This window comes from Hydrogenophaga atypica (assembly GCF_042665215.1).
GTDB classification, from domain to species: domain Bacteria; phylum Pseudomonadota; class Gammaproteobacteria; order Burkholderiales; family Burkholderiaceae_C; genus Hydrogenophaga; species Hydrogenophaga defluvii_A.
Genome location: NZ_JBHTCA010000029.1, coordinates 1 through 44,213, shown reverse-complemented (window position 1 = coordinate 44,213; position 44,213 = coordinate 1). Strand labels below are relative to the sequence as shown.

Below are 44,213 nucleotides of genomic sequence, written 5' to 3'. Positions count from 1 at the left end.
CGCCACGAATCGCAGATTTGAAAGTGAACAGGAAAGTCAATGAAATCAACGATCTACCAACACCACCTCCGCGCCAGTGCTAGCTTTTCGTACCGTCACTTATTGCACTGAAAACGAGGAGACCCCTCTATGCGCAAGCCTAGACACATGGAGTCTGAGATGCAGAGCCGAGTCAGTCCAAAACGCGCTGGTCCGGATCACAGCATCCTTCCTCCCAGCAGAGCTCCCGCACCACTACTTTGGCAGAGTGCCGCGATCGGTTTCATTCCAAGTCAATAAAAACAAGACTTACCACATTTGCTTGAATAGAACACTGACCAACGCTGTTGGCAGGCACCGAGCTCCCAAAAAAGACGTGCATGTACTGTGCCAACTATTAAGTGGTAAGTCTTGTTTTATGATTCAATGTCGATCATTGAAACGCAAAAACTGAGACCTGGCCTTGGCAATTGGTCTGCCCCAACGTTTCCATTTTTGTTGACCATGACCCCCACCCAGCTGCTTGATGATTGGCTGACCGAACGCGAGAACGCTTACTACGATCCACTCTCACGCGGGGCCGCCCTGCCCTACGCGTTCATTTGGAAAAAGTGGATCGACTGGCTCACCACCGCCAGCCCGTCGCGCTCACGGACGAACCAAGCGCTCGACTACCTGAACATCAGCCAGGAAGATGCCCTGGCTTTTTTGACCTACGGGCCCTCCCCTGCTTCCAAACGCCAGGGGCTGTCCCGCAGCCGCAAGATCTCGCCCGTCACCCGTCTGCGCTACGCCGAGGTCCTGACCCGCATCTATTCGCATGCCGTGCAGCGCGGCCTCTTGGTCGAGCACCCCTTCAAGGGCAACCTGGTCGCACAGCGCCCCACGGAGCGTGAACGCGGCGGCCAGGTTTTGCCGCCTGGGGTATTCGAGGCCTTGCAACTACTCCCATCCTCTGCGCCCTCCCCTGTCGATGCCCGGGATGCGGCCATCGTTCACCTTCTGCTGGAATGTGGCCTGACCTCGGGCGAGCTGTGCTCGCTCCAGCTCAAGCACGTCCGAAAGAACACTCAAGCGCCAGGCCAGTTTCTTCTCAAAGTCGATGGCCCGCGGCGTGCGCAACGCCGGGAGGTTTCCACCGCTTGTGAGGCTGGGCCCGCCTTGCAGCACTGGCTGAACTGCCGCGATTCGCTCGGCAAACCAAGCACGTATCTGTTCCGCTCCACCAAACATGACCGCTTAAGTAAACAAACGCTGTTTGCATTGGTCTACCACCAGGTCGAAGCTGCGTGTGTGTCGGTTGGGGCGCCCTGCCTTGGTCATGTGGGTCCAGGCGTGATCCGCAACACGGTGATCGTCAGACGGTGGCGCGCAGGTGTTGAGCCCGCTGAGATCTGCAAGGCGCTGGGCCTTCAAGATGCCAAGAGCCTGCTGAGAGGATTGGGGCACCACCTCGAAGATCCAGTCTCACAAGGCGCGCACCTAGAATGAGGCCGGTCTCGATCAGGCGGTCCTGACCTTCACCACAACATCACAATTCAAACTCCAATGGCAACTGCAAAAAAATTGGCGCCCGCAAAGGCCGCACCCAAGTCCACCAAACCTGTGGCCAAGCCGGCCGCCAAAGCTGCAGCGACTACCTCAGCAAAGGCCGCGGCAAAAGCTGCGCCCGCCAAACCAGCGGCCGCACTCAAACCCATCAAGGAAGCCTTCAACAAGACCACGCTGGCCGCACACCTGGCGGCCACCTCGGGTGTGGATGTCAAGTCGGTGCGCGCTGTCATGGCCGCGCTTGAGAATACGGTGCTGGCGTCGGTCCACAAAAAAGGCGCGGGTGCCTTCACCCTTCCCGGCATGGTCCGTGTTGCCGTTCAGCAAGTGCCGGCCAAAAAAGCGCGCAAGGGCATCGATCCGTTCACCAAGGAAGAACGCGTGTTCAAGGCCAAGCCGGCCAGCGTCAAGTTGAAGGCGCGCTTTTTCAAGAAGCTCAAGGACGCTGCGCTGTAAACGCCAGTGCATTTCCACAATCGGTCCCGTCCGGGGCCGGGTTGTGGAATCGGACCCGTGGGTTGGCTGCACGCCCATGCATCGCCAGGATGTGTGTTCACAGCAGAAGTAATCGCCAACTTCGTGATCTGGCGGCCGATTGTCAGATGTGCGCCACCTGGCTCGGCATCACATGAATCATGTGTCTGCTGCGCTTGTTCAACATTTGACAATTCAAGTACATTCCTCAGTGGGCGTTTTGCGCCCCCGGCTTCACCTCCCTGAGCCGGTCCGCATCATGCGGATTGCAAGCCTGGCCCTGTGCCAGGCTTCTTTTTTGGAACCTAGCGCTACCGACCCGCGTCGACAAAGTCAGGGTCGAAACGGACTGCGCCGCCCGCCCTTCCCTCCTCTGGGCTTGGCGACCAAATATCGGTTTGGATCGAAATCGCTGCGTTGTCTCAGCAACTCGTCGCCATCAATGAAGGTGGCCAGGTGCTCGATGTCCACGGCAGACACGCCCACTTTCGCAAAGTGTGCCTGCCAGGTGTTCACCACCGCAATGACTCGAACCACCTCCTCGGCGGCCTCTGCGGGCGAGAGGCCGAAGGCCTCGCATTCGGACATGGCATTGTCCAAAGTGGCGTCGTGGCCCTGTGCACCACAGTTGAACTCCTGGTAGCCCTGCCCCGAGTTGCTTGGCAACACGTCGTAGGCCCGGGCAAGTTTCAGTCGACCGTTGCCATGGGGGTTGACCACCAGCAAGGCGTGGTTCTTTTCGTGGTCATCGGTGTTGTCCATCAGGATGTTGAACACCATGCGCCGGAACAACTCCCTTGCGTCGCGCTGGTTCACATTGCCCTGGGCCACGCCAACCCGGCGCAGAATCCGGGCCAGTTCGGGATAGCCCATCTGAGGCTCAAGCCCGGTGGGCGTGCCAGCCCTGATCGCGGTGCCCGCAGAGATGCTGTGAATCCGCAGCCCTCGCTCACGGTCGAACCGTCGAATCGCCACCGCGTTGAACCCCGCGAGCGGGATGATCTGTGTCTGGGCAACCGTGATGCCTGCCTGGCCAGCCAAGGTCATCGTGGCGTGTTCGACCAGGGGTGTATCCACCGGTTCGTTGTTGAAAAACTTGATGACCCAAGGCTCGCCGTTGATGTTGATGAGCGCCTTGGGCTTGGCCCCGCCCAAGGGACTGCCGCCACCAGCAATGATCCGGGCCTCGATCTCCGACAGTGGTTGGGACGCTTCGATCTTGCCGACCACCTCACTCAAATGCTGGGCGTCTTCCAGGCGAGGCAATGGACCACCTGCGCGCGGCAAGTAGGTTTCTGGCGAGGTGGAAACTCCGAGAGCACCGAAGCGCTCGTCGCCGGCGTAGTACAGGTACTCCATCAAGGACAAACGCTTGGGCTTGTCCACGAAACGGATGACCTTTTCTCCCCAACGGTCCGGCCTTGCATCGTCTACCGCGCCCACGGCGCGCTGCGTCTCTGCCATCAGGCGACCCGGGGGCATGAACTCGGTGTCGATCAGGGGCAAGTCTTCGCTGAGTGCAAAGCCCGACGCCAGCCACTCGGGGGCATAGCGCAGCGATACGCCTTTACCGGCGGAGACCAGATGCAGTGCCCCCACGTACCGCGGCTGGCTCGGATCTGCCAAGTACCAAAGGTAGAGCTCGTCAAGACGCATTTCAGGCCTTGCCTCGTTCCGCGCTCAAACGAGCAACGGCAGCCGCCTGGGCCCGGGCTTTGCCCAATGCCACGGCCTCGCGCACATCCATTTCAATGGCACCCCGATCGTGCTCCGGGGCTGCGAGCATGCCCAGTTCGCCATCGCGTTGAATGAGCCAGAGTGCGGTGGCCACGATGCCGATGCCTACGCCAGGGTCCCCTGCTTCCAGGCGCTGCAACGTGGGGATCGATACCCCCATGCGCTGCGCCCAGGTCTTGAGTGATTCCTTGCGGCGCAGGCGCGCCACGGCCAGGTCGGCGCCGAGCTTTTCAATGGCGGCCTGGGTGGCGGGCGGCAGTTGCTGCAGCGCACGTGCGGTTTTGGGCATAAATATAGATTGTATCGATAGCCGACCAAAAGTAAATATCTATATTTACGTATGCTGTCCTGAGGAACGATTTGCGCTCAAACCCAGCATCTTGAAGTCAGCCTGATCTTGCGGACCAGCTGCGAACATCGACGCCCACTCAGGAATGAACAACCCATGGGCTGAGGGGGCCTGTTGCCCTGCCCCGCAGCCGGCCCATCGATCGCTCCAATTCATCTGAAAAACAGCTATTGTTGTTTTAGCTGAAATTCAGATTCTCATGGTCACACCCTCCCCTCCCCAGACACTGCTGACTGCATTGCAGCTCGGTCAGCTGCTCAAGGCGGCTCGCAAGCATCGCAATCTCACGGAATCGGTGGTGGCGGACACTGCCACTTCGCACTGTGCAATGCGTCTGTCGTGCGCTCCCTCGGCATCCTTGCTCACTCCTGCTGCCTGGGTGGTGTCGCACCGTCGTTGAGACCGCCTGCGGTCAACCTCTCGGCCAGCAGATCAGATTGTTCGGCAAATTTCTTCAGATTGCTTTTTCGCAATTGCGCCAGGTTCTGCAACTTCCATCGCACGCCCGGCAGCTGTTCGACGTGGTCGATGCCCAGGAGCTCCCACTCGGGTGTGCCAGCGACCAGTGATAGTAAAAAACGCCGCTCCTCCTCGTCCAATCCCAGCGGGATCTCGCGCACCAACCGCTCACGAGCTGCGAGCAATGCGTCCAATGGCACTGGCTCGGTCGTCATTCCCAGGAAGTTGAACTTGTAGTCATGCCGGATGTCCCGCAGCGGCGGGAACAAGACTTCATGCAGCGGCCGATTGCTGCAAGCCAGGTAGACCACGAAAGCTCGACGAATTCCGGGCGTGATGCCCTCGTGCTCGAAAAGCTGCATCACGTCAAACAGGTCGCGCGGGTGCTGCCTGTCCAACGCCGCCACCAGCTTGCCACCGTACATGTCCTCCAGCGACACCACCGGGATCTCCAAGTCAGCCATGAGCACATCACGGGCGGTTGATGTGAGAGATGCCTGGCGCACCGGCCGCACTGTGCCCCGCATCACGAAGTTCACCTCGATCTTGACTTGCACTGAACCACGGCGCACCAACAGCTTGGTCTCCCCTTCTGCAGCCGCTGGCGCATGGGTCTGAAATCCAACCTTATTCAGGCGCTCGGCTGCCCGCCGGACGGCCTCGTTGATGTGCACCAGCGCCTCGTCACGTGGCAGCGTGTGGTCAGGAAAGACCAGATCGAGGTCCACCGACAGGCGCGGCATGTCGCGAACGAAGAGGTTGATCGCTGTTCCGCCCTTCAACGCGAACGTGTCGTCCACGAAAACCAGCGGGGCCACCTGCGTCAGCAAGCGCGCGGTATCAAGATAAGTCTTGTTCATGGTTTAAGCACCAACAGGCCATCGGCTGATCGTGACACCCAAGGCCGGTCGCTGCCCGTTGGCAACATAGCCGAATCGAGCTTAGCGGCCCAAGGTAGCGATGCCTCTCGGCCGAGTTGCAGACACAGCCGCACGGTCTTGACGCTCGTGCAACGCTGAAGCAGTTCGCGCAGCACATCGACGCGCAAGTTGTAGGCGTTCTCCACAAGTTCACGGGCTTCCTGGAGCGGCTGGCGCACCCCCACGTCGCTCAGCAGTTCCAGCAGCGCGCGCTCTGGCGCTGATACCTGTGGCGCGCCATTTCGTTTCTCAAACGGATCTACATGCAGCAACGCGCCAGGCTGTTCATCGAACAACCGCTTGCGGTGGTACTCAGCCGGAAAACGATCGGTGAACCAATCAGGCAGCTGCCCTGCCACCCAGCCGTACAGGTGCAACACCGGCTGCTGTGCCACGTACTGGCGCACGCCATACCAATCCAGTGCCGACTTGCCACCAACGTGCAGGCCCGCAAGCCGACGCTGCAGCAGCGTCAGGCTCGGATGCAAGGCCAGGGTATCGTTGGGACGGCAAAAAACCCCTCGCGTCAAGCGCATGAGCCAGCCTGCGCGCACGTAGTGCACTGCCAAGTCTGCAGAGATACCCAAGCCCGCCAAGTCTTCCGAGGTCAGCGGCGTTCCCGGTGGCAAACGGGTATAGAGTGCCTTTAGCTTGCTCTGTCCAGTCGCAGTCATACTACGATTAAAACACTTATTCCAAATTTGTGTCAGTTTCGATTAGATCGACGAATCGTAGTTCAGCTACGATATCTACCATCTTTCTAAGGAATCACTTGACGTGTCATCCGCGATTCCTTGTCACGTCGCTGCAAACACGTCCATCTCCCTAAACGCGCAGTACCTGAGCCACATCCACCACATAAAACGCCGGCATTTCAACAGCACAGCAAAAAAGGTCGGTTTCGGAGAAAGCGCTGAAACCCTGCTCGAAGAATTAATCGCACGAACGCCCGAAGTGGTCGCGCAGGTGCAAGCAGAGCTGCCAGTCGGTTTTTCCGAGCGCGTGGCAGACAAGGTCCTGGGTGGGTTGTTGAAGTCAGCCCGGTCGCTCGGTCAATCCGGAGGCTGAGTCCATCAGAGGAACTCGCCAACATGCGCATCACGACGACGCAGTCAGCTGCTGCATCACACCTGAGTCGCCAAATAGGCGTCGACCATTGCTTGCATAGCAGGTCCCGCTTGCCATTTCCCTTCTGCGAGTCGTTTCGTTATCGAAGGCGTGGCTGTACCTCGGGCCGTCAGCATCTTCAGTGCTTCCCTCGCAAGCTGTTGTTGCTGCTCAGGAGAAAGCTCCAGAACAGCTTCCTTTGCAGTGCGGATGCGTATCGCCTCGTCAGAGAGATGGGCCTCGGCCACAGATTCTGATCTCTCAGATGGAATCACATCCGGTACCGAACTTCGGGTGGACTCCCCAGAGACCATTTGCCTTGTTTCATTCAGCACCTTCCTGAAATAGGCCCTGGGGTTTTCGAGCTCAGCAAGGTCTGTACGCCCTGCCCTTGCCTCGGCACGATCCATAGCTACCTTGACCACGGTCTCCGACGTTCCAGCCGCGACAGCACCAACAACGTCATGTAGAGGCACTCCAAGGCGGACTGCCTGTGCCGCAGTCTCCACGCTCACCTGTGTCGCGAGCTTCTGCGTCCGCATGCTGGCCTTCATTTGTACAGCCATCTGCACTGCGGAGACGGCAAGACCTCGCTTTTGCTCTTTAAGGTCGATCTGCAGGTCGGTTTTTTCGTTGATTTCTGCAATGGCTTTCAAGACATGCTCAGCTTTGAACTTCCGCCATTCGCGAAGCTTTCGCTGCCCGGTCACCTTGTCAATGGGTGCACTAGAAGGTGACAGAGCCTCTACCCACCACTCCGGAGGATTCGAGCTAGTGACCCCTCGAGGGTTCGTTTTGTACCGGGCACAAATTTCGTAAAGTGCCACAGCTGCATAGCTCTTCAAGTCGCAAAGCCGTTCCAAGTCTATCGACGTGAAAAACTGCGGATCGTGTAGCGCTTCCGTGATCCGTTCTGGTAGCGCCCACTTCAGCCACAAGTGTTGCCCCCGCCTTTCGATCTTCGGCAGAACGATCAGCCGCATGATCTCCCATGCAACGCCCTGGCTTTGATCAGGGGCCTCCCAGTCAACTTTCACGGCCTCCAACTCCGTCAGATACTTTTTCGCGAGCGAAAACAGATTGGATGAGCCTCGCTCGACTGGTCGGACGATTTCATCCAGCCGGCATTCGAAGACAGGCAAACCGCCTTTCTCAGAGCTTTCGTCAGCAGCGCGTCGAAGCAATTGTTGCTGACTGGTATGCAAAACCACGTTGTACAGCTTACGGCTGGCTGCAGTGAGCTTGCCGAGCCGAGGCACGATCACCAGCGTCTGGTTTGGCTTTCTGAGTATTTTTGCTGGCTGCTCCATGTGTCCAGTATAAGCTCAAACTTGGACAGCAAGTCTCGGTCATTCCGCTTGCTATAAAAAGCTGGACAGTCTTCCCCTTTTCTGCGCCAAGCAGACTCTAAAAACCTGGACAGGTTGCCAATGGCGCGACCCAAATAGTCGTGGTTCTGCTTGCTATGGCTCGCCACGCTGTCACCAGTCTGGTAGTTATTTCACGATGTGGAAGCGGCCATCTGATGCTGACCATCGATAACAAGCTGGACGGGTGTGTATACAACGCTGGACGAGAAGGTATAAAAACCCGGACGGAGCCGTATAGAAGCCCGGACACAAGAAATCTTTAAGTTGTTGTTTCCATTGTGAAAAATCACGTTGTCCACAGGCTTAAAGGTATTCAAGACTTTTCTTCAAGATTAGTAGAGACAAGAGGGTAAGGGTTTTTGACCGAAAAACAGCATCCAACCGTGTCGTGGCCCCTCGGAATCCTCAACACTTCGTCAGAAGTTTTCTTCCTGGAAGCAACACCGCCAGCTTTCATCCGTTCTTCGTTTCTGGCCTAATACGCGGTATTTTGATGAACCGCGTTTTGTAGGCTGACATGAACCCACTATTCCCCTCGATTGATCTTGCATCGTTGACCGAAGTTGCCAGCAGATCAGCATCTGTTGTTCAGCAAGTTCGGACGAGTATGTTGGCACCCCAAGCGCGGAAGATACCGCCGACCTTCAACTCGGCTCAGCTCGCTGAACTGATTGGGGTTGATGTGCAAAAGGTCAACTACCTGGCAAAACGTGGCGATCTCCCTTCTGGCGACCGTGAGGGTGCAAGTCGCCGCGAGTGGAGCCTGGCTGAAACGCGCGTTTGGTCACGACAGTTGCTCAACAATCGCCGAGATGCATCTACAGGCGCTGGCGTCACCATCACAGTGGCGAACTTCAAAGGAGGAGTCAGCAAGACGACATCCGCAGCGGCCCTCGCACAAGGACTCAGCTTGCGTGGTCACAAGGTACTGGTTGTAGATTGTGATCCGCAGGGAAGTCTTACGACGCTCTTTGGCGTCTTGCCGGACACTGAGGTCGAAGAAGAAAACACGATCCTTCCCCTCTGCGCCGGTGATACTGATTCAATCATGTCTGCAGTCACTCCTACGTATTGGGATGGCATCGACTTGGTAGCCGCCGCACCTCTTTTGTTCAACGCAGAATTTTTGCTCCCATCTCGACAAAAATCAGAGAATGGATTTCAGTTTTGGCGAGTTCTTGACAGTGGCCTTGATGAAGCGCGCGACGTGTACGACGTCATCATCATCGACACCCCCCCTTCCCTCTCCTACATCACGATCAACGCCCTTATCGCCGCTGACGGCGTGTTGATGCCCTTGCCTCCCAATGCTTTGGACTTTGCATCAAGTGCACAGTTCTGGTCGTTGTTTACCGATGTCTGTGGGAACTTGTTTGGCGACAAAGGTGAGACGAAAAAGTATCACTTTGTTGATGTTGTCTTGTCTCGCGTGGATCGCCAGGACGTGGTCAGTACGGCTGTCCGAGAGTGGATTGTCAGCGCGTACGGTCCAAAGGTAATACCTGTCGAGATTCCGAAGACATCAATTGCTGCGACGGCATCTGCGGAGTTTGGAACGGTCTATGACCTTTCCCCCGGCAGTACTCAAGCGAAAACACTAAAAAGAGCACGGGACGCTTATGACCAGTTGGTTCAGTATGTCGAAGCGCAGATCATGGGCGTTTGGGAATACAACGCTCAAAAGCACCGCGAGATGCTTGGCAAGGGTGAGTGAATCGGAGGCTTCATATGAGTAAGAAACTGTCTGTCCGTGATCGAGCTTTGTTGGCTGTCAAGACCCAACCTGAGTCATTTGCACCAATCGATGTGGCCACCATGCAAAACACGGACCGGAACGTGACGCTGGTTCGTGCAAAAACAGGGCCCGGAGCCATGCTGACCCACTTGGCAAAGGAGAGTGAGGTTCAGAAGGAAAACCAGGCCCTCAAAGACGAGCTCAAGGTCTGGTCTGATTCTCTGCCAGTTAAGCGACTTGACGCTGCGGTCGTGAAACCTTCGCGCTGGGCCAATCGTTTGGAGGGCAGCTTCGAATCAGAAGAGTTTGAACAGTTGAAGCGTGAGATTGAGTCCGCTGGTGGGAATGTCCAGCCGATCAAGGTTCGTCCTATCGCCGCGTCCGATCCACAAGAGTACGAAATTGTTTATGGGCACCGGAGGCACCGTGCATGTTTGGCCTTGGGCCTGCCGGTTGCTGCTCAGATCGAACCCCTGACCGAGCGGGCGTTGTTCATCGAAATGGAGCGTGAGAATCGGCAGCGCGCTGACCTTCGCCCGTACGAACAGGGCCTCATGTATCGGCGGGCATTGGATGCTGGCTTGTTCTCGTCGCTGCGGATGCTTGCCAATGATATTGGCGAAGACCCGGGGAAGGTAAGCAAGGCTTTGGCATTGGCTCGTTTGCCCGATGAAGTTGTCCGAGCCTTCCCGTCTCCTTTGGATTTGCAGTTTCGCTGGTCCAAACCGCTGTCCGATGCATGCGAGAAAGACCCACAACTATTGCTCAAGCGTGCTCAGTCAATACAGGCAGGCGGTAAAACGCTCCCTGCTGCGAAAGTTCTTGAGGTCCTGCTCGGCGGCTCCGAGGAGGGTGTTGAACGGTTCAACACCCCCCCGAAGTCAGTCGATGTGCGTGCGAACGGTAAACGCGTAGCGACAGTCAAGTTGGATGCTTCTGGGCATGCGAGTGTCGCGTTTGAGCTTCATGTGGTGAAGTCGAAGGACTTGAAGAAGCTCGCAGAAATGGTCCAGGCGTTTGTAAGCGCTACCGAATGAGTAGCGGTGTTGAACGGTTCAACACCCCAAAAAAAGAGTAAGTTGATCCTCGTGCGGACAGTAAGTAGTTGGCGATAGTTAGGTGCCGAGGTCTGTTGATATCTGCTCAGCTCTTGATTGCCGGAATGCTGAGGCCAAGAGGTGTTCCGAGGTAGTGGGTAGATTCATCGTGGCCAAGGTGCGCGAAGGGTGTTGAACCGTTCAACACCTGGGCGTTCAATAAGACGTCATTGCTGGTTGCGTCGTCGATCCTGTACCCCGATCCGGCGCCTCAATGGTGAAAAGTTTCGCGGGAGCAAATTTGTGGTTGATGAGGGCGAAATGCCAGCGTGGCGCTGTTGCCTACCCAGCTTCCCGGGCGTATCAATCACCCCATTAGTCTGGATAGACTTCGATGGATTGATGGGGTTTGATTGCAGACACTTTTGCCTAAGCCGCCCGTTGGACTTGGTGGCCCAGTGCGTGTTGGGATGTGAGGCGTAGGCGGTTGTGCGCAGTCTCAGAACAATGCGCAGATTTGCTTGGTTGAACGCCTTCTGCAGCTCGCCCGCGCGCCGACCCAGCAGCGCACGCCTGTACAAACTCGTCGTGATGGCACTGGAGCTGTGCCCCATCTGAGCCTGCATCACGTCGACGGGAACGGCGCTGGTAACACCTCGCGTGCCGAACGTGTGACGCAGCCAATGAGTGGATGCCCGGCTGAGTTTCAGCCGTTCTTTGGCAGGCAACTCCGCCTGCGCAATTGCCTTGGGAATCCAGCTTCGCACGTTCCTAAAGGGGTTCTCGCGAAGTCGAAGGAGCCGCAAGATTTCAAACCCAAGCTACCGGCCAGCGATGTTTTCAGGCGACTCACCGAGCAGGGGTGGAAACGTTCCACGCCCCAGGCTATTGATTGGAGCTGGGGTGGCGTTGACTGCAAACTTCCCCCTCCATGTCTCCTGTTGAGGTGCGTAAGCGGTGTGTTTAGTTGAACGCCTTCTGCAGTTCGCTCGCACGCCGACTCAGCGGCGCACGCCCATACAAGCCCGTCGTGATGGCACTGGAGCTGTGACCCATCTGGGCCTGCAGCACATCGATGGGAACGCCCCTGGCAACACCCCGTGTGCCGAACGTGTGCCGCAACCAATGGGTGGACGCCCGGCTAAGTTTCAGGCGTTCTTTGGCAGGCAACTCTGCCTGTGCAATCGCCTTGGAAATCCAGCTCCTCACGTGTTTGTACAGCGCCTGGTAGGTGACGGGCTCCATCGCATCTGACACGTTAGCGAGGAGGGGGGCGTGTGGTGGTGCGGTCTCAACACCATCCAGCCCACGCTCGCTTAAGTAGCGCTGAAGCGCGGCAAACGCCTGGCCTGGAAGGGCGACCACACGGCGCCGGTTGCCCTTGCCAGTGACGTGCATGAACCACCCCTCGGGCTCCTTGTGGATGTCGCCCAGGGTGGCCGAAAGCAATTCTGCCGAGCGCAAACCGACGGCTTCCATGAACCGCAAAATGAAGCGAATCCGGTCCCGGGCAGGGGAGGGCGCTTGGGCTTCGACGAAGCGCAAAACCTCTTGCATGGCGGCCTCGCTGAAGGCCTTGGAATCCAGCAACCCGGTTTCTGAGGTGGCATGTGTCAGACCACTGGCTTCCTTGGCGTTGATCAGTGCCCAGGGCGATCCGTGGATGTAGCGCGCACTGTGCAACCAGCTGAACAACGCACTGACCACGGTCAGTGCCTGGTGCTTGCTGGCCGCGCTGAGTTGACCTCGGAATGGCGCCCACCCGATGTCACCCGGACTGGCCTTGCGTCGCGAGATCCAGTGCGCTGGGATGTCCCCCAAAAACACCGCATAGGCCGAGCAGTCCTCAACGCGCATGCGCTTGAAATCCAATCCACCCCGTTCACGCTGCAGCCACAGCATCAACCGGTGCGCTTCGCGCCTGAAACACTTCGCCGTCGCGTCAGAACCCGAGCGCGCCACGATCCAGGCCTCGACCGCGTCTGCATCCGATCGGGCATCGAGCAGCGGGGCAGGGGAGGGGGAGGGCGCCAAGCCCGGGTTTTGGGTCTGTAAGTCCCTTTTTTCAGAAAAAGGACGCGAATAGAGGCCCTCAGAGGCGTTTTCAGGGGCTGAGGCCACCTTGGTATTGCCGGCCTCGAAAAAATCGCTCCTGGCGCGTTCTGAGAGGTCGATTTTTGACCTCTCCACCAGCCTGAAGACCGTCAAAGAGGGCCTTGGCAGGCCCGGCAAGAGCCCGTTGAGGTGTCTTTCGATCCGTCGTGCCTTCGTCTGGCCAATCCCCGCCAGCGCCCTGTACCAGCGACCGCCAGCGTGGATGCGCGCATGCAGATCGCCCAGGTTCACGATGCCTGCCCCGATCAGCTTCTTGGCGGTCACTTCATCAAACCAGCCGTTCACCAAATCGGTGGGGGAAGGCGTCTCGGCCGCTTGCGCTTGCAGGCGCTGGATCAGATCGATCTGGCGCTGCCGCAGTTTCACTCGGCGATCCGCGCGCAGGTCGGTGGGAAATTCCTCCTGGTACATCGCCAGGACCTCGGCCTCGCTCCAACCGTCCAGGTCGCGCTGCGCCACAAATGCGTCCAGGCTGGGGGCAGCACCTTGCGCCTTGGTCGAGATGGTCAGCCCGATGAGGCGCCAGGCCGACTCGCCGCGCCGGCGCGCGATGGCGCGCACCGCATCGATCGTCTCCTCATGAGCACTGTGCGCCTGGTGGCCATGCTCGATGCCGAGGTAGCGCCGGGCGCTTTCCAGGACGGGGATGCCTTCGGCCACGGCCCGCAGGTGGGCAAAGTGGTGGGGCCCCAGGCGGCGGACGTAGGCCTTTGATGGACTCACCGTCAATGCTCCAAGCCGGCAAGGGCAGGGCGCCTAGCCGTCAAGCGGACGTGTGCGCAGATTTCAGCAACGTCCCCCAGGCGGTCGCGATGGCCACGAGCAACACCGAAGAAGTGTCGGGCCGGGTGCCATTCCTCAGGTCGACCAGGCGCTGCGTCCCAAGGCACGCGCAGGGCAGCGGGGCAGCTGAAAACGGTGGCTGGTGGCACGGGGCGGTCGGCGGGGTGGTCTGAGGAGCTGATCTAAGTGCTTGTCAGGCTTGGACTTTATCCGAGGATGGCGGTGAAGTGGGGTTTTGGCGTTGATTTATTGGGTAAAGATAAATAATATAATCTATAGCCATATCGCGTCAAAAAAATCGGCCGAAGCCGTTCACGTTCGCTCACACAACTAAAGTTGATGCTGCTTTGCAACCAAATTTGATGCTTGGTCCAGTTGACATCGACTCACACGAACAAGGTACGCCGAATTCACCTGAAAATCAAGACCAGTGGCTATCCAGGAGCGTGTTGGGCGACCGCCGGTGGGTAAACTTTTTGGTGCTGGGTGAGTCCTCGGCGAAGTGCTTCGATGGCCTCGCGCGGTGAGCTGGCCAGCACCTGCAACTTGAGATCGACAACTCGGGCAATGAACTGGCCGCCGTACTCAAACAGCCAGAACCTCGGCTTGCCGTGTCCAACCCCCAATAGTCGGTGTTGGTCCACCCGCGTGCTGCTCGGTGAGATCGATTCAGCCACGTGCCACTCGCCAATGCTGCTCAAAGTCAGGCACGGACCACGGCATACGTCGACAGCGATGCGCAGCCGCCGGGCGGTCGTCTCCAGTTGTTCTTGGCGTCGGCGCGCCTTGTCTGGCAGCGGCAGCGTCCAGTCCCACCCGGGTTGAGATTCCAGGCTGACAAAGCAAATGGATTGGGGGCCGTGGATCGTCGCCCACTGGAAGGCGTCCTCGCCCGAGAGGACGCCCCAGTCGGCATGGCCTGCGCGTGCCCTCGTTGGTATTGACTGCATGGTTGTGCAGCCAAGCCCACGAGGACGGTTTCCCGTCCATGGCTGCTGTTTTGCAGCACCTGGAGGACTTCAGCCTCGGCAGCAACCCCTATGCCTCGCACGTAGCCGAATGCCACATAGAGCACGGTGGCATCCGCATGCCGCTCTTCATGGCCCCTCACTACCACGTGATGGTCAAGATCCCGGCCGCAGCAGATCCATATTGCCCCCCAATCGCTGTGGAAGGTAGCTCCCTGGGCAAGTGCAATCGAGGGGGGGACGCTGCGTAGGGCCGCGTGCCCCCCATCCTGCAGCGTGACCTGATTGGGTCAAGGCCGGGTTGTCATGCAGGCAGTTTGGCTGCAAGCAGTTCGACCTTCTCGATATTGGGCGGAGAACTGAGCAAGGTCGCGGCGTTGGCCATCAAGGGGTTGTTTTGATTTCAGTGCAAAAAGTGACGGTTCCCAGCCGCCCGGAGAGCGAGCATTGGCGCGGGTCTCGTTCTTCGGACCAGGGTAAGTCATTGTCAGGCAATGATTTTCTGTTGTTCCCTCATTCGGCCAGCAAAGCCCGGTTTGTGGGGTTGAATTCAGGCGGCAGCGCTTGTTTTGCCGACCGCTTGTGACGGCAGGATCTGGGCTGCATAGCGATCCACCGGGAATCGGAAGACCCCGCGCAGGTTGATGCCCTCCAACCGTGTGGGTGCTACCCGTCCGATGAGCTCTGGCGGTACGATCTGGCGCCGGTTGGCCCATCGATCCAGCACGGCCTGCATCTGCGCCGTGTTCCAGGACATCACGATGTTGGCCAGCAAGCTCAACGCATCTGCCACCGCCTGCATCTCGTCGGCGCGCCGGGCCTGCGCTGGGCCGACGCGCCCGGTATAGATCGCCCGTTTCAGTGCATTGACTGCCTCGCCGCGGTTGAGCACCCGCCGCAACTCGCGACGGAAGGCCTCGTTGACGAAGTAGTCGGCCAGGAATGCCGTGCGCAGCAGCTTGCCCACCTGCACGCCGGCATCGTAAATCGGGTCGCCTCTGCGGCCGAGCCGAACCGGGCCAATGCGCTCACCGCGCTGGCATGCCCGCTCGACACCGAAGCCGCCAAATGGATCAGACTGTCCCAGTGGGCTTCAATCAACGCGGTGTCGATGCCGGCCTCACAGACGGCAGCGATCTCCTCGGGTACCTTCATGCCGCGCGGCACGAACAGATGCCGCTGCTTGAGCTCCTTAAGCCTGGGACACAGATCGAAGCCCAACAGCCGGGCCAGGGTCATGGCGAAGTCCGTGTAGCCGTGTGTGTCCACTGCCAGTTGTGTCGTCTCGACCCGTTCTTGCCGCACAACACCCTCGATGGCCGCACCAGCCTGGCGTTCGTTGAGCACGATGGGCTGAGCGTGGAAGATGCCCCAGCGGTCACGCACGTGGCTGTAGATGCCGATGGAGGCCGTCTGCCGTCTTGGATCCTGGCGCGCTTGCCATACCCGTCGGCTGGTCTCCAAGCTCATCATGTCCGAGGAGGCCAGGTCGGCTCGGCCCCAGGTGGCGGCAATGGCGTGGCGTTGCATGTACTGCAGCACCGCCTGGCAGGCCAGTGTCAGGCGCCGCTCGTCACTGGCCCAGCGCATGGCCTGGCGGATGCTCGCGGCCGACAGCTGAGGGATCATGCGCGCGCACTCGGCCGCCGTGAGACTGGTGCCGTGGGCCAGGATGCCGGCGTAGACCATCAGCAGTTCCTGGCCAGAACGCGGCTCACGGCCAAGCATCACCCAGCTGAAGCGCACCTGGGCATCCACCGCCAGGATGACTTCTGGCAGTTGAACCTCGCCTATGCGTTGATCAAGACGGTGGCGCAACTTGGTGACTTCGGGATCTTCGTCGTCGGCCACCAGTGGCGCCAGATGCAGTTCATCATCCACCCGCAGCGTGCCGGTGCGCACGGCCGCAGCCACGGCATCCAAGCCGGCGCGCACACGCTCCAGCAGCGGTGCGAGGAAGTTGCCCGCTTTGACTGGCATCTGCAGTCTGGCGTAGTGGCGCCGGGCCTCGGTCTCCCAGCGCTCATCCGGAATGAACAGCCGTTCGCGACCGCGGAAGCTCAGCGAATGCTCGACCCAGACCGAGCCGTTGCGAACGGCTCGGCGCAAGGCCAACAGCGTTGCCACCTCCAACGCCCGGAATGCTCTCTCGCGGTCGGTGTCTGCGATGTCCTGCCGCCAGGCCGCCCCCAGCCGTGACGCCGTGAAGTCCTCCGGCAGGATCTTGTCGCCGGTCACGTACTGCGTACGCAAGGTGTCCAGTGCTTGCAACGTCGGATGTTCACCCGTGGACCTCCAGGCCAGGTGGCTGACGGCAACCATGAGCGAGCGCACAGGGACGATGGTGGCGATCAGTTGCCGACGGATGCCCGACGCTCGGCTCGGAGCCTTCTGCGCGCGCCTGGTGGCAACCAGCTCACGCAGCCTGGTACGCAGTTCGGTCGAAGCAGATTCGTCCTCGACCAGGTCCGTCAAATCCTGCAACAGCAGTTGGTACTGCCGTGACCAGTCGACGGCGGTACCCACCTCGTCAGCGCATTGGCGCCAGAGGTCCGTGACGCGGCGCTGGAACATGAGGATGAATTGGTCCGTCGCCGTGAGCAGGCAGTAGCGCAGGAAGCAGGCCAACTCGACGGTTCGAGCGGGTTCCTTGATGCGCTCGCTGACAGAGGGCGGACGTGTGGCCATGCGCCGGGCGTAGCGGCGCACCAGGGTGTCATTGAGCTCGCCCAAGTGGCGATCCAGGCCCAGTCCTTTGAGAAAGGTGATGCGCTCGAGCACTTCCGTGATCTGGCGCGTGGAATGCTTGGCAGGCGCGCTCCACAACCAGCTCTGACAGTGCTGGCCATCTGGCCGGGCGGTGGTTATGGCCGACGCCCAGTGCTTCAGGGTGTCGGCCGGCACCATGGTTCGCACGGACGCAGCAGTGGTGGTTTCGAGATCGGCGAGTGCAGCGGCCACCAGGGTACGAATGGCGCGCTCGTGCACGATGATCAGCCGGTGCTCGTACAACCAGTGGCGGGCCCGAAGCAGCAGTCGCTCGCGATCGGCGGTGTGCGTCACCTCGTCGCGCAACACACGCACGAGCGCGCGGCGTTGGTGTTCGCTCATCCAGGCAAAGCCCAGAACCTCGCAAGCCTGCTGCTGGTGGTCGAACAGGGTGCGGCCCCGGGTGTACAGCGCGCGCAGCGAGGCCAAATCCGGCGTCTCGATCTCCAGCAGTTGGCCCAGATGGCGCAGCAAGGCCACTGGCACGGCACGAACACTGTTCAATGGGCGCCCGCTCATGCGAAAGAAACCGATGTGCAGCGCCAGGCCCAGCTTGTGGCGGTCGCCCCGGCGCCGCTCGATCAGCTCTTGCTCGGCAGGGCTGAAGCTGAAGAAGGCCTGCAGCTCAAAGGCAGAGATCTCGCGCGGCAGCTCACGCAGGCCCAGATAAGGTGTTTGCCAACCCTGCATCGCCGCCGCTCCTCAAGAGTCGAAAGGCAGCCAAAGATACGCTCGGACAGACCGAACAGCAACTGCAGTGGAATCAACGACTTACCGCGCAGGGCCCATGCCGTTGCTGGGCAAACGAAGCGTCACTTTTTGCACTGAAATCAAAGGGACCCCTTCTCGGACGACATCAGGGCACGCGTCATTGGCGCCACGCCAGTTCTCAATCCGATCACGCGCGCGCAGTATCCGCACCCACTGAGCAAGGCCGAGCGCCAATCGGAGTGCGAGGCCTGGCTGGTCGAGCACCGAACGCCCGCCTACCCCTGGATCGCCATCGATGACCGCCATTGGTGGTTCGAGCCTGACTGCCCGCGCCTCTTTATCACCGCCCAGAAGACCGGCCTCATCGAGGCGGTTCGCGCCAAGCTGGAGATTTTCACGAGTAAGATTCATCTCGAATATCGATAAAATATTCGATATTCGAGACAAATAAGGCGCTGAGGTGGTGAGGTCGGCCTCCGCTGAACGCCCTCGCTAGATGGCAGCAAAGGCTGCCGTCGATCTCCACTTTGACACTCTCCTGAAACACTCATGAAAGAAGAAGATAAACTTCCGCCGCTAGAGCGCTACTTTCGAATACTGGAGCTTCTGGCAGGACTACCAGAAGGTGCAACACTGAACGAGTTGGCTTCGATGCTTGCATTGCCTAAGCCGACGGTCCACCGGCTACTAGTCGGTCTTCAGAAATCCATGCTCGTGACGGTGCAAACCGGGCACATCTACACCCTCGCGGCCAGGGCGCGCCGTCTTGCGGTCGTCGCGATGGATTCAGACTTCGTACAAAAGCTCTCCAACCAGCATCTTCGGGACCTTGTAGAAAAGACCGGCGAGACTTGCTACTTGGCTCGCCTGCAAGGATTAGTCGTGAAGACCGTGGCTATGGATTCCCCTAACGCTCCTTGGCGGGGCTTTGTACTGCCTGGAAAGGTCATGCACCCTCACGCCACTGCAAGTGCGAAAGCCATCCTTTCTCACGCTGCGCCGGATGTCATTGACCGCGCGCTCGACACCAAACTACCAAAACTGACGAAGTTGACTTTGACCGACCCGGAGGCAATCAAGATGGAGTATGCCCGGGTGAGAGAAAAGGGATACGCGACATGCATTGGCGAAGTTGATGATGCGCTTTCTGCGGTAGCGTTACCAATCCAACTCGCGGATGGGCATGTCGACTACGCACTAGGCGTCGTCGGCCCAAGTCCTCGGATTGCAAAGCTCATTGAGGATGGCTTGGTATCTCATATGAGGACCATCACAGAGGCTATCGGCACCGCGCTAAGGAAGGCCGTCAGCTAAGCCCCGGGGGCGGTCGCCACTTCGACTGCCGCCATGGCCCCCTGGCCTTTTAGCGGGATGCCCGGGTGTGCATATCACCGAGGCAGAGATACTTGATTTCAAGGTAGTCCTCGATGCCATGGTGTGATCCTTCGCGACCCAGCCCCGACTGCTTCACGCCACCGAACGGGACGTGCTCACTCGCAATGAGGCCTGTGTTGATGCCCACCATCCCGTACTCCAGCGATTCACCCACGCGGAAGATTCGCCCAACGTCCCGACTGTAGAAGTAGCTCGCCAGCCCGAACTCGGTGTTGTTTGCAGCCTCAACTGCCTCCTCCTCATGGATGAAGCGGAAAACAGGAGCAAAGGGACCAAAGGTCTCCTCCTTCGCGCACACCATGTTTGATGTCGCGTCAGCCACGACCGTGGGCGCAAAGAAGTTCCGCTCAAGCCGTATGCCGCCGGCGACGACTCGACCGCCCTTCTCCACGGCATCTGCCAGATGGGCCATGACCTTGGCGATGGCAGCCTCTTCAATGAGAGGGCCTTGCACAACCTCTTTATCGAAGCCATTGCCGACCTTGAGACCGGCCACCTTCGCTGCGAACTTCTGGACGAACTCGTCGTAGACAGCATCTTGAACGTAGATTCGATTAGCACACACGCACGTCTGCCCAGCATTACGGAACTTGCTTGCAATGGCGCCCTCGACTGCTGAGTCGATGTCCGCGTCGTCAAAGACGATAAACGGCGCGTTGCCACCCAGCTCCAGGCTGAGCTTCTTGATGGTCGGTGCGCTTTGCGCCATCAAGATGCGGCCGACCTCAGTAGACCCGGTGAAGCTGATGTGTCGGACCACGTCGCTCGCGCACAGCACCTTTCCAATCTCGATGCTGTTCGCACCGTCCCCCGTTACAACATTCAGAACACCTGCAGGCACTCCGGCGCGGGTTGCGAGCTCCGCCGCGGCAAGCGCTGTGAGAGGCGTGAGTTCCGAAGGCTTGATGACGACGGAGCACCCTGCCGCGAGCGCAGGGGCGACCTTTCGCGTAATCATCGCGAGAGGAAAGTTCCAGGGCGTGATGGCTGCGCACACACCGATAGCCTGCTTGAGAACCAAGAGGCGGCGGTCCTTGTCGAACTCCGGCAGTGACTCTCCGTTGACGCGCTTGGCTTCCTCGGCAAACCATTCAACAAAGCTAGCCGCATAAGCAACCTCACCCTTCGCCTCAGCGAACGGTTTGCCTTGCTCAGCAGTCATGATTCGCGCCAGGTCTTCCGCATGCGAGACGAGGAGCTGAAACCACTTGAGCAGGACACCATGGCGATGTTTGGCTGTCGTCGCTCGCCATACCGACCAGGCAGCATCGGCAGCCTGAATCGCATCCAACGCATCCTTGGCGCCGACATTGGCCACGTCGGCAATCTTCAGGCCAGTCGCAGGGTCCGTGACGTCGAACCGCGAATCGCCCGCGACATCCTTTCCGTCGATCAGTGCATGAGTTCGCAGCAGGCTGCGGTCGTTCATTTGAGCTAGGGGGTTGTGAGCAGAGGTCATGGTCGGAGCAGAATGTGAGCGGAAGTGCAGGTAAAAAAATGGCCACACCCTTTCGAGCGTGGCCAGTCCAAAGCATGGGCGCCTAGCTGACCCGCTGCTTGTAGAAGGTGTCCTTGCGGACCACCAGGCCATCTCTGAACTTGTAGATGTCACATCCCATAATGGACGTGCGGATTCCATCACCATCGGTCCAGGTCACGGTCCATTGCGAGAGACCGTTGTTGCCGCTGACCCACTCGGTACCATCAATCCACTGGATGTCAGGCGTGGAGGTAAAGCGCTTTGCCAGGGCATCTGCAATGGCGGCCTTACCCGAGAGCCGGGTGCCGCACGGCTCTTTGCCGCTGGCGCTCAGCATCTCTCCGTCTTCCGCAAAGAAGGCCGTCACGGCAGGGATGTTGTGGGTGTTGAAGGCCTTGACAATGTTCTTCAGTGTCGCAATGTTAGTCTTCTCCTGCGCTGCGAGCAGCGTGCGTTTGATGAGCTCCAACGTCTTCTGGAAGAAGACGCTGTTCTCGTTGGCCAACACGTTCAACTCGTCGAAGTGGTCGCTGTCTGGAACGGAGTAGCGTTCTATTGGACGTTCCACCGTCGAAAAGGTCTCGACATACATGTCCGCTTGTCGATGGAACTCATCGGTTTCACGTGCACCACACACAACGAGTTGCGGCGCATTGGTGAGGGGCGGGTGATACATCGGGCTTTCGGACTTCGCCTCGGCGGCATCCATCTTGACGCCGTCGTTGATGGATGAGAAGCGGACAGGCTCCAGGTCATTGAGCGGTGACAGGGGAAAACCGCCCTTGATAAGATCTGCGGGCAGTCCCCTTTGAAACGCTGGCCAGTCAGTGCCAAGCAGCATTCCGGTGATATGACCGCCAGCTGAATGCCCCATGACGAAAATGCGCTCGGAGGAAAAGCCGAGCTCGCCTGCGTTGGTGTAAAGCCAAGCAACCGCCTTGCGCGTCTGGGGTGTGATTTTTGAAATCCGCACGCTCGGGCAGAGGTCATAGTTCACCAGAGCTACAGCGACGCCATTCTTGACATACGGTTCGGCCAGAAAGCTGTACATGGACTTGTCGCCACGCTGCCAGTATCCACCGTGGAAGTAAATCAACAGAGGGGCGTCTGCATCCGCTGCGGGAAAGAAGTCGATGCGCTCACGCGAGCCCTCGCCGTACGGCAGGTCGAGCTTTCCCTTAGCAGTCGCTCGGAAGGCTTCGCTGCGACGTGTCCAATCGGGCGTCACGGTGACCTCGTAATCCGGACGGAGCGCACGCAGGTTGTACTGAGGCTCCATCGCCTCGAACGTGTAGTTTGTATTAAGAGTCATGTTGAACGAGAGCGGTGAGTTACTTCTTGAGAAGCGGGCAGCGCGAGTTGGTCACTGAGGTAAACGCTTCATCGCCGGGAATGGTCTGAACCAGCTTGTAGTAGTCCCACGCATACTTGGATTCGGAGGGGCTCTTCACCTGGTAGAGGTAGAGGTCGTGAATCATTCGGCCGTCCTCGCGGATACGACCGTTCTTGGCGAACATGTCGTTGATGGGAAGTTCCTTCATCTTCTTCATCAGTTCCGGGGTCGCATCGGTGCCTGCGGCCTGAATGGATCTGAGGTAGTGCAGCGTGCTTGAATAGACCCCAGCTTGGGACATGTTGGGCATCTTCTTCATCCGCTCGAAGTAGCGCCTAGAAAACGCACGGGTCTCCTCGTCGCGATCCCAGTAGAAGCCAGACGTCAGAAGCATGCCTTGGGCGTTTTGTAGGCCAAGCGCGTGAATCTCGTTGATGTAGACCAACATTCCGGCGATGCGTTGACCGTTCTTGCCGATACCGAACTCGGTGGCTTGCTTGATGGAATTCGCCGTGTCGGCTCCGGCCGTGGAGAACGCGACTACCTTGGACTTGGATGCGAGCGCCTGGGTAACCGCTGAGGAGTAGTCGGATGCGTTCAAAGGGACGCGAACCGAGCCAGCCACCTTGCCGCCGCCCGCCTTGACGGCTTCCATTGCGTCGCGCTCGAAGTCATGACCGAAGGTGTAATCAACAGTGACAAAGTACCAGGAGTCGCCACCGTTTTTCAGAACGGCCTTCGCAGTGGAGCGAGCCAGTGCATAGGTGTCGTACACGTAGTGCACGGTATTTGCATTGCACGCCTCGTTTGTGAGGCGCGGTGAGCCAGAGATGTTAACTACCACAATTTTGTTTTTCTGCTTGGCGATATCGCTCACAGCGAGTGCCGCAGAGGACATGTTCACGTCCATGATTACGTCGACGCCATCGACGTCGAACCATTGCCGGGCAGTGGATGTGGCCAAGTCGACTTTGTTCTGCATGTCGCTGTAGATGACCTGCACTGGTTTGCCCAGCACCTTACCGCCAAAGTCCTCGACCGCCATTCGCGCTGCAGTGACGCTTCCGATGCCGGCGACCTCGGAATAGGCGCCCGACATGTCCATCAGAAGCCCGATCTTCACGACGTTGCCGGAGACCTGAGCTGCGGCTGTCCCGGAAAGCAGCGCCGCTACAGTAAGCGCTGCGGATTTCTTAAGAATGTGATTACCCAGTTGCATGATTTCTCCTTAGTTGTGGGGACGTTGCGATGTCTCAGGCCGCTTTTTTAATGAGGCGCGCCCGCTTGCCTTTTGCGTTGCTTCAGCCAATGCTTTATCTGGCCAAACACGCCTTTCCTGAACGAAAGAACACATGCCACGAAGGTCACGCCGATGATGACTGGTGTGGGAATGATGGTGGCGGAAAGGAAGCTCTGCATGCACACCACGAGTGCTGCTCCAACGAGCGGACCGAAGAAGGTGCCGAGACCTCCAAGCAGGGTCATCAGGATGACCTCGCCCGACATTTGCCACGTGACATCTACCAGCGATGCCAGCTGGAAAGACAAGGCCTTCAAACTACCGGCAAGCCCAGCAAGTGCCGCCGACATGACAAAGACTGCGAGCTTGTATCGAGTCGGTCTGTAGCCTAGGGAGACCGTCCTGGCTTCGTTGTCTCGAATCGCGCACAGGATGTTTCCAAACGGCGAATGAATAATTCGCCAGAGGAGAAACAAAGCGCCTGTTGCGATGGCGGCAACGGTGTAGTAGAGCGTCAGCTGGTTCTCGAGGTTGATGAGTCCGAACATCTTGCCTTGCGGAACTGACTGAATGCCGTCCTCACCGCCAGTGAACGGTGCCTGGAGGAACAGGAAGTACACCATCTGCGACAGCGCCAACGTAATCATGGCGAAGTAGATGCCTTGGCGCCGCACCGCCAACGCACCGATGAGGAGACCTAGTGCTGCGGCAAAGAGCGTCCCAATCAGCAGCGCGACCTCGGGCGAGACTCCCCAGCGCTTCAGGGCATGGGCAGCGAGGTATGAGCCGCCGCCGAAGAGTGCAGCGTGTCCGAAGGACAGTAGGCCAGCGTATCCAATCAACAGATTGAAAGCTGCAGCGAAAAGCGCGAAGCAAATAATCTTGATGAGGAACAGTGGATAGACGACAAAGGGAGCCAGCGCAAGCAGGACAAAGCCCAAGGCAACTCCCAGGCGCAGTCCGGGCGCGGACGAAGGGTTGTTGGTATTCATAGCGTTTACTCCTCACGCCCAAACAGACCTGCGGGTCGCACAAGCAGCACAACGGCCATCACCACAAAGATGACAATGTTGGAAGCGGGCGAGTAGACCAACTTGGTCAGCGCTTCGAGAACACCCAAGCCGTAGCCGGTCACGATAGAACCGGCGATTGAGCCCATGCCCCCAGCAACGACGACTGCGAAAACGATGATGATGATGTTGGTGCCCATCAGCGGGCTAACTTGGTAGATGGGGGCGGCAAGAACGCCAGCGAGACCAGCCAGCGACGCTCCCAGCATATATGTCACGCTGAGAAGCACTGGCACATTGATGCCGAATGCTTGGACTAACAGCGGGTTGTCGGTCGAAGCGCGCAGGATGGAGCCCAGCTTCGTTCGTTCAATCAGGAGCCATACGGCGATGCACGTGGTCAGTGAGGCAATGACGACGAAACCGCGGAATTTCGGGACAATGGCATACCCTGTGTCCCAGACCCCGGTAAGAGCCGCTGGCACTGCGTATGGCAGGCCGGCAGAACCGAACACCTCACGCAGGCCGCCTTCAATCACTAGGGCCAACCCGAAGGTGAGTAGCAGACCATACAAGTGGTCTAGGCCGTAGATGTGCCGAAGCAGCAGACGCTCAATCAGTAGCGCGAAGGCTCCAACAAGGCACGGGGCGATGATGAGTGCGGGCCAGAAGCCAATGCCCAGCCAGTTCAGCAGGAGGTAGGCGAACAGAGCTCCAAGCATATAGAGAGAGCCGTGCGCGAAGTTAATCACTTTCAGCAGGCCGAAGATGATGGCCAGACCGAGGCTCAAGAGTGCATAGAAGGAACCGTTGATAAGCCCGATGAGCAGTTGGCCGGCAACGGCCTGTAGAGGCATTTCAAAAATATTGGTCATTCTTCAAACCCCCAGTTGCGCCTGCAGAGCCGCTTTGCGGTCACCAAGTTCGCTTGAAAGGAACGTGTCTGCGATGACGCCGTGGTCCATCACGACGAATCGGTCTGCAACGCGTTGCGCGAAAGAAAAGTTCTGCTCAACGAGAAGGATGGTCATGCCCCGTTCCTTCAGGTAGGTCAGTACATCGCCGATGCGGTCGATAATCACCGGTGCTAGACCTTCGGTCGGCTCATCAAGAATTAAAAACTGGGCGCCAGTGCGGAGCACCCGGGCAATGGCCAGCATCTGCTGCTCCCCACCCGACAGCTTCGTGCCAGCGCTCCGGCTGCGGTCCTTCAGATTGGGAAACAGCTGGTAAATTTCCTTGATGTCTAGACCTCCAACTGCAATGGCTGGAGGCAAGAGAAGGTTTTCCTCCACGGTCAGAGCGGCAAAAATTCCCCGCTCTTCTGGCACGTAGCCGATACCTTGGCGAGCTATCGAATGAATGGGCTTGCCGATGAGTTCGGCGCCGTTCAGTCGGATGCTTCCCGTTCGCCGCTTCAGGAGCCCAGTTATTGCGCGCAAGGTGGTGGTCTTTCCTGCGCCGTTGAGTCCGAGCATCGAGAGGGTCTCGCCGCGGCGGACTTCGAGGTCCACGCCGTGCAGCACTTCGCTATCGCCGTAGCCGCCATGCAGGCCTTCAACTTTCAGAACGATTTTGCTCATGCGGCACTACCCATGTACGCTTGGCGTACTTCACGGTTGCTACTTACTTCCGTGTAGGTCCCTTCGGCCAGAATCTGGCCGCGTGCAAGGACTGTGATCTTGTCGCAGAGCTTTGCGACCACTTTCAAGTTGTGCTCGACCATCAGGACGGTTCTGCCCTTGGCTACGCGGTCAATCAGTTGAGTAACGCCTTCGATGTCCTCATGGCCCATGCCTGCCAGCGGTTCATCAAGAAGGAGCATCACAGGATCCAACGCAAGCGTCGTCGCGATTTCCAGTGCACGCTTTCTGCCGTAGGGAAGGTCACCTGCTCGGTGCTTCATGTACTTGCCCAAGTCCACATCCTCGGCAAGCGAGTAAGCGCGCTCGTCGAGTCTGTCCAGGGCATTAAGAGATTTCCACCATTGACCAGAGAGGCCATTCGGCCGCTGCAGGGCCACTCGGAGGTTGTCCTTCACCGTAAGGGTGGGAAAGACCGCAGAAATCTGGAAGGACCTGACCACGCCCAAGCGAGCGATGTCGGCCGTACTCTTTGCCGTGATGTCGTTTCCGCGGAAGCAAATGTGCCCCCGGGTGGGCTTCAACACTTTCGTGAGGAGGTTAAAGACTGTGGTCTTGCCCGCGCCATTGGGCCCAATCAGCGCGTGGACTGAGCCTTCGCGAACTTGGAGGTTCAATCCGTCAACTGCCGCAAAGCCGCGAAACTCCTTCGCTAATCCCCGGGCTTCAAGAATTGGTGGAGGACTGGTCATCTCATCCCTTGTCTCGTGTATTTGGAATTTGATCATCTCGAAAAATGATACGAATGTCGATAAGTGAGACAATTATTCCTTGTGTCACAGAGGTTGTCAAGCTAGTCAAGGCCACCCGCGTGGAAAGCTGATGGCGAGTGGCGAATTTCGATAGCTACGGCTGCCTCCGCGGTATGCGAATGAGCAGTGCGCTGCCACTTCGCCGAAGCGGGTATATGCTGGTTAAGGAGCCGTCGGAGATCGCTGGACGGCTCGGGGGGGGCCGGGCGCGGGGAACCGGCTTGAGCTCCCTTACTGGAGGGGCGAGAGGGATCCCAGCGCAGTTGGCTAGGGTTCTTTCGCAAAAATAGCTTGCATTGATCTTGCATGGTCTCCGGTACATTGACCAGCCGCAGCAGGCAGTTCGTCAGAATGGCTGTGCCGCCGTCTTCGCCAGGCTCAATGAGCGGCGGCACCTTCAGGGGGCGGCCGAGCGGCCGATGCGGCCGCTCACGTCGTGCTCATTCAGCCAGCACTGGCCGGTGACGGTGTCGCCAAGCACCAGCCGCACCTTGTGGCCATCGCGCCGGCAACTCTCCAGCGCTTGGGCCGCCTTAGGGTCGGTGCCGGGGGTGAAGTAGGCCTGCCGCGTCAGCGGCGAGCGAGCCCAGGCATCGATGGCGCCCAGGTACTTGGCGTAGCCGTCCAGCGAGCCGTGGTCGCCGGCAACGAAGGCAAGTTCGGGCCGCTCCAGGTGGGCGGCGATCTGGTCGGCATGACCGCGCGCGTTGTCGAAGCCCAGGCATGTGTGGCCATCGCCGCAGGGGATGACCTACAGCCGCTGTTCGGTATTCAGGGGCACGTTCATGGCGGGTTCCTCGAAGGTTCGGGCGGAACCCGCCCCCAGCGGAGCGAGCCCCGCGGGGTTGTGGTGTAAAAAACAGAGGTTCTGTCGCAATAAGGCAGTCGGGGACAATCGGGCATGACCCCACTGCATCTTCAACTTGCAAACTCGATCTTGCGCCGGGTGATCAAGCGGCTTCACTTTCCGTTGGAGGTCATGCTGGTGTGCGTTCGCTGGTACGCGGCCTACCCGCTGAGCTTGAGAAACCTGGAAGAAATGATGGCCGAGCGTGGCGTGTGCGTCGACCATGCCACTGTCCATCCGTGAAGAGTAGTAATAGTGGAACGAGCAACTCACGCCTTCTTCATAGTGAAGGATGGTTAACGTTGGTCGCGGACGTCAGAACATTACTTCCAAAATTTTGGTAGTAAAAATGGTCCGATCTCTACCTGTGACGTAAGACTGGGACTCTTGCGTGTACGCAGCTTGCGGCGCATCATTCAACTATGTTCGCGCCACGGTCTACTGATGGACGATCGCATGTCTACTTGAGGCCACTGCCGCTTGCCCGCGGGTTTGGTCGGCGGCGGCTTGAGGTCTTCAGCCCGAAGCTGGGCCGTCGTGCGAGCTTGGGCGGCTATGACGCTTGGAAGCTCTGGCTTGCGTTGGAGGCGAACCCGCAGGTGCAGTGCTTTTGTGAGCGGCCAGCCTTTTTACCTGGACGGCGAGGGCGGATGGTCGATTTTTGGGTGCAGACGCGCGACCTCCCGTTGGGGGAATTTTGGCTGCTCCACCACCCGCCTTCCGAGGATTCCTTCGGAGAAGACACCGACGGCACTGAGCCTGAGCGAGTGCACAAATTGGCGCTACGCCTGATTGACCCTGAGGCCCTTCGCGGATGGAGCATACCGGTCGCCAATTGGTCGCAGATCATGCCTCACCTGGCCAGTTGGCGTCGGTTCCCAGACAAGTTGCTCGCCCAGTCCATTGTAGTTTTCGCCGATACCTGGCGAACGCGTGATGAGATCCTTTGGCAGTTAAGGGACCGAGATGCCACCGAGGTCGAGGCAGCGCTGTATGCGCTGGTGGTGGAGGGGAGGGTGGTGAGTCCTGACCTTGTCACCTCTCCCCTTTCTGGAACAACACAATTCAAGCGGGTGTGACTGTGACGCCGGAGATCCTGCATCCCTCTGTACGTTTGTCCCTTGGCGACTGGCCACAGGTCGACGCCAAGGCATTGCCCGAAGCAGATCGTGCGGTCTTTCAGCTGCGAAGTGGCGCAGTGGAGGCGTATGCGCAGGGCAGGGCGTTGACCGATATCGAGACCACCCTGGGCGTTCACCGTGGGACCGTCTTGCGCATGGTCTCCCGTGGACAGAAGCCTCATCACGACGGTCGCCTGTGGGGTTTTCGGGCACTGGTGCCTCGTGCACGGGTAGAACCCTACCGACGCGTCGCGGCACCCCAAGTGCTTACCCACACGAAGGCCGGAAATGCCGGGGCCTTTGACCAGCTCTTGCAGCGCTATCCGAGGCTGTATCAGCAATTGCGCAACGAACTGACAGAGCGCCGGGTCACACTGAGGCCCAGCGGTGATGGCAGCCGTCTTTACAACGTCAAGGGCGCAATCGCGCGGTTCCATGCGACGTGCCGCGCGCTGGGACTGGGCGCTACGGACTATCCGTTCAACCAGAAGGACCGTGCCGTGCGTTCGGTCGGCCGCCTCTTGCTCGCCTGGCTGGAGGACGACTGCTCGCTGGCACTCCGCGCCTCCGGTGCTCGCTTCAAGCCCAGTTCGGCACTACGGCACACCGAGCGTGCCGCCTTGCGTGCATACGACACGGTCGAGTTTGATGCCCACAAGCTCGACTTGCGACTCAAAGTCCTGCTTGAACGGGACCCTCTGGGTGGGGAGCACGTGGTGGAGATGGAGCGGATCTGGCTGCTGGCGATCATCGACGTTGCGACGCGCTGCGTGCTTGGTTGGCATTTGAGCTTGTCTCGGGAGTGCAACCGCTTCGATGCCATCGAGACCATGAAACGGGCCCTGCTCCCGATGCACCGTCCAGAGCTCACGCTGCCAGGGCTTCAGCTTCTGCCCACTGGTGGTTTTGTCACGCAGACCTTTGAGCAGACGACATACGCCTGCTGGCGCCAGATCCGCCTCGACAACGCCCGGGCCCACCTGGCAACGACCAGCTTGGACGTGGTCTGCGAGACCCTGGGCTGCACGGCAGATTTCGGTCCAGCCTACCAGCCAGACGACAGGCCGTTCGTGGAGCGGTTCTTCGGCACCATGACGACCACGCTGGCGCGACGGCTGCCCGGTGGCATTGACCCAGCGAATCTCAAGCTGGCAGTGAAACGCCTTCGTGACCCGAAGGATTCCCTGCAGCTGCTCGTCACTGCCCAGGAGCTCGAGGAATTGCTCGCGATGACGATCTGGAACTACCACGGCACGCCTCACGCGGGATTGGGTGGACTCACGCCATTGGAGGCAATGCACCAGCAATTGGCGGGTATTCGTACTGAGCCGATCTCACTGCGAAGGCTGCACCCTATATTGCGAAAGCACCCGCAGTTGCTGCACGACCCGGTGCTGTGCCGAGTGCGCGGCAACCTGGCTCGCGGCGAGCGGGCGCACATCAGCTACCTGCACGTGCGCTACACCAGCGACCAACTCACTCGCCGGCCCAGCTTGCTTGGCGAGCACCTGCGTGTCCACGTTGATCCGACCGACCTGCGCACCGTGCTGGCCACGACCGCAGATGGCGAAATTCTCGATCCGCTGCTGGCCAGCGGTGCCTGGCGCACCGAACGCCATTCCCAATGGTTGCGCCAGGCCTTTTACAAGGCCAAGCGTCAGCGTGAGCTGAATTTCGCGATGGGTGAGGACCCGATCGAGGCGTTTCTCCATCTGCGCAAACGCGAGGCCACCAAGCGCAAGCGGGCCGCCAATGACGTTGCACGTGTGCAGCACGAGCGCGTGCGTCAGATCAAAAACACCCGCACCCATGATCCTGTCTCGGATTCCACCTCAATCGGCAATAGCCTGCCGGAAGTACTGGCCGCTCAACTGCCCATCGGCCCCGTGAAGCCCAGAAAACTTCGGATCGAGCCCGGGCAGGTGTACTGAGTAGGAGCCACCATGGCATCGAACCCATCACCTGCACCTGCCGACACGGCACGGGCGCGAACAACTGTGCTGCCCGCCAAGACCGGTGGCAGCCTCTCACTCCAGACCCATCCGCTGGCGCGGCGCCACTATCGGGTTGCCACGGCTGCCATCGAATCCTTCGTCGATCTGGTCGAGCACTGCGTCCGCGTCCTGATCCCCGGTGCACTGGTGTATGCGAGGCCGCGGATCGGCAAGACTCAGGCCATCGACTATCTGACCCTTCACCTGGCCAAGCACCGGCCGGACATCGTGGTTTTGCGTCTCTCGTGTGAGCACCACCGTTCGGATTTCGAAGGCCCCTTTTTCAACAGTTTGCTGTCAGCAGCGGGAGTCCGCCAGCCACTACCGAAGTCGATTTCCGACAAACGATTTGCGCTGCTGTGCCGAATCACCGAGCAGGCTCAGGTGCACGCGGGTCACATTGTTGTGTTGATGTGCGATGAGGCGCAGCGTCTCTCAAAACATGGACTCGAATGGCTGCGCGACGTCCACGACCAGTTGGCCCGCCACGGTATCCACCTCATCACGTTCCTGGTCGGTCAGCCGCAGCTGCTGGCACAGAAAGCCCAATACCAGCTCTCCGGTGACGAGCAGATCGTCGCTCGTTTCATGATCGAGCAGCTCCAATTTCGCGGCATCGCGCGAGCCGAAGACGCGGCGACCTGCCTGGCCAGCTACGACATCAGCCGCTACCCGGAGGATGGGGGTGCGACTTTTGCCGAGTTTTTCTACCCGCAAGCCTATGGCGCAGGCATGCGGCTGGCGCAACACGCCCATGGCTTGTGGGCAGCATTTGTCCACGCCCATGCACGCTCTCAGCTGCCAGGGGCTGTTGAGGTTCCAATGGACTACTTCACGCGTGCTGTGGAGACGGTTCTGCTTAACGGCCCCCTGTGGGACACGCTGGGCTTTGAGCCGACGGAGGGGCACTGGGAGCGCGCCGTTCGTGATTCCGGCTATGTGGCCTCGCGACAGACGGTGCGCGAGAGCACCCAAAGTGGGTAGGTGAAACCATGGTTCTGCCCATCCTCGTGCCACCAATCGAATGGTCGTGGGACGTGCAGGCAGAGGTCACACCGCTGAGGCGGCCACGGCGACGTCCGCCAAGCTATCCAAGTCGGCACAGCATCTTGACTGGCCGTTTTATCCTGGGTGCTGATGCGCGCAGGTTGCCCCCCTATGGTTCGCCAGTTGAGCACACGACGCGCGACCTGCTGTTTGATTGCGAGGTGCTGATCAAGGCGTTGCTGCGGCGCGCCCGCCGCTCCATCGGCTCTCGTGCGACAGCGGCGATTCTGCGCATCAGCCACAGCTTTGAGCCAGCCAGTGGCACCGTGACCGCTTGTGCCAGCGACGCCGCCGTCGTGGCATGGATGATGGCGGCGATGCGGTGGCAGGGCATGACACACCCGCAGTCGCTCATTGTCCCCAGCCTGCACCCACCGACCGCAGTCGTACACTGGCTTGCGCACTTCGGAGTCGAACAACAGTTGATGCGCGGGCGGGCGATTCTTGATTTGCTGGTGATGCGTTTTCACATTGTTGCTGAGCGATGCCGCTAGCACATTCGAGCGGTGATGGCCTGTGCCAGAAGGGCGGGTTGAGCAGGGCAGACACTCGGGGTATTTCGCTGTGCATTGTGATTGGCCCCAGCTCTGCTCGCACAAAAGTGTATTTATTTTGATACCATTGCCGCATGGACGAGCCAATACTCTCGGTTGTCTTTTTTCGCACCGAGGCCGGCACCGAACCTGTGCGGGACTGGTTGCGCGAGTTGACGGTGGAAGATCGAAAGACCATTGGCATCGACATCAAGACTGTCCAATACGGGTGGCCCTTGGGCATGCCGCTGGTGCGCAAGATGGAGCCGGGGTTGTGGGAGGTGCGCTGCGATATTGCCGACGGCATTGCGCGCGTACTGTTTACCGCGAAGGCCGGGCAGATGGTGCTGCTGCACGGTTTTGTGAAGAAGACTCAGAAGACGCCGGACAACGAATTGAAGACAGCCCGTAATCGCCTAAAGAAGCTGTAGGAGCTCATGATGAACAAGCACATCGGCAGCGATTTTGATGACCTTCTCGACGAGGATGGTTTGCGAGAAGAGGCCATGGCCGCTGCTGTGAAGCGTGTGATCGCCTGGCAGATCGCACAGTCCATGAAGGCTCAAAAGGTCACCAAGACCGAGATGGCCGCGCGCATGCATACGAGTCGCATGGTCGTGAACCGCTTGCTCGACGAGAAGGACACCAGCGTTACTCTGGCAACGCTGGCCCGTGCCAGTGCAGCGTTGGGAGCGTCGCTGCGTTTCGAGCTGGGTACGGCGGTGACGGCCTGACTTGCCTTCGCTGTGGGCAGCAGCGGACGCTTTGAAGTGCCCTGGCAACCCGAGGGTCGGAGGTCGAGTGGATGACGCGGTCCAGTGCCGGACGGCACTTTTGCGACGAAGTCACAGAATTAGGGCGTGTTAACACTAATTTCCTAAATGGGGTTGATGGGCGACACTGTCGGGCATGGAAATCACACCCGAACAGTTTGCGCGTGTCCAACACTGCCTACCGACCCAACGCGGTAACGTGAGCATGACCAACCTGCAGGTGGTCAATGCCATGCTCTACGTGGCCGAGCACGGTTGCAAATGGCGTGGCCTGCCCAAAAGGTTTGGCAACTGGCACACCATCTACACCCGCATGCGCCGGTGGGAGAGGGCTGGTGTACTGGACAAGATGTTCCAGGAACTCCAGCGCGAGCAGGTGGTGCGCATTCGCATCGAAGCCGTTTCGCTCGACTCCACCAGCATCAAGGTTCACCCAGACGGCACCGGTGCGTTAAAAAAAACGGCCCGCAATCCATCGGCAAGTCCCGAGGCGGATGGAACACCAAGGTTCATCTGGTTGCCGCGGATGCTCGAACGGCTGTGACTTTCTGCCTGTCGCCCGGACAGGCGCATGATGCCCCTGAGGGCCGCCGTCTCCTGCAAAGCTTGGGGCCAACGAGTCGGCCAATCCACCTGCTCATGGACCGTGCGTACGAAGGAAACGAAACACGCCAATTGGCCCTGGACTTGGGGTTCATTCCCGTCGTTCCTCCAACGCGGACACGTCTTGACCCCTGGGAATACGACCGAGCCATGTACCGGCGGCGCAATGAGGTCGAGCGGCTCTTTCGGCGCTTGAAGGGCTATCGACGAATCTTCTCTCGGTTCGAGAAACTCGACGCCATGTTTCTCGGCTTCCTCAGCTTTGTCCTGGTGGCGGATGGACTTCGCGGTTTGTGTTAACAGGCCCTAGTACAACGATCTCCATATAAATCAATGGTTTATATGGAGCCGCCCCGTGATTTTGGAGGCAATGCCGTCCAGAGTCACACTTTTACGTCGTATTCGTAACAGTATTACTACACTTCACGGTGGGGCGGGCGGCAACGTGCGCTGTGTTCAAGGATGTCTCTGATCTTTGATGCCCGCTGCAGTCGTGTTCAACGAAAAGTTCCAGGGCAAAGCGGCAGCTTTATAAATGGTTGGTCAACGCAAAGCGTTCAGCATTTTTTCGGCGTCTGGCCAGGGCAACCGACGTTTGCCCAACTTCATTCTGTCGAGTGCCTTGAAGGCGTCGTCGACCGTCAGCAACTGGTTTTCGATCATGGCGCACAACAATCCGATGGTGCCCATGACGCTGACCTGCTCTTTGCTGGCGACAACCCGCAAGTTGGTGTCGCCCGTCAGCAGGGTGCAGGCCTCCTGCTTCGCAAGCGCCAGTGCCAAGTAGTCGTTGTGACTGGGCTTGGGGCCGTTTTTCGCCGGAAGCAGGTGGTTGTGCTGGCCTGGCAACTGCTGGGCATACGCCACGAAGTCGCCGCTGACCTCCATGATCTGCAAGCCCAGGTCTTCAAGGCCTGGACTGCCTGGCTCAATTTCTTCGTAGTACAGCAGGTCAGGGATGCCGAACTGCATCGGAAGCAGAAAGAGCGTTTCCATCAACGCTCCTGCCTCCATGTCGATCAAGATGTTGGCATCACTGATGAGCAACCGCATCCGATGACTCCAACTGGCGTTCTTTGTGGAAGCGCATCATCGGGATGCCCAGCAGCTCCGCTGCCTTGCCCTCGGAGATGTACTGCTCGGCCAGGGCGCGGTACACCAACTGATCGAACAGTCGTGGCTGCTCTTGCGGCAGCGGGTCGCCCGGCTCGTTCTTGCGCCAGCCCTTTGCCGAAAACCGCTTCACCATCGAAAGGTGAGCAGCCTCGGTGATCACGCCACACTGTTTTGCGCGCTGCAGCCATCCGGCCATCGATAGGCCGAACTCGTGTTTGAGCACGTACAGCTCTTGCCATTCCAGCGCATGACGTTGTGCCCCAAGCAACTGCAACACCGCGACACGCGGAGCCAGGAATGCACCGGCGAAACGGTCGCAGGCCTTCTCTTCGTCGATGCCGTCAGCCAGTCGTCCTTCGAGCAGCAAATGCCCCAGCTCATGCGCCAGGGTGAACCGCTGTCGATCACCAGGCCAGCGCTTGGAAACAGCCACGACCGGATACTCCCGGCCATCATCGGTTCGAGCCTTGGCCGTCAAGCCAGAGAAGCCTGGGTTTTCTTCATCGACCACGATGACCAGCAAGCCAAGGCCTTCGAGGGTGTCGGTGAGGTCGGCAATCGGGTTCAGCCCCAGCTGCCATGCGTTGCGAACCGTATCCGAGAACGCATCGATCTCATCCGGCGAGGCGACGTGTTCAGGCAAGTTCGCGGGTGGTGCAAACGCCGGGAACGGAAGCTCGGGAAAGGCACCGAGCAACTCCACGCGCTTTTCCACCAACTCGACGACCTTGATCTTCAGCGCATCCTGCGCCGTCTTGCCAAAGGTCGAGAGCTTGCGGAACTCGGGCTGCAGCAGCTCGACCGAATGCGTGCGAAAGAAGTACTCGGTCCGGATGCCGCAGGCGCGGGCCAGCTTGAGAAGCTGAGACGACGAGGGCGTCAGAAGACCCTTCTCGTACTTTTGGATGGCGGTGTGAGAAACACCCACCTGTTCGCCCAACGCACCCAGGGTCAGACCTGCCGCCAATCGTGCTTGACGAATGCGATCTGCAATCATGACGCCTCCTTGGTGTTGGGTTTAAAACGACCCATATCCTACCAAATTTTTAAACCAAAGAGAACCCCACCCGGTACTGTCGCGGTAAGCCGCGCATAGACAATGGGGCATGGCCCCACTGCATTTCCAATTGGCAAACTCGACCCTGCGCCGCGTAATCAAACGGGTGCACTTTCCGTTGGAGGTCATGCTGGTATGCGTTCGCTGGTACGCGTCCTACCCGCTGAGCTTGCGAAACCTGGAAGAAATGATGGCCGAGCGTGGCGTGTGCGTCGACCATGCCACTGTCCATCGCTGGGCCCTGAAGATCCTGCCCGTCTTGGCCGGTGTGTTCCGCCGACGAAAACGCGCAGTCGGTACCTCTTGGCGCATGGATGAGACCTACATCCTGGTGGGGGGACAATGGAAGTATCTGTACCGTGCCGTTGACCGGATGGGCCAGACCGTGGACTTTCTACTCACTGCCCGGCGTGACGAGGCAGCGGTGCGGCGTTTTATCGAGCAGGCCATCAACTTGCACGATGTACCCGAGAAGATCACCATCGATAAGAGCGGGGCGAACACCGCTGCTGTCAGAGGGTTGATGGCGGACAGCGGACTGGCCATTGAACTGCGCCAGTCAAAGTACCTGAACAACATTGTTGAGCAGGACCACCGGGCCATTAAGCGACGGGTCAGGCCCATGATGGGGTTCAAGTCATTTTGGGCTGCCCGCCGAATCCTCGCAGGGGCTCCGTTTATGCAACAGAGCCTCAGCAGACCGTGATCGATGTGATCGAAGGCCGCCTGGATATCAAACTCCACCACCCAGTCATACCGCCAGCAGCGTTCACGAGTGATCGCCACGGCTTGCTTCGCCGACCGACCCGGCCGGTACCCATAAGAGTCCGGATGGAAGATCGGGTCCAGCTCTGGCTCGATGAGAAGCTTGACGACGGTTTGCGCAACACGGTCAGAGACCGTGGGCACTCCCAGCTTGCGCGTGCCCCCCGACGCCTTTGGAATCTCCACCTGCTTGACCGGCGGCGGGAAGTACGACCCCGACGACATCCGGTTCCACAACTTGTACAGATTCTTTGACAGGTCCTGCTCGAAGTCAGCGATGGTCTTATCGTCGACCCCGGCAGCACCTCGGTTGGCCTTGACTTGCTGGTATGCCTCCCATACCGTGCGCTTCGCTATGCCGTAAGGTTTCGCCGATTTCACGCCGCTCATCCCCGGAGGTTGGCAACATTCGTCGGCAGGATAACGCCTCCCCTTCGCTCCACCTCCATTACAAAGGCTTCATCGCTACTACGGGAAGCTCCGCCCCTCGCCCCAGCATCGGTATTCTTCCTCATGGTGTTTGCCATTTGTCATTTCCCTTCACATCTGGAGAGAGGTTCTCACGTTCCGTACCAAAGCCTGTATTGAGATCATGCCGCCTTTACACCGGCTGCCATCGGGTCCGTAAACAGGTATCGCCCCGATTCATCCTGAAGCCAATGGTCCACCTCAGTTTTGACAGCGCTTTAGGCATAACGATGCGTCGTCGGACGGTTTGCTTTCGCTCATCTTCTCAATACACACCTGCCACCCCTATTGGGATGACTTTCGCCCGGTCGCTCACCACCGCGCCTTTTGAACGCAGCAGCACCGGGTGGTTTGAAGCCTGCTCCTGCAAGCCGACTTCGGGAGGCCTACTCCCATCTTCAGTACAGCACCACAGGTCTGCCGCCTGTGTTCGTGACACACACCACTGCTGCCCCTTGCTGGTCTGGTGCATCTCGGGGTCTCTGGCCTTGTCGGCGTTCTTGGTGGAGCTGGGCGCGCCGATGATGGTGGCGTCAACGATGGTGCCGGTGTTGACTTTGATGCCGCGCGCCTGCAGTTCCATACCCACGCGTGCGAACAGGGCTTCGCCCAACTTGTTGTCGTTGAGCAGGCGGCGGAACCTGAGCATGGTGGTGGCGTCGGGCACGGGCTCGCAACCCAGGTCGATGCCAACGAAGCGGCGCAGGCTGGCACTGTCGTACAGGGCTTCCTCGCAGGCCAAGTCGGCGAGGTTGAACCAGTGCTGGATGAAATGGATACGCAACATGCGCTCCAGACCGATGGGTGGACGCCCATTGCCTGCCTTGGGGTAGTGCGGTGCGATTTCATCGCACAGCGCAACCCACGGCACCAGCGCATCCATGGTCTTGAGAAATTCGTCGCGCCGCGTGGGTTTGCGATGCTGTTCAAAGCCCGACTGTGCGTCGGCTGCCATGGCAAGGGTCTGCTGCTTCATGACCCCGTAATTTACCCAGACGCCCAGTCCAGCGGGGACTTTTTCAGCATTGCCTTAAGTTCAATGATGCCGGATCAGCAGTCTTACTGAAATACTAGGTTGCACGCGCGATATTGAGCCCACCGGCTATCCAAAAGGGCTGGCCGGTGATGTAGGGCATGCGGCCGCTGGCCAGGGTGCTGATGGCCAGGCCCACGTCCTCGGGCTTGCCCCAGCGGGGCATAGGCACGCGGCCTTCGGCGATCCACTGGTCGATGGTGGCGCTGCCGGCGGAGGCGGTCATGTCGGTCTGGATGAAGCCGGGCCGCACCTCGTGCACCGCCACGCCGTGGGGCGCGAGCCGGGCCGCGAACAGGCGCGCCGTCATGGACAGGGCGGCCTTGCTCACGCAGTACTGCGCGCGGTCGGTGGAGGCCATCTCGGCTGCGATGGAGGTGACGAAGACGATGGAGCGGCATAGGGCCGGGTCGACGGGCATGGCCAGCAGCCGCCGCGCAAAGGCCTGGGTGAGGAAGAAGCTGCCGCGCAGGTTCACGTCCAGCGAGCGGTCGAAGGCGGCCGGCGCCAGTTCCAGCAGGTCGGTCAGCGGGCGCGCGGCGATGCCGGCGTTGTTGACCAGGCAGCACAGCGGGCCCAGGTCGTGCTCGATCTGGGCCAGGGTGTCGTCGTGGCGCGCCAGGTCGGCGATGTCCAGCGGGTGGTAGCGGGCCCGGCCACCGTGTTCGGCCAGCGACGCCAGCACGGCCTCGCAGTCGGGGCCGGGTGGCGCGAGGTCGATCACCGCGAGGTCGAAGCCGTCGCGGGCCAGTTGGCGGGCGGTGGCCAGGCCGATGCCACGCAGGCCGCCGGTGACGATGGCGACGGGGCGCGGGGTGGATGGAGAAGGGGTGGTGGGCGGTGTAGGCATGGGGTTCAGTCGATGAAGTGGGCGATGTCCTGTGCGGCCTTGAGCAGGCGGGGCGCGAGTTGCTTGACGCGTTCGGCGGTGAGCCGTTCCTCGACCGCCGAGATCGATACCGTCATGTAGGGCTTACGGGTGGCCGAGGGGATGGGGGCGGCCATGCCGGCGATGCCCGGCATGACGATGTTCTTGCCGGCGCAGTAGCCCAGGGTGTGGACCTCGGCGATGCGTTCGCGGATCTGCCGCTCCAGCTGGCGGCGGTGTTTTTCGACCCAGTCGCGCGGCGCGTCCAGCGCCAGCCGGTTGATGGCGATGCGCTGCTCGCCTTCGTCCAGCGAGGCCAGCAGCGCCAGGCCCGAGTAGCTGGCGGTGAAGGGCTTGCTGTCGTTGACCGACACCACATGGGTGCGTATGGGGTAGTTGCCCTCCACCCGCAGCAGGTAGTGAACGCCGTCGAACTTGCGCAGCGCGACGTAGACCACGTCGCCGCAGTGATCGGCCAGGCCCTGCGCGATCTGGCGGATGGCGTTCAGGTCGCGTATCGGGTTGGGCGCCGACAGCCCCAGCGAGAATAGCGCCGGGCCCAGGGCGTAGCGTTTGTCCTCGCGCTGGGCGACGAAGCCCACCACGGCCAGCTCGCCCAGCATGCGGTGCACCGTGGGGCGGGCGATGCCGGTGTCCAGCGCGATGTCTTTGAGCCGCGCGCCGGCCGCGCCCTGCCGCGAGATGGCGGTGAGCACCTGGGCCACGCGTTCGATCACCTGCGTCTTGGGGGTCTCGTCCATGGTGTGTCTCTGGTGGTGGGTGTGAGTCCGTTGAATGGACTTCATTTGTGGGTGGTGATGACCATCAACACTTAAGATTATGTCCTGACACAGAAGAAGTAGGCGATTTCATTCCGTCTTCTGATTTGAAAATCAGTCCATTAATCGGACTTTCAGGGCAAACATGGAGACAAACACACACACGCCCCTGGCGGGCCAGGTGGCCATCGTCACCGGGGCCGGCGGCGGCATCGGCCGGGCGGTCTGCCTCAAGCTGGCGGCCCAGGGTGCGCGCGTGCTGGTGCTGGACCGCGACGAGGCCGGTGCGCAGCAGGTGGTGGCCGAGTTGGCCACGCGTGGCCAGGACGGCGTGGCGCTGGTCGGCGACGTCTGCGACCCCGCGCTGGGCCCGCAGGCGCTGGCCCTGGCACTGGCGCGTTTTGGCCGCCTGGACATCCTGGTCAACAACGCCGGCATGGGCAGCGCCATGCTGCCGCTGTGGGAGGTTGACCTGGCCACCTGGCGGCGCGACCTGGACCTCAACCTCACCAGCCAGTTCCTGATGTGCCGCGCGGTGGTGCCGCATTTGGTGCGGGCGGGCTACGGCCGCATCCTCAACGTGGCTTCGGCCGCCGGCATGGAGGGCCATCCTTTCAGTGGCGCCTACGCGGCGGCCAAGGCCGGCGTCATCGCCATGACCAAGACCCTGGGCAAGGAGTTGGCGAAACAAGGTGTGGTGGTCAATGCCATCGCGCCCGCACTGATCGAATCGGGCATGTTGTCCAGCGACTGGTTCGACCCCCAGGTCAAGGCCGAGCTGCTGGGCCGCATTCCCATGGGCCGCGCCGGGCGGCCCGACGAGGTGGCCGAGATGGTCGCCTTTCTCGTGAGCCCGTCGGTGAGCTTCTCCACCGGCGCCGTGTTTGACCTCTCCGGTGGCCGAGCCACCTACTGACATGACGACAAATCTTTTCAACCGGCACGCGGCCAGCGTGTCCGTCGATGGCACCGAGGTGCCTTACTTCAGCGCCGGCGACGGCCAGGCCGGCGCCCCCGTGCTGGTGATGGTGCACGGCAGCACCGGCAGCACCGACAGCCACTACGGCTACCTCTTTCCCATGTTGTCCTTCCGCCAGCGCGTGGTGTCCATCGACCTGCGGCCACCGGCCGAGGGCGGCGAGCTGACGCTGGCGCAGCTGGTGCGCCAGGTGGGCGCGGTGATCGACGTGGTGGGCGGTGGCCGGCCGGTGGCCCTCATGGGCTATTCGCTGGGCGCCGTGGTGGCCGCCGCCGTGGCCGCCGAACGGCCGGACGAGGTGCGCCAGCTGCTGCTGGTGGCCGGCTGGATCAAGACCGATGGCCACCAGCAGTGGCGCAACGGCATCTGGCGCCAGCTGCGCCGCACCGGCTCGGAGGCCATCCGCCACTACATGCTGTTCTGCGCCTTCAGCTCCGGTTTCGTGGCCGCACGCACGCCGCAAGAGCTGACCGACATGGCCAACCGGATCGCGTTGGACGGTTTTGTGGACCAGCAGATGGACCTCAACAGCCGCATCGACATCAGCGCGCTGGTGCCGCGCATACGCGCCACCACCCTGGTGGTGGGCTGTAGCCAGGACCAGATGGTGCCGCGTGGCCACAGCCAGCAGCTGTTTGGCGCCATCGAGGACGCCCGCTACACCGAGATCGACTCGGGCCACGCGGTGGTGTTCGAACGCCCGGCCGAGCTGCTCAGCGTGATCGACCACTTCCTGCGCGACCCCGCCGCCCACCCGGCCGGCAGCATCCTGCCCGCCGCCCGCCCCTGAACCTTTCCCAACGGACCACAACATGAGCACCACACAGCAGGGGTCGGCCACGACCCACACCGACCTTCTCATCGTGGGCGCGGGCTTTGGCGGCCTCGGCCTGGGCATCCGGCTCAAGCGGCGCGGCCAACACGGTTTTCTCATCATCGAGCGCGCCGACGACGTGGGTGGCACCTGGCGCGACAACCACTACCCCGGCGTCGCCTGCGACGTGCCCTCGCACCTGTACTCCTTCTCCTTCCGGCCCAACCCGAACTGGTCGCAGGTGTTTTCGCCCGGCGGCGAGATCCAGCAGTACCTGCGCGACTGCGCCCGCGAGGAAGGCCTGCTGCCCCACATACGCCTGGGCACCACCATGCTGGACGCGCGCTGGGACGAGGACGAGGGCCAATGGCGGGTGGACACCTCGCGCGGCCTCATCACCTGCCGGGTGCTGATCGCCTGCCCGGGCCACCTGGCCGACGAGCACCTGCCCGACATCCCGGGCCTGGCCGATTTCCAGGGCGAGATCTTCCACTCGGCGCGCTGGAACCATGGCGTTGAACTCCAGGGCAAGCGCATCGGCGTGGTGGGCTCGGGCGCGTCGGCCATCCAGGTGGTGCCCGAGATGGCGAAGCTGGCCAGCGAGCTGGTGGTGTTCCAGCGCAGCGCGCCCTACATCATCCCGCGCGCCAACCGCTGCTACACCGAGGCCGAGAAGCGCCTGTTCGCCCGCGACCCCTCGGTGATGGAGCGCCTGCGCTCGGAGCTGTTCTGGACCGGTGAATACAACTTCGCCCAGCGCCGCAACCTGCCGCGTTTCGTGTCGGAGGCCAAGGCGCTGGCGCTGGGCCACCTGGGCACCCAGGTCAGCGACGCCACCCTGCGCCAGGCGCTCACGCCCGACTACGAGATCGGCTGCAAGCGGGTGCTGATCTCCAACGACTACTTCCCCGCGCTGACGCGCGAGAACGTGCGGCTGGAGGCCTCGGCCCTGGCCCGCGTCGAGGGCAGCGTGGCCATCAGCGCGCGCGGCGAACGCTTCGAGCTGGACGTGCTGGTCTGCGCCACCGGCTTCGAGGCCACCCGCCCGCCCTTCGCGAAACTCATCCACGGCCGCGACGGCGTCAACCTCGACGATCACTGGAGCCGGGGCATGCAGGCTTACGACTCCATCGCCGTGCACGGCTATCCCAACCTCTTCATCATCAACGGCCCCAACACCGGCCTGGGCCACAACTCGGTGGTCTACATCATCGAGGCCCAGGTGGACTACATCCTGGGCGCGCTGGACCACGCCGGGCAGAACGGCCTGGCCGTGCTGGAGGCCGATGCCCAGGCCGAGGCCGACTACATGGACGCGCTGGACACACGTGCCCAGGGCACGGTCTGGCTGGCCGGCGGTTGCAAGAGCTGGTACGTGGACGAGCGCAGCCGCCGCCTCACCCTGGTGTGGCCTGACTACGCCTACGCCTTCCGCGAGGCCAACGGCCGCTTCCACCCCGAGGGTTACCGCAGCCGCGCCGAGGCCCTGGCCGACGCCGTCTGAGGCCCGCTCACATTCCACCGAGAGAGACCCCGTGTTCCAGAACAAAACCATCATCGTCACCGGTGCCGCCTCCGGTATCGGCGCGGCCACCGCCCAACTGCTGGCAGGGCAGGGCGCCGAGGTCATCGCGGTCGACCGCGTGCAGCCCGCCGCCGCCCCGGGCCGCTTCGTCCAGGCCGACCTGTCCGACCCCGCCGACATCCGGCGCCTGGTGGCCGAGCTGCCCGGCGGCGCCCACGGCCTGGCCAACATCGCCGGCGTGCCACCCACGCGGCCGGCGGCCCAGGTGCTCAAGGTCAACCTGCTGGGCCTCAGGCAGCTCACCCTGCAGCTGGTGCCCAAGCTGGCCGATGGCGCGTCCATCGTCAACCTGGCCTCGCTGGCCGGCATGGGCTGGCCGCAGGCGGTGCCGGCCCTGCGCGCCAGCGAGTCGCTGGACTTCGACGGCGTCGAGGCCTTCTGCGAACGGCACGGCATCGCGGGCGCGCGCAGCTACTTCTTCGCCAAGGAGGCCCTGATCGCCTGGACCCACCAGCAGCGCTGGGCCTGGCGCGCGCGTGGCATACGCATGAACGCGGTCAGCCCCGGCCCGGTGGACACGCCCATCCTGGGCGACTTCATCCAGACCCTGGGCGCCCGCGCCGAGGAAGACATGCGGGTGATGGACCGCCCCGGCCGGCCCGGCGACATCGCGCCGGTGGTGGCCTTCCTGCTGTCCGACGCCTCGGCCTGGGTACGCGGCGCCAACATCCCCGCCGATGGCGGCATGCACGCGAAGCTGCTGTGCGACATGCACGGCCTGTGAGGAGCGACACGGCATGAACACCCTACAGATGCTGATCGCGGGGCAGGGCGCGCACGCCGCCTCGGGCGCGGTCTTCACGCGCCACAACCCCGTCACCGGCGCGCCCGCCACCCAGGCGCCCGCCGCCGGCGCGGCCGATGCCCGCCTGGCCGCCGGTGCCGCCGCCGCCGCGTTGCCCGCCTGGGCCGCG

38 protein-coding genes and 6 pseudogenes are annotated in these 44,213 nt (G+C 60.7%); 21 read left to right on the top strand and 23 right to left on the bottom strand.

The genetic code is table 11. The features are described 5' to 3' along the window. Positions 1-483 precede the first annotated feature (483 nt). Together ACFQPB_RS21060 and ACFQPB_RS21055 are read left to right on the top strand one after the other, a co-directional pair. On the top strand, positions 484-1,470 hold the full coding sequence (locus ACFQPB_RS21060; RefSeq protein WP_382227670.1) for a tyrosine-type recombinase/integrase: 987 nt from the start codon (positions 484-486) through the stop codon (positions 1,468-1,470). Between the two features lie 57 nt (positions 1,471-1,527). Beyond that, on the top strand, positions 1,528-1,986 hold the full coding sequence (locus ACFQPB_RS21055) for an HU family DNA-binding protein (RefSeq protein WP_382227667.1): 459 nt from the start codon (positions 1,528-1,530) through the stop codon (positions 1,984-1,986). A gap of 351 nt (positions 1,987-2,337) precedes the next feature. Here the strand turns inward: ACFQPB_RS21055 and ACFQPB_RS21050 are convergent, their stop codons facing one another. From ACFQPB_RS21050 to ACFQPB_RS21035, 4 genes are all read right to left on the bottom strand, one after another. Further along, complete coding sequence (locus tag ACFQPB_RS21050) at positions 2,338-3,660, bottom strand: type II toxin-antitoxin system HipA family toxin (RefSeq protein ID WP_382227664.1); 1,323 nt, start codon at positions 3,658-3,660, stop codon at positions 2,338-2,340. A 1-nt stretch (position 3,661) separates the two neighbouring features. Beyond that, the gene (locus ACFQPB_RS21045; RefSeq protein WP_382227661.1) at positions 3,662-4,030 is read right to left on the bottom strand and encodes an XRE family transcriptional regulator; all 369 of its coding nucleotides are present in this window, start codon (positions 4,028-4,030) and stop codon (positions 3,662-3,664) included. 422 nt (positions 4,031-4,452) lie between these two features. Then, complete coding sequence (locus ACFQPB_RS21040; RefSeq protein ID WP_382227658.1) at positions 4,453-5,409, bottom strand: nucleotidyl transferase AbiEii/AbiGii toxin family protein; 957 nt, start codon at positions 5,407-5,409, stop codon at positions 4,453-4,455. After that, positions 5,406-6,143 carry a type IV toxin-antitoxin system AbiEi family antitoxin domain-containing protein gene (locus ACFQPB_RS21035; protein ID WP_382227655.1) on the bottom strand — a complete coding sequence of 246 codons (738 nt, stop codon included), beginning with the start codon at positions 6,141-6,143 and terminating at the stop codon, positions 5,406-5,408. Before ACFQPB_RS21035 ends, ACFQPB_RS21040 begins: the two co-directional genes overlap by 4 nt. A gap of 154 nt (positions 6,144-6,297) precedes the next feature. Here ACFQPB_RS21035 and ACFQPB_RS21030 point away from each other — a divergent pair. Continuing rightward, positions 6,298-6,537 (top strand): annotated as a pseudogene (locus ACFQPB_RS21030) (type II toxin-antitoxin system HipA family toxin); the annotation flags it as partial. Positions 6,538-6,593: 56 nt separating this feature from the next. On the opposite strand, the gene ACFQPB_RS21025 reads toward ACFQPB_RS21030, so the two are convergent. Next, positions 6,594-7,886: a hypothetical protein gene (locus tag ACFQPB_RS21025; RefSeq protein ID WP_382227652.1), complete on the bottom strand. Its 1,293-nt coding sequence runs from the start codon at positions 7,884-7,886 to the stop codon at positions 6,594-6,596. 577 nt (positions 7,887-8,463) lie between these two features. On the opposite strand from ACFQPB_RS21025, the gene ACFQPB_RS21020 reads away from it, so the two are divergent. Both ACFQPB_RS21020 and ACFQPB_RS21015 read left to right on the top strand, forming a co-directional pair. Further along, positions 8,464-9,660, top strand: a complete 1,197-nt coding sequence (locus ACFQPB_RS21020; RefSeq protein ID WP_382227650.1) for a ParA family protein — start codon at positions 8,464-8,466, stop codon at positions 9,658-9,660. Between the two features lie 14 nt (positions 9,661-9,674). Continuing rightward, positions 9,675-10,718: a ParB/RepB/Spo0J family partition protein gene (locus ACFQPB_RS21015; RefSeq protein WP_382227647.1), complete on the top strand. Its 1,044-nt coding sequence runs from the start codon at positions 9,675-9,677 to the stop codon at positions 10,716-10,718. Between the two features lie 227 nt (positions 10,719-10,945). Here ACFQPB_RS21015 and ACFQPB_RS21010 read toward each other — a convergent pair whose 3' ends face one another. The 5 genes and pseudogenes from ACFQPB_RS21010 to ACFQPB_RS20990 all read right to left on the bottom strand — a co-directional run bounded on the left by ACFQPB_RS21010 (position 10,946) and on the right by ACFQPB_RS20990 (position 18,043). Next, positions 10,946-11,485, bottom strand: a complete 540-nt coding sequence (locus tag ACFQPB_RS21010; RefSeq protein ID WP_382227644.1) for a tyrosine-type recombinase/integrase — start codon at positions 11,483-11,485, stop codon at positions 10,946-10,948. Positions 11,486-11,681: 196 nt separating this feature from the next. Next, positions 11,682-13,556 carry a tyrosine-type recombinase/integrase gene (locus ACFQPB_RS21005; RefSeq protein WP_382227641.1) on the bottom strand — a complete coding sequence of 625 codons (1,875 nt, stop codon included), beginning with the start codon at positions 13,554-13,556 and terminating at the stop codon, positions 11,682-11,684. A 494-nt stretch (positions 13,557-14,050) separates the two neighbouring features. Further along, positions 14,051-14,566, bottom strand: a complete 516-nt coding sequence (locus ACFQPB_RS21000) for a hypothetical protein (protein WP_382227639.1) — start codon at positions 14,564-14,566, stop codon at positions 14,051-14,053. A gap of 322 nt (positions 14,567-14,888) precedes the next feature. Next, positions 14,889-14,972, bottom strand: a pseudogene (locus tag ACFQPB_RS20995) (antibiotic biosynthesis monooxygenase); the annotation flags it as partial. A gap of 162 nt (positions 14,973-15,134) precedes the next feature. Further along, positions 15,135-18,043 (bottom strand): annotated as a pseudogene (locus ACFQPB_RS20990) (Tn3 family transposase). Between the two features lie 165 nt (positions 18,044-18,208). On the opposite strand from ACFQPB_RS20990, the gene ACFQPB_RS20985 reads away from it, so the two are divergent. Further along, complete coding sequence (locus ACFQPB_RS20985; RefSeq protein ID WP_382227672.1) at positions 18,209-18,490, top strand: HAD domain-containing protein; 282 nt, start codon at positions 18,209-18,211, stop codon at positions 18,488-18,490. Between the two features lie 123 nt (positions 18,491-18,613). Then, on the top strand, positions 18,614-19,378 hold the full coding sequence (locus ACFQPB_RS20980; protein ID WP_382227636.1) for an IclR family transcriptional regulator: 765 nt from the start codon (positions 18,614-18,616) through the stop codon (positions 19,376-19,378). Positions 19,379-19,427: 49 nt separating this feature from the next. Here ACFQPB_RS20980 and ACFQPB_RS20975 read toward each other — a convergent pair whose 3' ends face one another. The 7 genes from ACFQPB_RS20975 to ACFQPB_RS20945 form a co-directional block, all read right to left on the bottom strand. Continuing rightward, entirely contained in the window at positions 19,428-20,918 is a 1,491-nt protein-coding gene (locus ACFQPB_RS20975) for an NAD-dependent succinate-semialdehyde dehydrogenase (RefSeq protein WP_382227633.1), read from the bottom strand. Positions 20,919-21,000: 82 nt separating this feature from the next. Further along, positions 21,001-22,251: an alpha/beta hydrolase fold domain-containing protein gene (locus ACFQPB_RS20970; RefSeq protein WP_382227630.1), complete on the bottom strand. Its 1,251-nt coding sequence runs from the start codon at positions 22,249-22,251 to the stop codon at positions 21,001-21,003. A 19-nt stretch (positions 22,252-22,270) separates the two neighbouring features. Further along, positions 22,271-23,491, bottom strand: a complete 1,221-nt coding sequence (locus tag ACFQPB_RS20965) for an ABC transporter substrate-binding protein (RefSeq protein ID WP_382227628.1) — start codon at positions 23,489-23,491, stop codon at positions 22,271-22,273. A 47-nt stretch (positions 23,492-23,538) separates the two neighbouring features. Beyond that, positions 23,539-24,504 (bottom strand): branched-chain amino acid ABC transporter permease, encoded by a 966-nt coding sequence (locus ACFQPB_RS20960; protein ID WP_382227625.1) that lies wholly within the window; start codon positions 24,502-24,504, stop codon positions 23,539-23,541. Between the two features lie 5 nt (positions 24,505-24,509). Then, positions 24,510-25,397 carry a branched-chain amino acid ABC transporter permease gene (locus tag ACFQPB_RS20955; RefSeq protein ID WP_382227622.1) on the bottom strand — a complete coding sequence of 296 codons (888 nt, stop codon included), beginning with the start codon at positions 25,395-25,397 and terminating at the stop codon, positions 24,510-24,512. Between the two features lie 3 nt (positions 25,398-25,400). Then, on the bottom strand, positions 25,401-26,105 hold the full coding sequence (locus tag ACFQPB_RS20950; RefSeq protein WP_382227619.1) for an ABC transporter ATP-binding protein: 705 nt from the start codon (positions 26,103-26,105) through the stop codon (positions 25,401-25,403). After that, positions 26,102-26,893 (bottom strand): ABC transporter ATP-binding protein, encoded by a 792-nt coding sequence (locus ACFQPB_RS20945; RefSeq protein ID WP_382227616.1) that lies wholly within the window; start codon positions 26,891-26,893, stop codon positions 26,102-26,104. The genes ACFQPB_RS20950 and ACFQPB_RS20945 overlap by 4 nt, the downstream gene beginning before the upstream one ends. 658 nt (positions 26,894-27,551) lie before the next feature. Here ACFQPB_RS20945 and ACFQPB_RS20940 point away from each other — a divergent pair. The 9 genes and pseudogenes from ACFQPB_RS20940 to ACFQPB_RS20900 all read left to right on the top strand — a co-directional run bounded on the left by ACFQPB_RS20940 (position 27,552) and on the right by ACFQPB_RS20900 (position 34,135). Next, positions 27,552-27,773: a hypothetical protein gene (locus ACFQPB_RS20940; RefSeq protein ID WP_382227613.1), complete on the top strand. Its 222-nt coding sequence runs from the start codon at positions 27,552-27,554 to the stop codon at positions 27,771-27,773. Between the two features lie 45 nt (positions 27,774-27,818). Continuing rightward, a pseudogene (locus ACFQPB_RS20935) lies at positions 27,819-28,001 on the top strand (IS6 family transposase); the annotation flags it as partial. A 413-nt stretch (positions 28,002-28,414) separates the two neighbouring features. Further along, positions 28,415-28,843 (top strand): hypothetical protein, encoded by a 429-nt coding sequence (locus ACFQPB_RS20930; protein WP_382227611.1) that lies wholly within the window; start codon positions 28,415-28,417, stop codon positions 28,841-28,843. A 2-nt stretch (positions 28,844-28,845) separates the two neighbouring features. After that, complete coding sequence (locus ACFQPB_RS20925; protein ID WP_382227608.1) at positions 28,846-30,816, top strand: hypothetical protein; 1,971 nt, start codon at positions 28,846-28,848, stop codon at positions 30,814-30,816. Positions 30,817-30,828: 12 nt separating this feature from the next. Then, positions 30,829-31,863, top strand: coding sequence for an AAA family ATPase (locus ACFQPB_RS20920; protein WP_382227605.1), 1,035 nt, complete (start codon positions 30,829-30,831; stop codon positions 31,861-31,863). An 8-nt stretch (positions 31,864-31,871) separates the two neighbouring features. Continuing rightward, complete coding sequence (locus tag ACFQPB_RS20915) at positions 31,872-32,420, top strand: hypothetical protein (RefSeq protein WP_382227602.1); 549 nt, start codon at positions 31,872-31,874, stop codon at positions 32,418-32,420. A gap of 134 nt (positions 32,421-32,554) precedes the next feature. After that, on the top strand, positions 32,555-32,890 hold the full coding sequence (locus tag ACFQPB_RS20910) for a type II toxin-antitoxin system RelE/ParE family toxin (protein WP_382227599.1): 336 nt from the start codon (positions 32,555-32,557) through the stop codon (positions 32,888-32,890). A 9-nt stretch (positions 32,891-32,899) separates the two neighbouring features. Beyond that, positions 32,900-33,193 (top strand): helix-turn-helix domain-containing protein, encoded by a 294-nt coding sequence (locus tag ACFQPB_RS20905; protein WP_382227596.1) that lies wholly within the window; start codon positions 32,900-32,902, stop codon positions 33,191-33,193. Positions 33,194-33,368: 175 nt separating this feature from the next. Further along, positions 33,369-34,135 (top strand): IS5 family transposase gene (locus ACFQPB_RS20900; protein WP_382227594.1). Its coding sequence is split into 2 segments (ribosomal slippage): positions 33,369-33,684 and positions 33,684-34,135, totalling 768 coding nucleotides; the frame shifts between segments, so codons are not numbered across the junction. Between the two features lie 243 nt (positions 34,136-34,378). Here the strand turns inward: ACFQPB_RS20900 and ACFQPB_RS20895 are convergent. Further along, positions 34,379-34,888: a PIN domain-containing protein gene (locus ACFQPB_RS20895; protein ID WP_382227591.1), complete on the bottom strand. Its 510-nt coding sequence runs from the start codon at positions 34,886-34,888 to the stop codon at positions 34,379-34,381. Then, the gene (locus ACFQPB_RS20890; protein WP_382227588.1) at positions 34,869-35,948 is read right to left on the bottom strand and encodes a helix-turn-helix domain-containing protein; all 1,080 of its coding nucleotides are present in this window, start codon (positions 35,946-35,948) and stop codon (positions 34,869-34,871) included. The genes ACFQPB_RS20895 and ACFQPB_RS20890 overlap by 20 nt, the downstream gene beginning before the upstream one ends. Before the next feature lie 109 nt (positions 35,949-36,057). Here ACFQPB_RS20890 and ACFQPB_RS20885 point away from each other — a divergent pair, with 109 nt between their 5' ends. Beyond that, positions 36,058-36,714 (top strand): IS6 family transposase, encoded by a 657-nt coding sequence (locus ACFQPB_RS20885; RefSeq protein ID WP_382227585.1) that lies wholly within the window; start codon positions 36,058-36,060, stop codon positions 36,712-36,714. A gap of 56 nt (positions 36,715-36,770) precedes the next feature. On the opposite strand, the pseudogene ACFQPB_RS20880 reads toward ACFQPB_RS20885, so the two are convergent. The 4 genes and pseudogenes from ACFQPB_RS20880 to ACFQPB_RS20865 form a co-directional block, all read right to left on the bottom strand. Continuing rightward, a pseudogene (locus tag ACFQPB_RS20880) lies at positions 36,771-36,998 on the bottom strand (group II intron reverse transcriptase/maturase); the annotation flags it as partial. Positions 36,999-37,683: 685 nt separating this feature from the next. After that, positions 37,684-38,217, bottom strand: a pseudogene (locus ACFQPB_RS20875) (IS5 family transposase); the annotation flags it as partial. 94 nt (positions 38,218-38,311) lie between these two features. Next, on the bottom strand, positions 38,312-39,124 hold the full coding sequence (locus tag ACFQPB_RS20870; protein ID WP_382227583.1) for a 3-ketoacyl-ACP reductase: 813 nt from the start codon (positions 39,122-39,124) through the stop codon (positions 38,312-38,314). Positions 39,125-39,129: 5 nt separating this feature from the next. After that, a complete protein-coding gene (locus tag ACFQPB_RS20865; protein ID WP_382227581.1) occupies positions 39,130-39,903 on the bottom strand; it encodes an IclR family transcriptional regulator in 774 nt (257 codons plus the stop codon). A gap of 163 nt (positions 39,904-40,066) precedes the next feature. Here ACFQPB_RS20865 and ACFQPB_RS20860 point away from each other — a divergent pair, with 163 nt between their 5' ends. Genes ACFQPB_RS20860 through ACFQPB_RS20845 form a run of 4 tightly spaced genes read left to right on the top strand, consistent with a single transcriptional unit; the run spans position 40,067 to position 44,023 of the window. Next, entirely contained in the window at positions 40,067-40,837 is a 771-nt protein-coding gene (locus ACFQPB_RS20860) for an SDR family NAD(P)-dependent oxidoreductase (protein ID WP_382227578.1), read from the top strand. 1 nt (position 40,838) lies between these two features. Further along, positions 40,839-41,690 carry an alpha/beta fold hydrolase gene (locus tag ACFQPB_RS20855; protein ID WP_382227575.1) on the top strand — a complete coding sequence of 284 codons (852 nt, stop codon included), beginning with the start codon at positions 40,839-40,841 and terminating at the stop codon, positions 41,688-41,690. A 22-nt stretch (positions 41,691-41,712) separates the two neighbouring features. After that, positions 41,713-43,218, top strand: coding sequence for a flavin-containing monooxygenase (locus ACFQPB_RS20850; RefSeq protein ID WP_382227572.1), 1,506 nt, complete (start codon positions 41,713-41,715; stop codon positions 43,216-43,218). Positions 43,219-43,249: 31 nt separating this feature from the next. Then, positions 43,250-44,023 carry a coniferyl-alcohol dehydrogenase gene (locus ACFQPB_RS20845; RefSeq protein WP_382227569.1) on the top strand — a complete coding sequence of 258 codons (774 nt, stop codon included), beginning with the start codon at positions 43,250-43,252 and terminating at the stop codon, positions 44,021-44,023. The last annotated feature ends 190 nt before the right edge of the window (positions 44,024-44,213 follow it).

Excerpts from the sequence above, each read along its gene's own strand:
- ACFQPB_RS21060 (WP_382227670.1), top strand. The coding sequence starts at position 484 with ATGACCCCCACCCAGCTGCTTGATGATTGGCTGACCGAACGCGAGAAC.
- ACFQPB_RS21055 (WP_382227667.1), top strand. The coding sequence starts at position 1,528 with ATGGCAACTGCAAAAAAATTGGCGCCCGCAAAGGCCGCACCCAAGTCC.
- ACFQPB_RS21050 (WP_382227664.1), bottom strand. The coding sequence starts at position 3,660 with ATGCGTCTTGACGAGCTCTACCTTTGGTACTTGGCAGATCCGAGCCAG.
- ACFQPB_RS21045 (WP_382227661.1), bottom strand. The coding sequence starts at position 4,030 with ATGCCCAAAACCGCACGTGCGCTGCAGCAACTGCCGCCCGCCACCCAG.
- ACFQPB_RS21040 (WP_382227658.1), bottom strand. The coding sequence starts at position 5,409 with ATGAACAAGACTTATCTTGATACCGCGCGCTTGCTGACGCAGGTGGCC.
- ACFQPB_RS21035 (WP_382227655.1), bottom strand. The coding sequence starts at position 6,143 with ATGACTGCGACTGGACAGAGCAAGCTAAAGGCACTCTATACCCGTTTG.
- ACFQPB_RS21025 (WP_382227652.1), bottom strand. The coding sequence starts at position 7,886 with ATGGAGCAGCCAGCAAAAATACTCAGAAAGCCAAACCAGACGCTGGTG.
- ACFQPB_RS21020 (WP_382227650.1), top strand. The coding sequence starts at position 8,464 with ATGAACCCACTATTCCCCTCGATTGATCTTGCATCGTTGACCGAAGTT.
- ACFQPB_RS21015 (WP_382227647.1), top strand. The coding sequence starts at position 9,675 with ATGAGTAAGAAACTGTCTGTCCGTGATCGAGCTTTGTTGGCTGTCAAG.
- ACFQPB_RS21000 (WP_382227639.1), bottom strand. The coding sequence starts at position 14,566 with ATGCAGTCAATACCAACGAGGGCACGCGCAGGCCATGCCGACTGGGGC.
- ACFQPB_RS20980 (WP_382227636.1), top strand. The coding sequence starts at position 18,614 with ATGAAAGAAGAAGATAAACTTCCGCCGCTAGAGCGCTACTTTCGAATA.
- ACFQPB_RS20975 (WP_382227633.1), bottom strand. The coding sequence starts at position 20,918 with ATGACCTCTGCTCACAACCCCCTAGCTCAAATGAACGACCGCAGCCTG.
- ACFQPB_RS20970 (WP_382227630.1), bottom strand. The coding sequence starts at position 22,251 with ATGACTCTTAATACAAACTACACGTTCGAGGCGATGGAGCCTCAGTAC.
- ACFQPB_RS20965 (WP_382227628.1), bottom strand. The coding sequence starts at position 23,491 with ATGCAACTGGGTAATCACATTCTTAAGAAATCCGCAGCGCTTACTGTA.
- ACFQPB_RS20960 (WP_382227625.1), bottom strand. The coding sequence starts at position 24,504 with ATGAATACCAACAACCCTTCGTCCGCGCCCGGACTGCGCCTGGGAGTT.
- ACFQPB_RS20955 (WP_382227622.1), bottom strand. The coding sequence starts at position 25,397 with ATGACCAATATTTTTGAAATGCCTCTACAGGCCGTTGCCGGCCAACTG.
- ACFQPB_RS20950 (WP_382227619.1), bottom strand. The coding sequence starts at position 26,105 with ATGAGCAAAATCGTTCTGAAAGTTGAAGGCCTGCATGGCGGCTACGGC.
- ACFQPB_RS20945 (WP_382227616.1), bottom strand. The coding sequence starts at position 26,893 with ATGATCAAATTCCAAATACACGAGACAAGGGATGAGATGACCAGTCCT.
- ACFQPB_RS20930 (WP_382227611.1), top strand. The coding sequence starts at position 28,415 with ATGGTCGATTTTTGGGTGCAGACGCGCGACCTCCCGTTGGGGGAATTT.
- ACFQPB_RS20920 (WP_382227605.1), top strand. The coding sequence starts at position 30,829 with ATGGCATCGAACCCATCACCTGCACCTGCCGACACGGCACGGGCGCGA.
- ACFQPB_RS20915 (WP_382227602.1), top strand. The coding sequence starts at position 31,872 with ATGGTTCTGCCCATCCTCGTGCCACCAATCGAATGGTCGTGGGACGTG.
- ACFQPB_RS20910 (WP_382227599.1), top strand. The coding sequence starts at position 32,555 with ATGGACGAGCCAATACTCTCGGTTGTCTTTTTTCGCACCGAGGCCGGC.
- ACFQPB_RS20905 (WP_382227596.1), top strand. The coding sequence starts at position 32,900 with ATGAACAAGCACATCGGCAGCGATTTTGATGACCTTCTCGACGAGGAT.
- ACFQPB_RS20895 (WP_382227591.1), bottom strand. The coding sequence starts at position 34,888 with ATGCGGTTGCTCATCAGTGATGCCAACATCTTGATCGACATGGAGGCA.
- ACFQPB_RS20890 (WP_382227588.1), bottom strand. The coding sequence starts at position 35,948 with ATGATTGCAGATCGCATTCGTCAAGCACGATTGGCGGCAGGTCTGACC.
- ACFQPB_RS20885 (WP_382227585.1), top strand. The coding sequence starts at position 36,058 with ATGGCCCCACTGCATTTCCAATTGGCAAACTCGACCCTGCGCCGCGTA.
- ACFQPB_RS20870 (WP_382227583.1), bottom strand. The coding sequence starts at position 39,124 with ATGCCTACACCGCCCACCACCCCTTCTCCATCCACCCCGCGCCCCGTC.
- ACFQPB_RS20865 (WP_382227581.1), bottom strand. The coding sequence starts at position 39,903 with ATGGACGAGACCCCCAAGACGCAGGTGATCGAACGCGTGGCCCAGGTG.
- ACFQPB_RS20860 (WP_382227578.1), top strand. The coding sequence starts at position 40,067 with ATGGAGACAAACACACACACGCCCCTGGCGGGCCAGGTGGCCATCGTC.
- ACFQPB_RS20855 (WP_382227575.1), top strand. The coding sequence starts at position 40,839 with ATGACGACAAATCTTTTCAACCGGCACGCGGCCAGCGTGTCCGTCGAT.
- ACFQPB_RS20850 (WP_382227572.1), top strand. The coding sequence starts at position 41,713 with ATGAGCACCACACAGCAGGGGTCGGCCACGACCCACACCGACCTTCTC.